Consider the following 56,702-nt stretch of genomic DNA (forward strand, 5'->3'; position numbering starts at 1 on the left):
CGGCCGTTGGTGCAGGACCCGATGAAAACTTTATCCAGAGGGATGTCCTTCATCTTTGTCCCCGGTTTCAGATCCATGTACGCCAAGGCGTTTCTGGCCGCGGTGCGGTCAACCGGATCGTTGAAAGATTCAGGGTCCGGGACAACGCCGTCAACGGAGGTGACTTGCCCCGGGCTTGTTCCCCAGGTGACCTGGGGTTTGATATCTTCGGCCTGGAGTTCCACCACCTTGTCGAATTTCGCTCCCGCGTCGCTGGGCAGGGTTTTCCAGTACTCCACCGCCTTCTTCCAGTTTTCGCCTTTGGGCGCGAAATCCCGTCCCTTCAAATAGGCAAAGGTCGTTTCGTCCGGAGCGATCATCCCGGCCCGGCCTCCGGCTTCGATGCTCATATTGCAGATCGTCATGCGCGCTTCCATGGACAGGGCCCGGATCGCGCTGCCGGCATATTCCATCACGTATCCGGTGGCGCCGGCGGTGCCGATTTTTCCGATGATGGACAGGATGATATCTTTTGACGTGATGTGCTTGCCCAACCGCCCGTCAACCTGGATCAGAATGGTCTTGGATTTGTTCTGTTGCAGGGTTTGGGTGGCCAGGACGTGCTCCACCTCGGATGTCCCGATGCCGAATGCCAGAGAACCGAACGCGCCGTGGGTGGCGGTGTGGGAATCCCCGCAGACGATGACCATCCCGGGCTGGGTGATCCCCAGCTCCGGTCCGATCACGTGCACGATCCCCTGGTCCTGGTGGGAAAAGTCATAAAGGGTCACGCCGAATTCTTTGCAGTTTCTGGATAATGTGTCCATCTGGATGCGGGACGTCTCTTCCACAAGAGACCAGTTTTTTGTGCGGGTTGAAACGTTGTGATCCATGGTCGCAAAGGTCTTCTGGGGAGACCGGACCTTGCGGCTTGTCATCCGCAACCCCTCAAAGGCCTGGGGTGACGTCACCTCATGAATCAGGTGGCAGTCCACATAAAGGATGGCCGTGTCCCCCTGGCTCTCGCGGACCAGGTGGTCGTTCCAGATTTTTTCGTACATAGTTTTTGACATTTGACATCCTTGCGGTAAGAGGTTCATTATATCTAACCCGACGGCTTGTGTCAATCCGAAGGGTGATCTTAACAACCCTTGTCAGAGGTGAAGGTTCTATAAGCTAAAGCGGCTCAGGAGGTTTTGGCGAGTTTGCGGAGGACGAATGGCAGGATGCCGCCGTTGCGGTAGTAATCCACTTCCACCGGCGTGTCGATCCGGCAGATCGTGCGGAGTTCTTTGCGCTGCCCATCCGGAGAGACGGCGGTGACGATGATCTCACTGCGGGGTTTCAGGCTGTTGTCCAGACCTGAAATTTCAAACGTTTCATGGCCCTGAAGGCCGAGGCTTTCGCGGTTTTCGCCGGGCTTGAATTCCAGCGGAAGCACGCCCATCCCCACCAGGTTGCTGCGATGGATGCGTTCATAACTTTCGGCCAGCACGGCTTTGACGCCGAGCAGGGCCACCCCTTTGGCGGCCCAGTCGCGGCTGGAGCCGCTGCCGTATTCCTTCCCGGCCAGCACGATTAACGGGATGTTGTCGTTTCTGTAAAGCTCCGCGGCCTCATAGATGGTCATTTTTTCGTCGAGAGGGAGATAGACGGTCCAGGGGCCTTCCGTCCCGGGGGCCAGAAGATTGCGCAGACGGATATTGGCGAACGTTCCCCGTGTCATGACGCGGTCGTTGCCGCGGCGGGCGCCGTAACTGTTGAAGTCCACCGGCGGGACCCCTGCTTCCATGAGATATTGGGCCGCAGGGCTCTTGAAGGCAATCGCTCCGGCCGGCGAGATGTGGTCGGTGGTGATCGAGTCCCCCAGCATGACCAGGACCCTGGCGTCGCGGATCTCCCGGATGGCGCCCGGACGGTTTTTGAAATCCAGAAAATACGGCGGCTCCTGGATGTAGGTGCTGTCGGCATCCCAGGAGTAAAGGTCGGATTTCGCGGCCTTAACGGCGTTCCAGTTTTTGTTGCCGGCAGTCACGTTTTTGTAACGCCGGCGGAACGCGGCGGCGGTGACGGATTTTGCGGCGGTCTTGTCGATCTCTTTCTGGGTGGGCCAAATGTCCTTGAGAAAAACGTCTTTGCCCTGTTTATCTTTGCCGAGCGGCTCCTGGGTCAGGTCGATGTCCACCCTCCCGGCCAGCGCGTAGGCCACCACCAGGGGCGGGCTGGCGAGGTAATTGGCCCGTGTCATGGGGTTGATGCGGCCTTCAAAATTGCGGTTGCCGCTCAGGACGCTGGCGGCCACAAGGCTGTTTTTTTCGATGGCTTTTGTGATGTGTTCCGACAGCGGGCCGCTGTTGCCGATGCAGGTGGTGCAGCCGTATCCGACGATATGAAATCCCAATTTTTCCAGAGACGGCATGAGGCCGGCCTTTTTTAGGTATTCTTCAACCACCTGGGATCCGGGGGCGAAGCTGGTCTTGACGTACCCCGGGACCTTGAGCCCTCTGGCCACGGCTTTTTGCGCCAGGAGACCGGCGCCGATCAGCACCGACGGATTTGAGGTGTTCGTGCAGCTTGTGATCGCGGCGATGACCACGGCGCCGTGGGACAGGGTGGCTTTTTGCCCGTTTTCCACCATCGCTGTCTGCGCGAGTGCCGCAGGTTCGAGGCCGAAGCCGCGCTCCGCCACGGGCGCGGTCAGGGAGATTTTGAAATTGTTTTTCATGTCTTTGAGCGAAACCCGGTCCTGCGGACGCTTGGGCCCGGCCAGGCTCGGCTCAACATTGCCCAGGTCCAGGGCCAGGGTATCGGTGAATTCCGGGTCCTTGCTGTCCCGGCCGTAGAACATCCCCTGCTCTTTGGTGTACCTTTCCAGCAGGTCGACGTCCGTTTTTTTGCGGCCGGTCATCCGCATATAGGCCAAGGTCACATCATCCACCGGGAAAAGCCCGATGGTGGCGCCATACTCCGGCGCCATGTTGGCGATGGTGGCCCGGTCCGGCAGGCTCAGATGTTTCAGGCCGTCTCCGAAGAATTCAACGAATTTCCCAACGACGCCTTTTTTACGGAGGATCTGCGTGACGGTGAGCACGAGGTCCGTGGCCGTGACCCCTTCGTTCAGCCGGCCGGTGAGCTTGAATCCGATCACCTCGGGCACCAGCATATAGATGGGCTCGCCCAGCATGACCGCTTCGGCCTCGATGCCTCCCACGCCCCACCCGACCACGCCCAGGCCGTTGATCATGGTGGTATGGCTGTCGGTGCCGACGAGGCTGTCCGGGTAAACGACCATTTCTTTTCCGGCTTCTTTTGCAAGGAGGCCCTGGGACAGGTATTCCAGGTTGACCTGGTGCACGATGCCGGTGGCCGGGGGGACGACCCGGAAATTTTTAAAGGCGTTCTGTCCCCATTTCAGGAACTGGTAGCGCTCTATATTCCGCCCGAATTCTTTGGCCACGTTGATTTTGAACGCGTCTTTGGAGCCGGACGCGTCCACTTGCACGGAGTGGTCAATGACCAGATCGCACGGGACAAGAGGGTTGATTTTGGTGTAATCTCCTCCGAGACGTTTCATGGCGGAGCGCATGGCGGCCAGGTCCACAAGGCACGGCACTCCGGTAAAATCCTGCAGGATCACGCGGCCGGGTTTGAAGGCGATCTCTTCCCGGGGCAGATTGCGGGCGGACCACCCGGCAAGGAGCTTGATATTGTTCATGGTGATCTGGTAATTGTCAAAATTGCGCAAGGCGCATTCCAGGAGCACCTTGATGGAGTACGGAAGTTTCTGGGGATCTGGCAGGCCGAGTTCGGTGACTTTGCGCAAAAGAAAAATTGACGCACGGCCGGTGGATGTGCGGAGGGTATGCTTGGTTTCAGGGGTCCCTGGGGTCAGCGCCATAGCGGTTTGTCTCCGGGTGGAAGGCGTGTTATAATCATAGCGAACAGGAAGAATATCACGTATTATAGTAAAAGCGGGAATGAGCGTCAATAAGGGGTTGAATTTTTCCGAACTTTGCTGATGTGAAGAAATTGCGATAAATCTCTTGCAATCCCTGCGCTTTATTCATACTATAAAATAGCTAAACCTGATTAACCCTATCAATTCACTCTATCCCGCTTCCCCATCAGCACGCCGGGCTGGGGCCCGGGGATGGGAAACCGGCGGCATCCGCCCCCAGGGGCAGGCAAGAAAGGAAACGCGGGCTTCGGTTCAACTCACGGATTATGGTGAGTTCGAGTCGAAGGACAGCCCGCAGGGCTTCATGAGAGTTGCGATCCTAAATCCGTCTTTCGGGGAAAACTTTGTGCGCGTGGCGCGCTGGGCTGCCAAGTCCCGCGGCCGCGTTCAAAGGCATCCGGACTACCTCCTCACCGCCGCCCAGGTCCTGATCGACGCCGGCCATGATGTGATTTATGTCGAAGCCGCGGCCCGCAATTTTACCCCGGAACAATCCTATGAAATTGTCGAGGCGTTCCGTCCCGATCTTCTGGTGATTCACGCCACCACCCCATCGATTTACAATGACATTGACCAGGCCAAGGTGATCAAGGAGCGCACGGGTTGCAAGGTCGCTTTTGTCGGCCAGCACGTCACGGCCGAACCGGACAACACCCTGGACCTTGGCCGCAACGGCGTGGATTACATCCTCCGCAGTGAGTACGATTATACCCTCCGGGATTTGGCCGCCGGCATGGAGCCGGCCAATATTCTCGGAATGACCTGGTGGGACGGACAAAAAAATATTCACAACCCCAACCGTCCGGCCATCAATGCCCAGGAGCTTCCCTTCCCGGCCTGGCAGCTTATCGAGCCGGAGTGGTATCCGGACGGAGGGAAAAAATTCCCCTTTCTGACATTGATCACGGGCCGGGGCTGTAACAACGCCTGCACGTTTTGCCGGGACCCCCAGTTGATGTACGGGTATAATCTCCGGAACCGGACCGCCACGCAGGTCGTGGATGAGATGGAGCATGATTTGAAACTGCATCCGCAAATCCGCGAGATCATGTTCGAGACCGACACCTTTGCCGCGGACCGGAAGCATGTGACCGATGTTTGCAACGAAATCATCGCGCGGGGGATCAACCAGAAGATCACCTGGTCATGCAATATGCGCGTCAATACGGAACTGGAGCTCCTTCCCCTCATGCGCAAGGCCGGGTGCCGTATGCTCATGACCGGTTTTGAGTTTGGATACGACGACGGTTTGCGCGCGGTCCGCAAGGGCGGCGTCAACGTCAACATGGCCCGCGAGTATGCGTTCCGCGCCCACGATCTCGGGTTCACGATCCACGGCTGTTTTATGATCGGAGCTCCGGGAGAGACGCGCGACACCGCGCGGCAGACGATCGATTTTGCCAAGTCCCTCCCCCTGGACACCGTCCAGATCACCGGAGTGGCCGCCTACCCCGGCACGTCCATTTATAAGTGGGCCAAGGAGAAGAAATTCATTTTGGCCAACGATTGGAAGGAATGGCTGACCGCTGAAAAAGAGCAGAGAACGCTCCTGAATTATCCGCAACTCTCCAGCAATGAGATTGATCAATTCATCGACACGGGCCTCAAGGAATTTTATCTCCGGCCCAAGCAGATGTGGCAGATGCTGATCTCCATCCGCAGTATCGGCGACCTTTTGCGTAAACTGCACGGTTTTAAGGCTTTTGTGGATTATTTCTTCAAGAAGTTCACAGGTATTCTTCGGCGGGCGGAGACGCCTCGGCTGCCGGAGGCAGCCCCTCACTCCACGTGCGGGTCCTGCGGATGTCATTGACACGGCTGGTCTCCCCGTCCCGGAAACACCCGTTGACACATCCCCGGACATTTGATATATTTAACCAAGCCGTATAAACATTTTTAATAACAGGAGGTTTGCAGATGGCGCACGTCGTGACCGAACCCTGTGTCAAATGCCGGTACACCGATTGTGTCACGGTTTGTCCCGTTGATTGCTTTCATGAAGATGCCGAAATGCTCGTCATTGATCCGGAAGTTTGCATCGATTGCGGGGCCTGCATCCCGGAATGCCCGGTCCAGGCGATCTTTACCGAGGACGATGTCCCGGAAAAATGGAAAAGTTATATTTCGCTTAACCGTGAGAAGGCGAAGAATCTTCCCAGCATCACGGAGAAAAAAGCGCCTCTGGCAGAACCCAAATGACAGCTGTCACGTGTCCTCTTCCCCGTTGATGCAGGGCTCTCAAGGGCTCCTTTTAAAAGGAGCCCTTTTTACGTCCCTTTGATCCTGAGATTTGAAATGGAGCGATCGTCGCGATGTGGTTTTTTATGTATGCCTGCTATCTCTTGAGCCTTGCGACATTCGGGCTGCTCGTCACCGGCTTTTTTCAGAATGTTTTCCATTTTGATGTCTTCCGGGCCAACCCTGTGACGTTCATGATCCTGACCAGTATCGTGTATCTTTTCACGGAAACCCTCGTCATCTTTTTCTTTGTGGGGATCGGGGTCAGCATCCGGGATTATACCCAGGAGCATGGCCTTAACCCGGATTTTCACCGCCGCTCCATTGGAATCAAGCGGGTTGTTTATCCTCCCCAGCTTTTGAATATGGTCCTGATGATCGTCCTTTTTATCGGGATCGGGGCGGTCGATACGGGGCATTGCCCGGCCTGGCTTTATGGGGTTTACTATGCCGCCTGTTTAGGGCATTTTATGTACGCCAAGATCATCCAGCACCGCTGTTTTCGGGACAGTACCGAGACGGTGCTGGCCATGGCAGGAATCGCGCGGACGGCCTGAGATGATTTTTTATGTTTTTGCTAAAATTTTGCAGGCCGCCGGTCTCGTTGTCATTCTCATCAATTTTCTGACACATTTCCCGAATTTGATGGACATGAAGGTCCTGGCGTTTGGGGCGGCGGTTTTTGCCGCCGGGTGGACCATCCAGCGGTACGGGGTGAGACATGGATAAACTGACCTCCGGGGCGAAAGCAGTCCTCAAGTTTGATGTCGGCGCGGACGGGTTCTTGAAAATGATCGGCGTCTTGGCCGTCACGGCTGTGATTTTGGCCGCGGCGGGGGCGGTCTTTTTTCTATTTTTTTACCGTCCGGCGGGTTCGTTTTAGGGGGAGTGGAAATGCTGGAACGTTTGAAGCGGAAATGGGGAATCGAAAGCAACCGGGATGTGGTGATGATCTTTCTGGTTTTTTCCCTGGCCGGGATGTCGGTCTCTTTCTGCCGCCGCCCGATTTTCGCGTTTTTTGGCGTGACACCGCAAGCCCCCTTCTGGTTGAAGGCCTGCATATATCTTCCGTTTGTTTTTCCGCTGTATCAGGTCTCCCTGATCGTTTTCGGCTCCCTCTTGGGCCAATTCCGGTTTTTCTGGGAAAAGGAAAAACAACTCCTGCGCGGTATGCGCGGTTTGTTCAGAAAAGCTCTCCGTTGTTTTGCACCCTGAATCAGGGGCCATTTCAAAGAATATAGAGCATCAGGTAGATCACGACGCCGGTGATGGAGACATACAGCCATACCGGGGTAAACCATCGTGTGATGCGGACGTGGGCTTTGAAATTCCCGTGGAAGGCGTGCCACAGGGCGGCCACGCTCATGGGCGGGACCAGGACGGCGAGTACGGTGTGGGTGAGGAGGATTATGTAGTAAATCGGCCGGAGAATTCCCTGGCCCTGGTAGCGTGTCACGCCCGGGAACAGGACATGATAGGTCACGTAGGATCCCAGAAAGAGGATTGAGCATGCGAAGGCCAGCAGCATCCATGTCCGATGGACGTCCTTCTTTCCCTGCCGGATGGCGAGCCAACCCATGACCAGGCTAACGGCGGCAAGGCCGTTCAGGCACGCGTTCAGGCTTGGCAAAAAGATTTGTGTCATGCCCCCTTTTCCCTGGCGAGTGCGGCGATGGCTTTGAAAAGGTCCCGGACTTTTTCAGAATCCGTCCCGTCAAAATAACCCCGGATCCTTCCCTGCCTGTCCACCAGCACAAAATACCCGCTGTGCATGACAGGGTCATTGGCGGAATTGAGCTTGAAATTGTTTTGGACCAGCCCCTCGATGGACTCCCTCCCCCCGGTCAAAAAATGCCATTTTCGCGTGTCCGCTTTGTATTTTTTGGCATATGCGGCCAGTTGTTCCGGCGTGTCCTGCTCGGGATTCACGGAGATGGAAACAAACTCGACGTCCGGCGATAATTCATACGAGCGGTACAGCGAGGCCATGTTCTTGGTCATGACCGGGCAGATCGAGCCGCAGGTCGTGAAAATGAAATCGACGACCCAAACTTTCCCCTTCAGTTCAGGGGTCCCAAAGGGGCGGTTGGTCGTGTCGGTCAAGCGGAATTCCTCCACAACTCCGATCTCGGGCAGAGGAACGCTTTTGCTTTCGATGAGGTAGAAATAAACGGTTATCAATGCGGCGGTCGCGGTTAACAGCAGCAACCCCGCGGTGATTGTCCGTTGGTTTGTCTTCATGGCTTAGAGGATGACGTGGTCTACGACGATGAGGATCAGGATAAGCTGAATGTAAATGACGGACGCCTTCAACAGTTCTCGGGCGTCCGGGATGGATTTGGTGTAAGACAACCGGAATCCTTTGAGCAGCATGAACGTCCCCATGCCAAACGCCCCGGCCCAGTAGATCCCGCCGGAGATCCCGAGCCAGACCGGGAGGAATGAAATCGGGATCAACACCGCGGCAAACACGTTGATCTGGGCGAAGGTGGATGCCCCGTCAGGATGAACGACCGGGAGCATTTTGAAGCCGGCCTGCCGGTAATCGTCCCGGCACATCCAGGCGATGGAATAAAAATGGGGATGCTGCCAGACAAACATGATCGCGAACAGGGCCCAGGCGCCGGCGGAGAGATCACCGGTGGCTGCGGCCCAGCCCCCCATCGGGGGCAAAGCCCCGGGGATCGCGCCGACCGTTGTGTTCAGCCAGCTGATCCTTTTCATGGGCGTATAGACCAGGACATAAAGGAACGCGGTCAGCAGGGCCAGGAACGCGGTGAGGAGATTGATCGACAGGGTCAAAACGATCACTCCCGTGAGGATGAGCAGAATGCCGAACAGCATCGCGTTTTGAGGGGCAATTCGTCCCTGGGGGATCGGACGGTTCTGTGTCCTTTCCATCAGGGCATCGGCGTCCCTTTCAAGATAGTGGTTCAGCGCGGCGGATCCGGCGCAGACGAGCGTAACGCCGGCAAGCAATATCATCATGTGCCAGACATTCGAAACCCCTCCCCCACCCAAAAAGTACCCCAGGGTCGTTGTCACAAGGACCAGCCCCAGGATACGGGGTTTGGTGAGTTCGCAGTAATCCGCTATTAACGATTGCTGTTTCATATGGCCGATGGATGGAACAGAACGGTTTGGAATCGGGGTATTGTGACCGGGGCCGCCCGGAGAACTAAAAGTACGGAAAGAGCGAGCGTTGCGGCGCCTGTCACCACATGCAAACTGGTCATGGTCGGGGCCTTTTGCGTCCACACAGTCAGGATTCCCAGCGAGATCTGGAGCAGGACAAGACCGTCGATCGCGAGGATCGTTTTTGCGATCCGGGGAGCAACGTTCTGGCGGAGGAACGTTGTCAGGTTGATCCAGATCAAAAACCCGGCCAGGATCCCGGCCATCAGGCGGTGCAGGAAATGGATCCCGACCTGATGAAGGGTCACAGATTCGTAATTGTTCATGAATCGCCAGTCATTGATCCAGGCGAGCATGGAAGAATCAAAGGGCGGGAACCAGCGGTCGCCCATTTTCGGAAAATCGGGGATGGCCAGGCCCGAGGCGGTATGGCGCATCACCGCGCCGAGGATCAGTTGAAGGTAAATGAGCGCGGTGAAAATTATAAACAGGCGGAATACGCGGGGGTCGGCTTCGTCGCCGGGTTCCCTCGAGGTCCGTTCCCGGGATTCCCCGTACGCCAGGATCACGGTGAGGATTAAAAAGGTTTGCGCCAGGACCGCGTGGCTGACGGAGACAGGCGTCGGCAGGAAGAACTTGACGGTGATCCCTCCGAGTATCCCCTGCAGGATGACGGCCCCCAGCGTCCAGAACCCCAGTTTCCTGAGCCAGGATTGCGGTTCCAGATATTGGAGCAATATCGCCAGGCAGAGCGTCAGAAAGCCGACGACTGTGGCAACCATCCGGTGCCCGTGTTCGTAAAATACCCCTCCCACCATGGGCGGAAACAGCATGCCGTAGGATAGCGGCCAGTCCGGGACCGACAACCCGGCGCTGTGGCTGGTGACCTCTCCGCCGACAAAAATCAAGAAAAGAGTCGCGAAACAAACGATCTTGGTGAAGCAGCCTAAGAATGAATTGTGGGGATTTTTATCAAGGGGTTGGGCCATGGCGGCCTCCGGAGAGTTTAATGAGCACATGACTTACAGAGCCGTAGGCGAACGTAAGTCGCCGTGCGAATTAATTCCAAAAATCGTCTTCGCCGCCGGACTCACCGTCGGAGCCCGATGCAGCGGCCTGCTCTTGAAGCCATTTGTCGTAATCGGCCTGGCTGTGGACGGTGATGAATCCGCGCATGGAGTAGTGTCCGACGCCGCAGAGCTGGGCGCAGGCGATCTCCCATTTTCCGGTCTTTGTCGGCGTGAACCAGAGCGGGATATCGAGCCCGGGAATGGCGTCCTGCTTGACCCGCATGACCGGGATGCTGAAGCTGTGGACCACATCCTTGCTGGACAACCGGATGACGACAGGCCGGCCGATCGGCACGTGCATCTGGTTGATGGTCACGATGTCATCTTTAGAATACGGGTCTTTGGGGTCCAGCCCCAGAGGGTTGGACTGCTTGTCGAAATATTTGACGTTCATTTTGCCAAAAATTCCGTCGGCACCGGGATAATGGATATTCCAGGCGAATTGCTCGGCGACCACGCGGATTTCAATCTTGTCCGGCCGGTTGGGAAACGCGTTTACCTGCCGGACCCAGAACGGGATGGAGAACGCGAGCAGGAGGACCCCTTCGATCACGGCGACAGCGACTTCAATGGACGTCGGCACGTGGCTGTGCAGACCCTTGTAATCGGCTTTGGGGTTGCGGGCCTTTCGGAACCGGTAAATCACAAAAATGAAATACGCGGCCCAACCGAAGAACAGGCCGAACATGAGCAGGTGGATCAGATAAATCAGGAGATCGATCTCATGGCCGTGCGCCGAGGCGTTGATTGGCAGGAAGAAAAGTTTTCGAAAATCCATAATTTTATTTGGGTTCCGGGGATTGTCCCCGTTTGTGCATTTGATAAAAAAAGTTTCCCAGGCAGGCAAAGACAAAAAGTAAAATCGCCAGGAGGACCAGTATCCCCCATTTTATCGCCTGGATGACCGGCGAATCGGCCGCGCCGAAACAAACACTGCATCCATAAATCTGATTTGGCCAGAACGCGGTGCTAAGCATGAGGTTGCCTATCCTTCCATGCCCCGGACTTACTATTGGTAATCCTTCAGTTTTTTAAGGAACAGGGCCCCGTAAATGATCAGGACAGCCGCGAAGGCGAACGACCCCATGGCGGTGGCAAAATAGCTGCCATCCTTCGACGCCTGGTGCATGTTCAAGGCCCAAAAACCGAAAAAGACCGTCAGCAGGGTCGAACAGGTGATAAAAATGATATGGAATTGTTTAATGGACAATTTGGGTCCCCGTGATAACGTTGTGCGATTCGGTCAGCGGCAGGAAAACCAGGGCCAGGAAAAAGATGACCGTAAAAATCAGGACGATATAAATGATGGCGCGTTCGGAAATCAGGTGCATGAAAAAGCACGCCACCAGGGCCGCCTTGATGGAAGCGATCACCAGCGCGAGGATCACGGCGCCCAGCAGGTTCAAATGAAGGTAGCTGACCCCCACTGTCACCAGCGTCAGGAACAACAGTGCCCCGAAGACGGTCAGGTAGACCTTGACTTCTTTCTTGATCTCGTGTGGATTGCTGTCGCTGTGCACGTCCGACCTCCCTGCGTTGCTCACAAAAGGTAGAGAACCGGAAAAAGGAAAATCCAGACCAGGTCCACGAAATGCCAGTAAAGCCCGGCGATTTCGATCCGGTTCGTAAACCGTGCCGGGTCCGATTCCCACATCTTCCGTCCAGGCCCCCAGAAGTAACTGTTGACGATGATCCCTCCCAGCACGTGCAGTCCGTGCAGGCCGGTCAGGGTGAAGTAGATCGCCATGAATGTGTTGTGACTGGGCGGATAATGGTGATGAGCCCCGCGGTTGCCCAGCTCAAAAAGCGAAAGAATGACCGTAAGGAAAATGAACAGCCCACAGCCCAGGAAAATGCGTCCGGGGATACTCGCCGGATTCCGCAGGGATGATCGGACGATGCCGAAAACGGCCCATGCCGCTGCGGCCCCGCCGATGATCTTGGCCGCGATCCCCCACCCCGCGATCGTCTTGAGCAATGAAGCGAAGACAATTTTGAAAAGGGTCGGGAAGGTATGTTCATAGTGGATCTCAAACTTGGCGCCGTATTCATACGACTTGACCAGCAAAAACGTCAGTGCCAGCAGGATCGTAAGCCCCATGAACACCCGGTACTGTCCCGGGTTCTTGAGTTTCAGCGAAGCCCAGGACATGACCATGGTCATACTGGAGGTGATCAGGACGACCGTGTTGAAGGTCCCTATCGGAACGTTGAGGATGGATGACCCGTGCGGCCAGTGCGGCGCGCCCATGCGCAGGATGATGTAAGTGGAGAACAAGGCGCCGAACAGCATGATTTCTGAGGCCAGGAACAGCCAGATGCCCATCTTGGCGTTGTATAGCCCGGTGTCATGCCGGGTCTCCACGGTATATGGAATCGCGGTGTCAGACATGGCCTTAGATTTTTTCCTGGTGTTGAGGGGTGAAATCCGCGGCGGCGCCGGGGACGCTGTATTCATAAGGCCCGCGGAAAACATCCGGGACTTTCTCAAAATTTCCGTGAGGCGGGGGCGACGGGGCCGCCCACTCCAGGGTCGTCGCTTCCCAGGGGTTGTCAGACGTTTTGGCCCCTTTGAACATGCTCCAGAGGATATTGATGATGAACGGGACTTGGGCGATCGCCAGGCCCCAGGCCGCCCAGGACATCACGACGTTCAGCTGCAGAACGCCCTTGCTGAATTCATACGTTGCCCCGCCGTCGTAAAGCCGCCGGGACACGCCGGCCAGGCCCTGGATGAACATGGGCATAAAAATAACGTTCATCGCCACCAGAGACGGCCAGAAATGGAGATGGCCCAACCCTTCATTCATCCCGCGGCCCGTGACTTTTGGAAACCAGTAATAAATGCCCGCGAAGAGGGCAAAAATCGTTCCCGGAGCGACCACGTAATGGAAATGGCCAATGACGTAATACGTGTCGTGTAAATAAATGTCCGCCGTGGACAACCCCAGGGGAAGCCCGGTGAGGCCCCCAATCCCGAACATCGGCAGGAACGCCAGGGCGAAGAGCATCGGAATGTTGAAACGGATCGAACCTCCCCAGAGCGTGATGAACAGGGCCGCCAGGATGATGACCGACGGGATGGAAATAATCATGGTGGTGGCCTGGAAAAAGGCGCTGATCGCCGTGCCCATTCCGGTCAGATACATGTGGTGCGCCCACACGATCATGGACATGAAGCCCAGGAAGAGCACGGAATAAACCATGGCCTTGTAGCCGCCGATGGGTTTGCGCGTGTTGTTGGCGATGACCTCGGTGACGATCCCCATGGCCGGCAGAATGAGCACATAAACTTCCGGGTGGGCCAGGAACCAGAACAGGTGCTGCCAGAGAAGAACGCTTCCCCCTCCGCTCGCCTGTACCGGCTGGCCGCTGACCATGAGGCCGCTCGGCGTGAAAAAGCTTGTCCCGACCATGCGGTCCATGAGTTGCAGTATCCCGGCCGCTTCCAGCGGCGGAAACGCCAGCAGAAGCAAAAATGAGGTCACCAGCTGGGCCCAGACGAAAAACGGCAGGCGCATGAAGGTCAGCCCCTTTGCCCTCAATTGGAAAATGGTCGTGATGAAGTTAACGGCGCCCAGCAATGACGATGTAATAAGGAAAACCATCCCGATCAGCCACATGTTTTGTCCCCAGTAGCCGGTGTTGGCGCTCGGGACGCTGGCCAAGGGCGCGTAAGAGGTCCATCCGGAATTCGCCGCCCCTCCGGGAACGAAAAAGCTCACCAGCATGATCACTCCGCCGGCAAAAAACGCCCAGTAGCTCGCCATGTTGAGCCGCGGGAACGCCATGTCCGGCGCCCCGATCTGGAGAGGCACGATGTAATTCCCGAAAGCCCCGACGGCCAACGGCACGATCCCCAGAAAGACCATGATGGTCCCGTGCATGGCGCCGAGCTGGTTATAAAATTCCGGAAGCATACGTCCGTCCGGCATCCGGTCCGGGCCGAACCATTTGCCGATCAGGGGCAGAGGTTCTCCGGGATAGGCCAGTTGCCAGCGCATGAGCATAATTAAGGAAAAGCCGAACAGCAGGAAGCACAGCGCGGTGATGCCGTACTGCAGGCCGATGACCTTGTGGTCAGTCGAAAAGATGTACTTTCGCCAAAAGGGTAATTCGTGGGAGTCGTGTTGAGAATGGTTCATGGGGATCTTCGCTTGGAAACGCCTGGCCTATTCCTTGGTTGCCGGTTTGCTGAAGGTGAAATCCAGGGTTTTGGTTTCATCCGCCGTGACAGTCACGGAGGTTTTCTGAGCCCCCAGTTTTTCATGCCAGGCTTCGATTTCATAGGTGCCGGCTGGCAAGTTCGCAATCGTGAATGTCCCTTCCTTCGGAGTGACCGAGAAAAACGGGTGCGGCATGACGGCGATCCAGGCTCCCATCCACGGGTGGACGTCACATTTGATGGGGAACATGAATTCCGGCTTGGTAAAGACCTTGATCATTTCCGTCCGGTATTTGGGCATGGCGGTGTTGAATTCTTCGTTTTCCTTGCTTAAGGCATGAACGTTGTGCAGTGTGCCATCCGGGTTGAGGATTTTCACCGGTTGGCCGACCATGACGCCTATGACATGCGGGGAATATTGGCAGCCCTTCTGGGTGATGACAATTTCTTCTGCGGGAGCTGGAAAATTTTGAGAAGCCAGGCCGCTTTTGACATGCACAAAAACGTTTCCCATCGTGTTTCCGTCACCCAGGACAAGCGTTTCCGGGTAAACTTCCGCGGCATGATGGGTCAGGCACACCGGATCCGCGTCCATTTTGAGCGCCTTAAATTTCGGGACGGTCCCGTCATATTTAACGGTCCCGGTCAGAGTGGCGGCCCAGGAAGATCCGGTCAGGAAAGCTGCGGACATGATGATCCCCGGGAGTGTGATAAAATATTTCTTCATGGCCATCCTCCTTAAATTCTTATGTTGACTGGAATAGTGCTTAAAACAGGAATAATGTAAACTACTACACCGCATTTTATTTGTCAAGCACGTATTTGGCAATCTGGCGGGAAGATTCGAATAAAAAAGCGGAGCGGCTGTTTGCCGCCCCGCGATATGGTTGTTTTAAATGGACAGGAACCGTTATCTATTCGATAACACGGTATCGGGGACCAGGGTCATCATGGTACGGCCGGTTGCCCATGGCCGCGGCCCTGCGGACCAGGTCTACAAAATCGGCCCGGTATCCCCAGGGGTCTTTGCCCAAGGCCTCGCCGGCCCGGCGGATGACGTCCTCGTACGACGCCTCCCCCTGGTAACGGGAGTTCCGGAGCAGCAGCCCGAATTCCGCCACGGCCGACGCAAACCGGAAATTTTCCGACAGGGACGGGCGGCCCCATCCACCGCGCTGCAGGGTATGGACGAGCAGGCGGCTCATGTCACCGTCCGGTTCTTTATACCGCAGCTTGACGGTCATAACGTCGTCGCTGTTGGTCACGGTGGATTTTTGGTATTTTAGCGGATCCACATCCCCGTACCCTTCATCATAGGCCCCAGATGGAACAACCTCATAAAGCGCGGTGACCGTGTGCCCGGCGCCCAATTCCCCGGCGTCCTTCCGGTCGTTGTTGAAGTCTTCCCGGGACAACCGGCGGGTTTCATAACCGATCAGCCGGTAGGCCTTGACCTGGCGTGGATTGAATTCAATCTGAATTTTCACGTCCTTGGCGATGGTGAACAATGTCGAACCGAGTTCTTTGCCCAGGACTTTTCTCCCTTCTTCCATGGAATCGAGGTAGTAATAGTTCCCGTTCCCGGCGTCGGCCAGTTTTTCCATTTTGGAATCCTTGTAATTTCCGGTGCCGAATCCCAGGACGGTCAGGAAAATCCCCTGATCACGCTTTTCGGAGACCAGATGGACGAGTTCGGAATCCGTTGTGATCCCGACGTTAAAATCCCCGTCGGTCGCCAGGATGACGCGGTTGTTGCCGTTGCGGATGAAATTCTCCCGGGCGATGCGGTAGGCGAGATGGATCCCCTCACCCCCGGCCGTAGACCCGCCGGCTTCCAGCCGGTCGATCGCGCGCAGGATGGTTTCCTTGTCATACCCCGGGGTTGAATCCAGGGCCAGCCCGGCCGATCCTGAGTAGGTGACGATCGCGATCCGCTCCTGCGGGCGCAATTGTTCGACAAAGAGCCGGAAGGCGGATTTCAGGAGCGGCAGTTTGTTGCTGTTTGCCATGGACCCGGAGACATCGATGAGGAACACGAGATTGCTGGGCGGCATTTCCCGCTCGGCAAGTTCTTTGCCCTGCAGCCCGATCAGGACCAGGTCATGCCCGCGGTTCCAGGGGCAGGGCCCGATCTCGGTGCTGACGGAGAACGGTTCGTTCCCCCGGGGCTGGGGATAATCATAGATGAAGTAGTTGATCATTTCTTCGACCCGGACCGCGTCCGCCGGTGGCATTTGTCCGTTCTGGATAAAGCGGCGGACGTTGCTGTAGGAAGCCGTGTCCACGTCGATCGAGAACGTCGACAGGGCATTTTCGTAAACGCTCTGGAATTCATTCTCGATGATCTGTTCATATTCTTCAGCGTTTCTCGGCTGAACAATGATCGGTTGCGGTTCAACGGGCCGGGGATATGGATAAATGACGCTTTTCATGGGATAGTTCTCATCCCGTTCCTCAAGGCCGGAGATCCGTCTGTCCTTTCCATAGGCACCGCCATCATAATCCGATTTCTGAAATCCTTCGTTGCTGCGTTTCCTCTCGGACATGCCGGCCCGCAGTGCCAGTTCCTGTCTTCCTGTCGCGTCCCGGAAAGCGGGGGCGCTCACGGCAGAGGATTCCTTGACCGTTTTGTAATCCGTCTCCAGGTAGTAGGGCTCGTATTGGCGGGTTGTTCCCATCGAGCGCGAGGCCATCAGCCCGGGAGAATATTGGTCGCTGATGTCATCCGCAGCGGATTTCAGCCGTCCCTGCATAGGGGCCTTGGTCAGGTTGGAAACTTTATCCGCAATGGTCTCTTTCTTGTTCCCACTTTTGTATTCAAACATTTTGGCTTTTTCTGCGTCTGCCAATTGATCTTCACGCTCAGGTCCGGCAGGCAAGGCCGCCGGTTTTGATGGGGCGGTTTCTGCGGCTTTTTCGGACAGATACCGGCTATCATCCCGGGCCCTGCCCTGGATGCTGCGTTGTTGGTAATTTTGGACCGTGAAGACAACCAAAACAGCCACCAGAATCGTGCTCAATACGCCAAGTGATAAGGGGGTTGATCTTTCCATGTTCGCTCTCTCCTTCCCGATCGCGGATCGGATTTTATGTTCAAGATCTGGAGAGAGGGATTCATTCGGCCAGGTTTTCAGCGAGGAGGAGATTTTCTTCAATTCCGCAAGATAGTTGCGGCATTCGGCGCAGTCGCGCAGGTGGGCTTCGGCCCGGGCGGTTTCACCGGCGGAGGCCTCACCATCGAGTGTGGCGGAGATCAGGATTTTCCATTCGATATGATCGTTCATGCGTTTTCCTCCGTGAGGAAAGACGTCAGTTCCCGGCGCAGGCGTTCCCGGCCGCGGAAGATCAAAATTTTTACATTTTCGAGCGAACAGCCGAGGACCTGGCTGATTTCGTCATAACTCATGCCGTGATACTCGCGGAGAATCAGCGCTTCCTTCTGGCTGTCCGGCAGCTTTTCAATGGCCTTGCGGATCTGTTCCCCGGTTTCCTGGTCGGCCAGCCGCATGGAAACAGACGGCTGTTTGTCGGGGACAGGGATTTCATCGTATTCCCCGTTTTGACCCTGGAACCACAGGGAAAAAACGTTTTTGTGTTTGCGGATTTTGCTGATGCAGGCGTTCCGGGTGACGGTGTAGAGCCAGGTGGAAAACTTGGCTTTGGGCTGGTAGGCGTCCCTTCGGACAATGAGAACGCCGAAGACATCGGCTGTCACGTCTTCGGCGTCTGCCCGGTTTCCCAGAATGCGCAAGGCGAAATTCAAGATGGGCTCTTTGTAGCGTTCGTAGAGCATTTCCAGGGCCTTTGGATTACCCTGCTGGTAATCCGCTATCAACTCTTCGTCACGTTGTTCCATGATCCTCGCTGCTGGCTTTATCCCTCTCCGTTTGTTTAAACGCCCGGGAGATCGAAAGGTTACAGGAATTTTCTGCGTTCATGCCGGCGGTTAGCGGTATTTATCGTATTTAAGCCCGATATGGTGGAGGAACCCCTTGAAGTGTTCCGGCACGGGAAAGCCGCGGAATTCCGTCCCGCAGCGGTAACAGACGACCATGTTGGGGATGCGTTTCCGCAGCAGGAAATCCAGAAGGGCGAAAACTGGCAGGCTGATCCCGTAGGTCCATGGGACAAGAACAACGGCGAAGAGCATGATCAGGCACCCCAGAATCTGGTTGAAATCCTTGTCCCGGTAAAACTGGCGGCATTCGCAGACAGGACAGCGTTCAAAGATTTTTTTGACGGAAGCCACTCTCCCCCACGCCGCGCCGCAGGATGGACAGGAGGCGCCTTGCCCTTCGGATGAGATTTCCAGCCGGCCGTAGGCTTTACACTGCGGACATGTTCTTGCGATGGTTTTCATGTGTTCATCCCCGGCTAAAGGGCGATGCTGAATTTGAGCAGGTAATATTTATACGCCATTTCGCCGATCAGCACGGCGGTCAGGATGACATACAAGATTCCTGTGGCGGACTGTGTGGATTTGGCTTTGAGGGTGCCGTGGACGAAAAAGACCGTGGCCAGGGGGAACAGGGTTCCGAAGAAAACGGCCAAAATTAAAAGAAACCCGTCCATGGTCAGGACAAATTGATGCAGCGGGATCACCGTTCCCTGGTGGACCACTTTGGCGGAAGACATCACTGCAATGTCCCAGATCAGCCGGATGGCGGTTAAAACCCAAAGGACGTTGACCGCCCGCGTGAGGTGATCCAGGGGAAGCCCGTGGACATTCAGATACCAGTGCCCCAGGTTCATGGCGTAAAGCGAGGCGCAAAAAATCGCGGCACCGAGGCCCCAGGCGAACGTCAGATGGAGCCCGGGATCGGCCAGCTCGGTTTGTATTTCCGGAAATCCGGCCAGTCCGATCAGGCAGGGCGCGGTGATCAGCCATGGGTTGGGGTATTCGCGGTTCCAGAAGTAGGCGCAGAGACCGGCGAGGACGATAAACCAGACAATAAGGTGAGCCTTGATGTCAAACGGCGCAGGGCCGGTCATCTGGGAAACAGTTAGCACGCCCAGGACAAATACGGGCATGCCGAGATGAAAGCGATGGAAATTTTTTTTGAGAGGGTCGCGGTGACTGATCCAGAAACAGAGCGGATAGATCGCGGCAACGAGAAAACTGACCAGTATGGGGATGGCGGTCAACATGGGAAAAGGATTTGACCGGAGGGTTTCTAAGGAGCCGTGGTTTCGGTCTCGGACTCCTGTGCCGGCGATCCGGCGGCCGGAGGATTATCGTCTGCCGGAGCTTCGGCCGGCTTGGGCGGTTCGGCTTTGGCCGGCGCGGGCTTGGGCTGCGGATGGTCGGAGATGTTGTATAAGTAATCGCGCAGGGCCTTGATTTGAAGATTTTCGTCTCCTCCAAGAATATCTTCCGGCCCGGACTGGTCAAAGCTGGAAGGGTCAAAATAGGTCGGCATTTTTGTCCCCGGCAGGAATTTTTGCGGATTTTTCAGCCACTCCAGGAGCCACTCCGGTTTGAGCCGTGTTTTGGCCAGGGCAAAGTCCGGCGCCCAGCTGTCCGGCGACCCTGCCGGGAGCGAATCGCCGACGATGTGGCATTGGGCGCAGCCGAAATAATCCTTGGAAAACAGTTTTTCGGCGGCGGCAAGTTCTTCGGGGGTCGGCGCCGGCAGTTTGGCGTCCGAGAACGGAAATTCCTGGTCATCCAGGGCGTTGAAATATTTGAGGACCGCGTTCAGGTGCGCCACGTTGATATCGTAGGTCGGCATCCGGACCTTCAGCCATGGCCGGATCGGCGTGGGCTGGTGGAGGAAATGAAAGAGCCAGCCGGCCTGGACTTTGGCGCCTTCTCCGGCCAGATTCGGCGGGCCGAAACTGGTGATCAGGGCCTTGGCCTCGTTTTCACTGCGGTTATCATATTGGACCAGCCAGTCGGCGACGCTGGACTGGATTGCTCCCCCCTCGCCTTCGATCATATGGCAGCCCTGGCAGTTCAATTGCCGGACGATTTTTTGTCCTTCTTCGATGGCTATGTTGTCCGGCGTGCGCGGCTTATTTTTGTTGGGTTCCGGTTTTTCCTTGACGAATCCCAGCAGAGCGGTGGTGAGCGCTTCGACTTCCTCATCCTTGAAATGATACTGGGGCATGCGGAGTTCTTCGTCCGCGGATTTGATTTTGTCTTTGTCAAAGGCCCTGGGGTCCTTCATTTTCTGTGTAAACCAGGCTTCTTTGGTATGCGGAATTTTGGCAAAGCCAAAATCGAGCCGGTCGGCGGACTTGCTCCCCTCTTCCGTGAGCTCGGTCCCGATGGGCTTATAGTTTTCAAAACCTTTGATGTTATGGCAGGAGTAGCAGCCGTACTGGGCGATCAGCTTTTGCCCGGCCCAAAGGAGTTTGTCATCTGTTGTCATTTTGGCCACCTGGTCCTTGGCCTGGCGTACGGACGAGGTTTTTAGGAGGAATTCCTGGACGATTGTATCCAAAACTTGGGTGTCGATCCCGGAAATTGGGTTTTTATTCAGATCCGCTGTTTTGTCCTGGGCCAGAAACGCGGCCGCATGTGCGGCTTCTTCATCCGTCAAGCGCAGGTCCGGCATTTTGGTTTCCGGGTGATAGCGGTAAGGATTTTTCAGCCAGTTATAAAGCCAGGTTTTGGAGGTCTTGCTGCCCAGCCCGATCAGGTTCGGCCCCTGTTCCCGGTGCAGAGACTGGCGGGTGGCGGGTTTGTCGCTTTTTTCTTTTTCGATTTGGTGGCATCCGAAACAGCCGACCGACGAGACGATCTCTTCGCCTTTGGCCGGGTCGCCCCAGAGCGGCGGCTGGGCCTGCTCGAAATCCCCGCTGTTGGCGAAAAGGTAATGGACAATGGCGTGGACCTCCTGTCCGCTGCGGGCCTGCGAATCGGCATCGCTGTTGTTGGACAGGCCGAAAAATGACGGCATCCAGGTGTTGTGGCGGATGGATTTGGGATCCAATATCCAGCGGTGTGTCCACTCTTTGGACGATTTGGAGGCGATCTTTGTCAGATCAGGCCCTGGTTTAGGCCAGTCTTTGTACTTGTCGATGGCGTGGCAGGAATAACAGCCGGCTTTTTCGATCAGGTTCAGCCCCAGGTTGAGCTTTTCAGCGCCCTTGATGACCGTCTGCCCGGAGTGGCATTTGAAGCACCCGGCTTCCACGTATTGTTTTTGAAGCATCGGGTTTTCCCAGTGATGGATCTTGTGCCAATGGTATTTTTTCTCCCATTCTTCGGCCTGGGCTTCCGAGGACGGCGTGTGGGCGGCGGAAACAAAGTCGGTCCCCCGTCCGCGCCCGCCATGGCAGGTCGTGCAGCCGAAATCTTCCATCGGGTGGGCTGAATCTTTCCCTAAATAGAGCTCCAGGTTGGGGTGCGCGGTAAACGGCTGGGGCGCGTTTTTATAATCGGGGTTGGCTATGCCCAAGTGGCAGGTGACGCAACGGTCCACCCGGTTGGCCTGCTTGAAACCGAGGTCGTCCTTGATATCCTTGAGCACGATCTGCTCGATTTTGTAGTTGGGGTTGGCGAAGTCGATGACAGGCAGGTCACGGATGATGTCCGCGATCTGATTGGTAAGCGACCGTTCATTGGGATCGATTTTCCTGAGTTTGGTCTGGATGATATTAAGCTGGGCGGTCAGCGCCCTTTGCTGGCGTTCGAGGTCTTTGACCTGATGGCCGCAGCCGTCGATAACGGAGCGTTTTTCAGCGAGGTTCTGGTTAAGGCCTTCCAGGTCAAGCTTGAGTTGGGCGGCGGTGGCGCTGAGTTTCCCGTATTCGGCCTGGAGGTTTTCCGCGCCGGGGGAGGACGCGTGACGGGCTTCCTCATACTTGTATTTGGCCGTGTCCAGGCCGGCCTTGGTGAATTGATAACTCTGGGTGAGGACCGCCTGTTTGGCAGTCAGAGAAGCAACGTCCTTTTTGACATCCTTGAGGTCGGAGCATTGCTGGGCGTACTGGGCCTTGGCGTCCTCCAGCTTTTTGGCCAATTCCTGGTACTCGGGCTGCGCCGCGAGTTTGTTCGACTCCGCATCGAATTTGACGCGGGTTTTCTCGATCTCCAGGGCGCGGAATTCCCGCTGATAATTTTTCCAATCCCGGGAATAGTCGTCCGCAAACATCGATACCAGACATAACAAGAGCGCCACGCTGACCAGCGCGAAAATGACGTTGAGTTTTTCGGTGTTGTAATATCGTTCCTGGGGTTCTTTCACGGGGACACCTTAGATGTTGAAGAAAAACTCCGGGATCGCGATGAGGTATTTGATATTGAACGCCCAGCGCAAAAACATTTTGATCGGGAGTCCGGCGGACATGAGCAAGAGCACCGTGAAAATGGTGTATTTCACGGGCCCCAGCCGATCGTAGATTGTTTTGAAAAAGGTCTTGGCGAGAAGCGCCGGCAGGACCAGAAAATATCCGCCCAGCAGGAGAAACCCTCCCGCTTCCCTGAGCAGGATGTTGTCCGGAAGCCCCCGGTTGAGGAGCTTCATATAAATCAGTTCCGAGAGGTTGATGTTGGTCAGGGCCTCGAGTTTGTGGATGTCCCAGTATTCGAAAGGCCCAAAAAAGTTCCAGTTGGGGCCGCGCAGGAACGTCCCGGTGGTGATCAGAAAGATCCAGAGCAGCAGCCAGTAAAACAGGAAGATGGAAATGGCCATTTTCCGGCCGTGGAAACAGTAGTATCCTCCCCCCCGCTTGTTGTCATCGATGAACGGGATGCACATGAATCCGATCATGATGACCGTCGGGAAAAGGACCCCGGCGATCCAGGGGTCAAAATACACCAGCATTTCCTGGAGCCCCAGGAAGTACCAGGGCGCTTTTGACGGGTTCGGGGAAACGGTCGGATTGGCCGGTTCTTCGAGAGGGGCTTTCAAAACGATGGACCAGACGATCAACAGCGCGGAGCAGATGATCAGCGCGATGAATTCGATGTAGACCAGGTCCGGCCAGACCAGGATCTTCTCTTTGGCGTCCGTCGCCTCGTTCGGCTCTTTCCCCTGAGCGATCCGTGCGTCGTTGTCTTCCGCCTGTTTCATGGTGAACCACAGGAAGAACACCACCAGAAAAAGGAGCCCGACGATCGGAACGTTGTCGGGCTTGGTCACGATCTTGAGGAAATTGGGGTCGGTCAGCCCGAAGCCGAACAGCAGAAACAGAACGGAAAAGATGGCGACGGCGCCGCCTTTGGTCCAGAGCTTGTAGATGCGCAGGCGGCGGTTGATTTTATAAAGACCTTCGGTCGGCGGGAAAACAAAAAAGAAAATCAGCACCAGGAACGGGAAAATGATCTTGGGCTCGATGATGTGATTGATGAATAATTTGATATTTTCCATGAAAGGTGTCCCGGATTATGTCGGCCCCGAAATGCCCCCGTCCTTCCGCACCCGCCAGAAGTGAACGATCATAAAGATCATGATGATGAACGGCAGGCCGATGCAGTGCAGGACGTAAAAGCGCAACAGGGTCCCTTCCCCCACGAATCTTCCCCCCAGCATCGCAAACCGGGCGTCGCTGGCGGCGTGGACAAAATTGACGTCTCCGATGGCCAGGAGCGACGCTCCCGGCCCGGCGTTGCCCAGAAACGGCGTGGCCCCGGCCATGTTGGACCCGACCGTGATGGCCCAGATGGCCAGCTGGTCCCACGGGAGGAGATATCCGGTGAAGCTCATCAGCATGGTCAGAACGAGCAAAACGACGCCCACGCACCAGTTGAATTCGCGCGGCGGCTTGTAAGACCCCGTCATGAACACGCGGAACATGTGCAGCCAGACCGTGATGACCATCAGGTGCGCGCCCCAGCGGTGGATCTCACGCATGATGCCCAGCGGGACCTGCTCCTTCATGTCCACGATGTCGCCGTAGGCGTATTCCACGGTCGGCCGGTAGTAAAACATCAGGAGGATCCCCGTGACCGTCAGGACCAGGAAAACAAAGAACGATAATCCGCCCATGCACCAGGTATATTTGACCTTGACCGCGTGTTTGGGCAGGCGCACGGGATGCAGGTGCAGAAAGACGCTGTTGAGCACTACCATCATGCGCTGGCGCCGGGTGCGGGGAATGCCTGTCCGGAAAATGGCCCTCCAGATACGGTTTTCCTCCAGTTTGTCCCAAAAACCTTTTTGTGCGGCCGGTTCGGTCATAACAAGAACTCCCTTATACCGTAATATACGATTCGGGATTGCTCCATTCGCCTTTTTCCTGCTGGAATTTTTGGGTCTTGTCCACCAGGATTTCCCCGTTTTCGGTTAATGTGATCTTGAACCGCTCCAGCGGGCGCGGAGCCGGGCCTTCGAAGTTGATCCCGGTTTTATAAAACCCGCTGCCGTGGCACGGGCACTTGAATTTGTCCTCATTGCCCATCCAGTTCGGCGTGCAGCCGAGATGCGTGCAGACCGTCGAGAGGGCGTAAATTTTTTCCGTGTCCCGGACGATCCAGACGCCGTGCGCGTCCTTCCAGCGCTCGGAAACATCGCCGATGGCATAATCATCCGGAAATCCCGCCAGGAAGCTTTGTTTCGGTTCAAAGAGTACGTTGGGGAACAGATACCGCATGATCATGGAGCCGTACCCGCCCACAACGGCGGCAAAGGCCGCCCAGCCGACAGCCAGCCACGTGATGAATGTGCGCCTGTCCATATTTTCAGGATTGGCCGCAGGATCTGTGATCTTCTTGTCTTCCATGATTCAAGTAGTGGGAATGACCGCTATTTTTTTTGAATAACCTTCATGGCCGCCGTGCGGACCGCCATGTTCGGGTCGTTCTGCGAAATCCATGTTATTTTTTGGATGAGTTCCGGATTGTCCAGCCGGGAGGCCGCGTCAAGGGCCGTGAGGATCAGGTGGTTTTGTTCGTAAGGATCAACTTCCGGGAATTTGGACAGATATTCCCGGTTCAATAATTGGAACAAAACCCCTTCTCCTGCACTGTCTCCCATGCGGGCCAGGGAAATAGCTGACCCCCATTGTACATTGGGTTCCGGGTCATTCAAAGATTTTTTTAAAAAAGTTTTTGAGCTGTCCGCCCCGATGTTCCCCAAAGCCGCGACGGTCAGGGAGCGGACCCGGCTGTCGGGATGGTCCAGGAACGGATAGAGCGGCGCCGAGCCCCTCTCGTCTTTCAGCGTGCCGATCGCGTAGATCAGGGCGTCCAGGGTCGCTTCCTTCTCATCCTTCAGCCCATTGGCGAGGGGTTTCAGATAGGCCGGATCGCCGGTCCTCCCCATGGCCAGGGCCAGGTACCGGCGGACTTTGTCGTCATCGGCGCGCGAATTTTGGAACGCACTGATCATCTCGTTCTGGAAGCGCTCCTCCTGGGGGATGAGTTGAGGATTGGCAAGGACCCTGGAAAGTTCGAAGGCCGCCTGCCAGCGCTTGGTGAGGCCGCCGGTCTTCACGTCGTTGAGAAAATCGTAGGCGGTTTGGTTTTCCCGGGTCAGGAGCCGCACGCCGGCGAACAGCAAAACACAGAACACCGCGATCAGGAACGGGATCACAAAGAAAGAATGCAGGATGACTTTTAAAAATGGTTTTTCCGTCTCGGGGGTTGGGTCGGTCATCGTGGGGCCCTTTGGGATTTATTCAAATTCATGCGAGAATCCGGAGGATTTGGACGCGGCCTCCTCGCGGGTCGGGGTTTCCAGCGCGTGATCCAGCAGGGCCATGACGCGGCCTTCCGTGTTGACTTCAAGAGCGCCCGCGTCAACCGCGAAGTGGTGTTCTTTGCCGTCAGGGGTCCGCACGGTCATTGCGCCCCGGGTCACGACAGTGACCAGCGGCGCGTGTCCGGCCAGGATCCCGATCATCCCCTCGGCCGCCGGCGCGGCCAGGGATTCTGCAGGACCTTCAAACAGGCGGCCCGCGGGGGTGATGATGGATAGTGGATAGGTTGCAGCGGCCATGGCGGGGTTTATTTGAACGCCTTCGCGTTTTCCAGGGCCTCGTCGATATCTCCAACCATGTAAAAGGCCTGTTCCGGGACGGCGTCATGTTTTCCGTCCAGGATTTCCTTGAAAGACCGGATCGTGTCCTGCAGGTTGACGTAACGGCCCTTACGGCCGGTGAATTGCTCGGCAACGTGGAACGGCTGGGAAAGGAATTTTTGCACTTTTCGGGCCCGTTCAACCGTCAGTTTATCCTCTTCGGAAAGCTCATCCATGCCGAGGATTGCGATGATGTCCTGGAGTTCCTTGTAGCGCTGGAGCAGTTCCTGCACGCCCCGGGCCACCTGGTAATGCTCCTCCCCGACGATTTCCGGGGCGAGGATAGTGGACGTGGACGACAAGGGGTCCACCGCGGGATATATCCCCAGTTCAGCTATGGGGCGGGACAGTTCGGTGGTGGCGTCCAGGTGGGCGAAGGTCGCGGCCGGCGCCGGGTCCGTGTAATCGTCGGCAGGGACATAGATCGCCTGGATGGAAGTGATGGAGCCGTTTTTTGTCGAGGTGATTCTCTCCTGGAGTTCTCCCATGTCGGTTCCCAGGGTCGGCTGATAACCGACGGCGGACGGGATGCGTCCCAGCAGGGCGGACACTTCCGACCCGGCCTGGGTGAAACGGAAAATATTGTCGATAAAAAGAAGGACGTCCTGGTTCATGGCGTCCCGGAAATGCTCGGCGACGGTCAGGGCGGACAAGGCCACGCGGGCTCGGGCCCCAGGCGGTTCGTTCATCTGTCCGAAGATCAGGGCGGTCTTGTCTAAAACCCCCGCCTCCCGCATTTCTTTATAAAGCGCGGTCCCTTCCCTGGTCCTCTCTCCGACCCCGGCAAAAACCGAGTATCCCCCGTGCTCCTTGGCAATGTTGTGGATGAGTTCCTGGATGATGACGGTTTTTCCGACCCCGGCGCCGCCGAAAAGCCCGATCTTCCCTCCCTTGCGGTAGGGGGCCAAAAGGTCAATGACCTTGATCCCGGTCACCAGGACATTGTCCGTGGTTTCCTGGTCGGCCAGGGGCGGGGCCGGACGGTGGATTGGCATCCGCTGGTCAGTGTTGACAGGCCCGGCGTCATCGATCGGGTCTCCCAGCAGATTCAGCACGCGGCCGAGCGTGGCCGGGCCGACGGGCATGGTGATCTCGTCCCCTGTATTGACGACCTCCATTCCCCGGACCAGGCCGTCGGTGGTGTCCAGGGCGATGGTGCGCACGGTGTTTTCGCCGAGATGCTGGGCGACTTCCAGGGTGAGGTTATTCTTTTTATCGTTGATGGACGGGTTACTGGCCTTCAGGGCGCTGTAAATCAGCGGCAGTTTTCCTTCCGGGAAACTGACGTCGACAACGGCGCCAAGGACCTGCGTGATTTTTCCATTTTCGAGTTGTTTGGCTGTGCTCATAAGGGTCCTTTTTATTGTAAGGCTTCTTTGCCCGACACGATCTCGATCAATTCCTTGGTGATGTTCGCCTGGCGGGCGCGGTTGCGCAGGAGCGTGAACCAGTCGATCAGATCGGAGGCGTTTTGGGAAGCGCTGTCCATGGCGGTCATGCGCGCGCCATGCTCTCCGGCGGAGTTCTCCAGCAGCGCGAAATAAATCCGGAAAAATAAATACTTGGGAATGAGGACGTCCAGCAACTGGCTGCGCCGGGGCTCAAAAAGATAGTCCGCGTTCCACTCCTGCTCTCCGGGCCGGAGAAGATGCGGTTCGATCGGCAGTATCTGGAGAAACGCCGGTTTCTGGGACAAGGGGCTGTTGAAGACGTTGTAGCAGACATGGATCTCGTCGTATTTCTTCGAGAGGAAAAATTCCATCAGATCTCTTCCGATGGCCTTTGCAACAGCGAAGTCCGGGCGCGCGGTGGAATTCTCATAGAATTTTTCCACCTGCACGGTTTTTCGGAAATGCGCGTACCCGCGTTTTCCGCAAAAACTCATGGCCACGAATTTGTATTTGGCCCCCTCACTCTGCCGCCAGAGTTCGACGCCTTTGATCAGGGTATTATTGAAAGATCCGCACAGCCCCCGGTCCGATGTGATGAGCAGGACCAGGACATTGTTTACGTTCTCCCGCGGCGTCAGGAGCGGATGGGCCGAGAGTTCGACCGCCCCGGCGATCCGGCCGAGGAGTTCCGTCAGGTCCGTGGCGTAGAGCTTGGCGCGTTTCTGGGCCTCATGCGCGCGGTAGAGCTTGCTCATGGAGACCAGCTTCATTGTCTTGGTGATTTTTTCCGTGTTGTGGAGGCTTTGGAGCTTGACGTTGTATTCTTTAACACTGGGCATGGATCAGCTCCGGTACGATTCCTTGAATTTTTTGAGGAGGTCTTCCAGGCCCTTTTTGACGTCATCTGTCAGGGCTTTTTTTTCGTTAAACAAACGGACAAACTCGGTGAACCGTGTGTCCAGGGTTTCCAGGAGGTGCGTTTCGAAATCACGGACTTTGGCGACCGGGATATCATCCAGATACCCGTTGACGCCGGCGTAGATGATGGCCACCTGCTTGACGACCGGCAGGGGCTGCTGGACGCCCTGTTTGATGATCTCCATGAGCCGCTTCCCCCGTTCCAACTGGCGCCGGGACGCGACATCCAGGTCCGAGGCGAACTGCGCGAATGCCGCCAGCTCGCGGTACTGGGCGAGGTCCAGGCGTAAGGAACCCGCGGTCTGTTTCATGGCCTTGATCTGGGCGTCGCCGCCCACGCGGGATACCGACAATCCGGGGTTGATGGCCGGACGCTGGCCGGCGTAGAACAGGTCGCTCTCCAGGTAGATTTGCCCGTCGGTGATAGAGATGACGTTGGTGGGGATGTAGGCCGTAACGTCGCCGGCCTGGGTTTCGACAATCGGAAGGGCGGTCAGGCTTCCCGCGCCTTTGGCGTCACTCATTTTGGCCGCGCGTTCCAGCAAACGGCTGTGAAGATAAAAAATGTCGCCGGGAAAGGCCTCGCGGCCCGGAGGGCGGCGCAGGAGCAATGATAACTGGCGGTAGGCCTGGGCCTGCTTGGTCAAATCGTCGTAAACGATCAGCGCGTGCCGGCCGCTGTCCCGGTAGTATTCGGCCATGGTCGTGGCGGCATACGCGGCGATGAATTGCATGGGAGCCGGGTCCGAGGCCGAGGCCGCGACGATGGTGGTGTAATCGATGGCGCCGTATTTTTTCAATTTTTCATAAACCTGGGCCACGGTGGACCGTTTTTGCCCGATGGCCACGTAAAAACAGTGAACGTCCTGGCCGCGCTGGTTGATGATCGCGTCGATGGCCAGTGTGGTCTTGCCGGTCTTGCGGTCGCCGATGATCAGCTCGCGCTGCCCGCGGCCGATCGGGGTCAGGGCGTCGATGACCTTGATCCCGGTCTGCAGGGGTTCATGGACGTTCTTGCGGTCGATGATCCCCGGCGCCTTGATCTCGATCGGGCGGAACTCCTTGGCCTGGATCGGGGCATGGCCGTCGATGGCCTGGCCCAGCGCGTCGACCACGCGGCCGGCCAGGGCCTCTCCCACCGGCACGGACGCGATCGTTCCGGTCCGGCGGACTTCATCCCCTTCCTTGATGTTGGTGTCCAGCCCGAAGATGGCCGCGCCCACATTGTCTTCCTCGAGATTCAGGACGATCCCCTTCAGCCCGCCGGGAAATTCCACAAGCTCCCCGGCCATGGCCTGGCTCAGGCCGTAAATCCGCGCGATCCCGTCTCCCACGCTGATGACCCGGCCGATTTCATACATATTCGATTCCACCTTGAATTCGGCGAGCTCTTTTTTAAGGATGGCGGAAATTTCAGCGGTCTTGAGTTCTTTCATAGATGCGTTCCCTTAGCTGTTCATGATGCGGTTTTTGAATTTCTGGAGCTGGTTTTGGACGCTCAAATCATGGATCAAATCTTCCACCTGGATTTTGAAGCCGCCGATCAGTCCCGGGACCAGCTCGCTTTCCCAGCGGATGTCCTTCTGGTAACGCTGGCGCAAGCGGTCGCGGATGGCTTCCTCCTGCCCGGAGTCCAGGGCCGTCGCGGTGGTGATCTTGACCTTGAGGATGCCCTTTTGGGCAAAATAATCTTTTTCGAAATATTCGCAGATTTGGGGCATGGCCGGCAGGCGGTTTTTCCGGTCCAGAAAAAGCAGAAAATCCATTGTCAGCGGCCGGACACGCGTCTGGAAGAGCGCCGCGAGGACACTCTCTCGTTTTTCTCTGGGCAGATGGACATTTTTCAAGAAAGCGGCCAGCTCCGCAGAGTCGCCCACCGCCTGGCGGATCATGGACAGATCGGCATAGGCGTCGTCAAAGGCGTCTCCCTCTTTGCACAGCTCGAAGAAGGCCCGGGCGTATCGTTTTGCGGCTTTGGAGTTTTTCATCGCATTTCAGATCTTTTTGATCAGCTGGTCGATGAGTTTGCGGTTTTTTTCGTTGTCGAGGTTTTCTTCAATGATTTTCCCGGCCAGTTGGACGGCGATCTCGGCGCTTTCCTGGCGAAGCTGGGCCTCGGCCTTGTCCTTGGCGATCTGGATGTCACGCCGGGTATTTTCGAGAACGACCTGGGCCTCATTTTTGGCCTTTTGTTCGATGGCCTTGGCAAGATTTTGGGCCGCCTTCCGGGAATCATCCAGGATGTTTTTGGATTGTTCCCCTGCTTCATCCAGGATTTTGCTCCGGTTCTCCTCGATTTTTTCGTACTCCTGCCGGGTTTTTTCCGCCTCTTCAATCGAGCGGCGGATCCGGTTCTCGCGTTCGTCCAGCGCCGCCAGGATCGGTTTCCAGGCAAATTTTTGCAGGACAGCGAGGAGCAGGAAGAACGTGACCCACGTGAGGATGAGAACAGTGACGTCGGCGTTCAGGAGATTGGGTTTTTCAGGGGCGGCCGGCTGCGCAGTTTCCGCAATCAGGCCTTCCGGAACTGATGGATGATCGGCCATGGCAGAAATCCCGGGTTATCTGATCGCCAGCAGGCAGATGATGGCCGCGAAAAGGGCGATCCCCTCGATGAGCGCGGCTGCGATCAGCATGGCTGTCTGTATTTTTTTGGCGGCTTCAGGCTGCCTCGCCATGCCCATCAATGCCCCGAACGCCAGGATCCCGATCCCCAGCCCCGCCCCGAGAGTGACCATGCCGGCCCCGATGGCCGCATATGACCCATGAATAGCTGGCTCCATAAACAATTCCCTTTCCTATTAAAATACGTTAATAAAACAAACCATTATAACGGGATGTCCATTCCCTGTAAAGGGCCGAGGGCGTTAATGCTCGGGGTGATAGCTTTGCCCGATGAACATGGCCGATAACAGCGTAAAGATAAAAGCCTGCAGGAACGCGATGAAAATTTCCAGCAAGGAGATCAGCACTGCCAGAATGACGCTGGGCAGAGCGACATAGCCAAAAAACGCGACCAGGCTGAGCAGCGACAGGATCACAATATGGCCGGCCAGCATGTTGGCGAACAAGCGGATGGTCAGGGCAAAGGCCTTGACAAACATTCCGACGAATTCGATGGGAACGAGTACCACGAGGATCGGCCAGGGGACATCCGGAGGAACAAATGATTTGAAAAATCCGGACGCCCCGTTTTTCAAGACCGCGCCGACCGTCATGAACCCGAGCGTGATGAGCGCCAGGGCGGCCGTGACGTTGACGTTCGACGTCGCGGTGGAAAAGACAGGGATCAATCCCATGAGGTTCAACCCGGCGATGAAGAAAAAGAAGGTGCAGAAGAGCGGCGTCATCCTCCTCCCGTCTTTTTCCCCCAGGAAGGAAATCGCGATTTCATCGCGGATAAACAGGATAAAGGCCTCCAGGAGATTGGTGATCCCGGTCGGGACCTTGTCGTCCTTGCGGTAGACGACGCCGAACAGCAACAACAGCAGGAGCGCGCAAATGATCATCATCAGGCCGTGGAGCGTCAGCGATCCCGGCAACGGGACCGGCGGCAAGAAAGGCAGGTGCCATTCCTTGGCGTCCAGGACGTGGTGGATGACGAACTCGGACAGGCTGATGTCGTTTGCAGGTGTCATGAGATCAAAAGAGGTTCCCGGATGTTCATTTGTAATTGATAAAACGGTAAAGCCCGTAGGCGAAGACCGCGGCGCTGACCGCCAGCAGCATCCCGGCCGGCATCATTTTCTGGGTCTGGATCAAACGCAGAAGAAAGACACCGCTGAGAATTCCGCTGATCACCGCCAGCCCCAGGATCCCGTTCCGGGGGGCGTTGAGGGAAACGGCATAGCTCAAAAAAACAGCGGCCCCGGAAACGATCCCCATGATCAGGGACACCTTGCTGCCCGCCTTCCAGCCGAAAAACGCTCCCACCAGCATGAACACCCCGTATCCGATCAGGACGAATTTATCCAGCATGGGAATCTCCTTTTGTCTTGTGAGGTTGGTTTGATTACACTTTGGCGCTGTCGATGTCGATCCTGCCGGGCCGGACTTTTTCCTGGCGGGAAGACAATTCCCGCGGCAGGGCGGTCTCCACGCTGTCGGCCAGGGCCTGGATAAATCCAGGATGGCATTCCAGGGCCCTGGACATCCGGAAATCCGTGATCCCGGCGTCTTCCGCGACTTTGCGGTATTCGATGTCAATTTCGCAGAGTGTCTCAATATGGTCGGTCACAAAAGAAATGGGGACAACAAGAAGTTTTTTGATCCCCTGTTTGGCCAGCGTGTGAATCATGTTTTCAGTCGATGGTTTCAGCCACTGCAGGGGGCCGACGGCGCTTTGGTAAGACAGCGACCATTCTTTTGTCCGGCCCAGTTTGTTCAGCACGCAGCCGGCGGTTTGGGCCACCTGGAACGGGTAGGGGTCCCCTTCCGTCAGGAAATACAGCGGCAGGCCGTGAGCGGAGAACAGGAGATAAAAATCATCCAGCAATTCGGAAGGTTTGAGTGCTCCCTGGATCCGTTCGACAAAGGCCTGGATATATCCAGGGTGCAGAAAATATTCCGGCGTATCCAGGAATTCGACATCAGGATGGAATTGCCGGGCGGCCATGCTCAGGTAATGGATGTTCGATCCTGTGGTGGCTTTGGAATAATGCGGATACAGGCTCAACGGCAGAAGATATTTTTTCCCGGCGGCCTTGACCTGCATGAGGGTCTCGTTGGGCAGGGGCTGGCTGTAATTGAACGAGAAAATGACGTCGATCTCCCTTCCCCTTCTGCGCAATTCCTGGGCCAGGGCCTCGGCCTGGTTCCGGGTGGACTCAAAGATCGGGCTCCCTCCCCCGATGAGCTGATACCGTTCCGCCGCGGCCTTCCAGCGCAACGTCACGATCAGCCAGGAAAAAAACGGCTGCAGGAGGGCGGACAACGGAAATCGGATCAGAAGAGAATCGTTGAATAGTTTCAAAAGGAAGTCTTTGACGTCGGCGTTGCTTTTGGGCCCGCCCATGTTCATCAAGACCACCATCACTTCGGTCTCCGGCAAAAAGCGCTTGGGCTGATTTTTCCGGCGGGTGTCCGGGATCTGGTGGAGCCGTTTCCATTCGGCGTCCGTCATCCGGCGGCTGCGGAACCGGCTGCCGAGGATCTGCCCCAGGACCGCAAAAAATATAAAGACCGGGATCAGGGCTGGTGTGAGGTGCAGGGAGAGCCGCAGATAGATGATGAGAGGGATCGAGGCATGGATCCAGAAAAACCATTTGGCGGAAAACTTCGAATGGCCTTGCCGGATGTATCCCATCGGGATGTTGACGAGAAACGCCGCGGCAATGACCGTCAGGCAAGGATGCGAATAACAAAAATCAGGGATCATAGGGATTCTCGTGATTTCAACGGGTGTCCGTGTTTTACCGGAACCAGGATCAGGCTGAGTCGGGGCTTGTCAGGTATTCCTCTGCCGGGCCGGCAATGTCCTGGATTTTGGCCAGCTTTTCGTAAAATTCGGACAGCTTGGCCTCGATGATTTTTTCCACCGCGCCGACCGAGGCCTGCCGTTTGCGCATGCTTTCGTTCATGACCTGCTGTAGGTCATCGATGCAGGACAGATGGATTCCCGGAACGGTTGCTGTTTGCGGGTCGATGTTGCGTGGCATGGAGATGTCCATAAGGATGAGTTCCCTGCCCTTGCGGGCCTCCATGACTTTTTGGACGATGTCCTTCTCCAGGATATAGTGCGGCGCGCAAACGGCGCAGATCGCCACGTCCACTTCTGCCAAGGTTTCCTTAATGTCGCAAAATGAAACCGGGATTCCTTCGCATTTTTCAGCGAGGGCTTCCGCGTTGCACTGGGTCCGGTTCATCACGTAGACTTTGCTGACGCCTTTGCCGTAGATCTGGTTGATGGTCAGCTCCCCCATTTTCCCGGCGCCGATGATCAAAAACGATCTTCCTGCCAGGGTGCCGAGTTTCTGCTCGGCCATCATCACGGCGGCCCAGCTGACCGAGGATCCGCCGTAACTGATTTGGGTTTCTGTCTGGGCTTTTTTCCCTGTCCGGATCGCGATGTTGGCAAGGATGTTGAAATTTTTGCTGAACATGGCCCGGCTTTGCCCCCGCTCCAGCGATGTCCTGACCTGGCCGAGGATCTGCTTTTCGCCCAAAACCAGGGAATCCAGCCCGGCCGCGACCCTCAACAGGTGGCGGATTGCCTGCTCTTGCCGGTAAATGTAAAACAGTTTTCTGTCGTCCGGATGGAAGGGAATTTTCTTGATCGAGGAAACCAGGGCCGTAAAGAAACCCGCGAGGTTAAAATCCTCCAGAACATGGGCGTAAACCTCTGTTCGGTTGCAGGTGGACAGGATAAAGGCCTCAAAGACAGACGGGTTGCACTTCATCTCGCTCAGGACAAGGTCCTGCTGGAGCGGGGTCAGAAAAAACTTCTCCCGCGATTCGATGGGTGCGGTTTTGTGATTAATGCCGACGGTTACGATATTCATAGCGGAAAAAAATGGCTGAAAGATAGCTAAAACTATAGCATTAATGGTTGCTTTAATCCAGCATAAATTCCGAATTGAGGAGGATTTGCGGCAGGTCAGTCTTTGTACGGGTCGAATTCGTTTTCCCCGGCCATGGCGACTCCCAAAGGCTGGAGGGTGCGCAGGATGCGGATGGTATTTTTGTGGTATTCCAGGACCTCGGGCAGGCGCTTGTAGCAATGCGGGGATTCATCCGTTCCCGCCCCCCGCAGTTCCACCCCCATGGGTCTGATCCAGTTGAGCATCATGGCCTTCGTCACCTGGCCTCCTGTCCTGCGGCGGCCGCGGAACCGGCCGGCTGCGGCAGTCCGGGACATCACGCGCCCCGCGCCGTGGACCGTGGAATACAAGGATTTCCGGCTTTCGGCGGAATCCACACCCTCAATGATGACGGAAATGTCGCCCATGCTCCCTCCGACAAACCCTTTTTGCCCCTGGAACGCCGGCGTGGCGCCTTTGCGGACGACCCAGTATTTTTCTCCGTTGTGCTCTTCTTCCCAGGCGTAATTGTGGTGGTTGTGGATTTCTTCCAGGATCCGGGCGCCAAGGATCCGGGCGACGCGGCCGCAGACCCAGTCGCGTCCGGCATAGGCATAGCGCCCGGCCAGTTTCATGCAGGCGAGGTATTCCTGCCCCAGATTGCCGCGGGTGTCCAGGACCACCGGTTCCACAAACATGCCGTCCTTCCCTCCCCCGGCCGTGATGAAATGCGTTGCCAGATGATGCCCGAACCCGCGCGAGCCGAAATGGACGCCGACCCAGACCTGGTCCTCTTCATCCGTAAAAACGTCCACATAGTGATTGCCGCTGCCGATGGTTCCCAACTGGGATTGGGCCAGGGATTTGAGCTTTCGCGCTTCGGGGATCGTCCACGCGGGATCATTAAAGAGAGGATGATCAACGCTCTCTTTGTTTTTTCTTCCCACGCCGAACGACAGGGTATGGGCGATATCATCCATGATCCTGGAAATGTTCTTGCGGACGTCATCCGCCGGGACATCCAGGCGAACGGCTTTGTTTCCGCAGGCAATGTCATAGCCAACGCCCGACGGGCTGATCTTGTCCCTGTAAGCCACCACTCCGCCGATCGGGACGGCGTAGCCCTGGTGATGGTCGGCCATGAGCGCGGTATAGGACGCGGTTTTGGCGCAGGTGTTGATTTGCTCGATCGCTTCGTTGATCGGCTCGCCCCAGACAGGGGTGTTGTTGATGACTCGGTATGGCATATGGTTAGCGTATAGCGGACAGCGGTTAGTGTCCAGAAGAAAATAATGGGCGTGGCGCTGATTTACCCCCCGGCCACGGGCGGGATGAAAACAACGGTGTCGCCGGATTTCAGCAGGGTTTTGGGATCGCGGAATTCGTCGTTGAGCGCGACCTTGACGTGGCTGGATTCCAGGAGGAAATGGAATTTGGTTTTTAATTCTTGATACAGGTCGCCGGCGGTCTCAGCGGTTGTGCTGACGGTTTCCTGAGATATCCCGCGTTTTTCGCGCAGGACAGCGAAGTAGCGTACATGAATGGATTTTTCTGTGCTCATTCTTTCCTCTGGGCCAGCGCTTCTTTGGCCTGACGGAATTCTTCGGGAGTGTTGACGTTGTCCAGAGAGGCCGGATCATCCGGTTCCAGAATCAAGGCGTTGGAGTTGATGAGAATCTTTCGCGGGCAATGGAGGCCCTGGGCGAACGACCGTAGATGGTCGTTAAGCCCATGCGGTTCCCAGATCGCGCACAGCGGTTCCGGAAGCCCGTCGTGGCTGCTGCGGTAAGCCGTGGCTGTCTTTTGGGGGTCCCGGCGTTTAATAAGTTTTTGCAGAGTCTTGTCCGTGGCATACGGGAGGTCGCAGGCCATGACAAGCCACGCGGCCTGAGGATGCGTCTGCATGGCCGAAAGGATGCCTGAAAGCGGGCCTTCTCCTTCGATTTCGGGGAGATCGCAAATCCGGGGGAGCCCGTCACCGGCAGCCACGGGCTGGTCCCTGCGGCCGGAAATAAAAACCTTTTCGCAGAATTTTCCCAGAAGATCGAACGCGACATCGACCTGCGGCCTTCCGTGATAATTCAACGCCGCCTTGTCGGTTTTCATCCGTTCGCTTTTCCCTCCGGCCAGCACCAGGCCGTACAGGGGCGCAATCTTTTCCAGGGATGTTTTTAGATCGTCCATCGGAAAAATTTGACGCGTTCGTTTTGGCGGTATGTCCGCCCGGGAAGCAGTTCGACAAAACCGTCGGCCTGCGCCAGGGACACATAATCGCCTGAGCCGCTGTAACCAACGGCGCGGACAGCCCCCTGCGTCCGGGGATCAAATTTGACAGGAAGAAATTTCACCAGCGGGGGAGCGACCCGGAGGGTCTTTGCCAATGCGGCGGAATCCGGGTGAAGGACCTTGACCCCGGCCGCCCGGAGAAGATGCGGGACCACGTAACGGTAGGCGCAGACCAGCGTCGAGACCGGGTTCCCGGGCAGGGCAAAGACCGGCTGTCGTTTGCGGCTGGTCCCGAACCAGAAGGGTTTTCCGGGCCGTTGCGCGATTTTATGAAAAGCAACGCGAACCCCAAGGTCTTTGAGGACGGACGGGACGTAGTCGAATTTACCCATCGAGACTCCGCCGCTGAGAACCAAGACATCAAAACCTTTCAAGATTTTGTTCAGCCTGGACCGCAGGGCCTTGGGGTCGTCCTTGATGTGAAACAGCTCACTTTCAAAGATGCCAGCCCGTTTCAAGAGAGACAGTAACGCGTAAGAGTTGGAAAGTCGGATTTGATGCGGTGCGATTTTTTGGCGTGCGATGTTCACAAGTTCATTACCGGTGGCAATGACAGCCACCTTGATTTTTCTGGTCACCAGAACCCGGGATTTTCCGACGGAAGCCGCGACAGCCGTGTGCGGCGGGAGCATCCGGATACCTTTTGCAAGCAGCCGCTCCCCTTTTTTGTGGTCTGCGGCCTGCCGGACCATGAATTGACCGCGGGACAGGGCGGCATCGGATGCGATGACGGCGTGTCCATTTTCAATGCGGACGCGTTCGATCGGGACAACGCAATCGCACCCTTCCGGGAGCATGGCCCCGGTCATGATCTCAAAACATCCGTCGTTGCGCTTGAGCCTGGGGGCTTTTTGTCCGGCGGGTTGGACTCCCTCCAGAACAAATTTTCTTGTTCCATGTTCCCAGGAGGCCAAACAGACCGCGATCCCGTCCATGGTGGATTTATCAAACGCCGGGAGATCCCGGTCCGCGAAGATGTCTTCCCGCAGAACCAGGCCTGATGCGTCTGTAAGCGCGACGCGTTCAACCGGGAAGTCCCGCAGGTGCCGGGCGATCAGCTTGTCTGCCTGCGCAGGAAGGATCATGTTTTGCTGGATTTGTTTGCGTGTTGCCGGCCCAGGGCGATGGGGATGGTGATGGAGAGAAACAGCAGTTGGAGAGTCACATACACGGCAAGATTGGTGGCCACCCCTTGCATGAATCCGTAAGAATGCAGCCCGATGCTGAGAAGGTTGACCCCGAACCAGGCCCACATGACCACAATGAGAACAAGGACGCTGCTGGCGGCCACTCCCAGAGGCCCGATCAGCCCGCCGAGCCGCGCGTGGAAGATCATGGCGATCCACAGGATGATAAGCAGGGCCCCGTTTTCTTTCGGGTCCCAGCCCCAGAACCGTCCCCAGCTTTCGTCAGCCCATATCCCCCCGAGATTTGTTCCCAGGAATGTCATAGCCAGGCCGAACCCCAGGGCGCCGAGAAGCACTCGGGATGTCCTCTCCTGCAGGGCTTTGTTGTTTGGTTTGAAGATCGCCTGCAGGATGTAGATGTGGCCGATGATCCCGGCAACGCACGCTCCGGCGTATCCGGTCGTGATGCTGAGGACGTGGGTGGACAGCCAGAAGTTGGAATTCAGGACCGCGACGAGCATCCGCAGGGTGTCCCCCTCGCTGGCGAATTTGTTGGCGATGAGAAGAAAGACGAATCCGCCGATGGCCGAGACGACCAGCCCCAGCCATTGCCTGTTGAGCCGTTCGATGATCATGCCGGACAGCCCGATCATAAACGAGACAAAGACAAAGGTTTCATAAAGATTGCTTACCGGCGGCCGCCCCAGGATGGCAATCCGCATTCCCAGCCCGATCGTTTGCGTCACGAATCCAGCAACCGTGAGGCCCCAGGCCAGGGGGTATAGATATTTTTTGTCCGAAACGAGCGAAAACAAAAAAACCAGGAAGGCCAGGGCGTAAGAAATTTTTGTCCAGAGAAAAAGGTTGGCCTTGTTGTAGGCGATCTCGAGTTTGCCGTCCGGCAGGTCGCGGCCCATGGTGGACTGGTAACGGGTGCGGACCGATTGCTGGAAATGCTTGGCGGCCAGGTCGAAGGGGATCTGTTCACCGTTCCAGTAAGCCACCATCAGGTCGCGCAGGGCCACGGCCTCCTCCCTCCCTTCGGTGGTTTTGAACGCCGCCTGGAAAATGTCCCAGGGGCTCATCCAGCGCTCATCGTTGGGAAGGTACGACGGGACCACGGTGAACGGCAGCCCTTGGTATGACGCCGACCACTGATAGATCTGGGACATGAGGCCTGCCAGTTTTTTTTCGTCCTCTCCCCACTCGGCCATAGGCTTTTTTTCAAGCGGCTGGGTGATGGCGTAAATCTTGTCGGCTTTTTGGATGACCTCGATGAAGCTGAACATGGCCTGCTGTTCCGGCAGTCCGATCCGGCTGCGAAGGCGCGGGCTCGTGATCTCGAAGTCCGGATGCGGGAACGCGAACTGGAACGAATGGGTCAAATCGGCGTAGCCCCTCACGTTTTCATGAACGCGGATGATCTCATTTTCAACGAGATCTCGCTGTTTGTCCTCGATGCGGAACGCGGCCGCGGCCATTTCCGCCAGTTTGGGATAGACGGCTTCCATCTGGGCGAAGCTGTAACGCCGCCCGTGCTCCGGGGGAATTCCCAGAGATTCAACAATTTGAGGGTTGTTGACCAGGAAAATTTTGTCGTTCCGGGTTGTCTCCGGGGCGAGCAGGAATCGCGCCAGCCATCGGACAGCGGGTTCCTTGCCGACCTTGCTGCGGCCGGAAAACTGCAGAAGCAGGGTCCGGGCGTAGGTGTCCAGGGGTTTGATGCGGCCGTCGTGAAGGACCTGGATGGTCTGAAAATTTTTGAGCGAATTCACCTTCTTGGGGACCGGCGGTTCGGCGCCTCCGCGGTTCACTCCTCCGGCGGCGAAAAAGCACACGAGAAAAAGGACGCGTAATCTTAAGGGATTTTTCATGCTATGCTCCTGCCCGGGCTTTCTTCCCCCGCACGCCCATCATCAAAAAATGGATGGCCAGCCCGAAAAATGTCACGAAACTGGCAATATACGGCAACAGGCGGCCGGCGTTTTTGACAACGGCCAGGGTGGAATATTCCCGTCCGAGACTGTCAATCGAATATGACGCCTGGTAGAGCGTGTAATCCTTATAACGGAGAGGCTTGTTCATGGAAATTAAAATTTCCCGGGCGAGTCCCTGGGTTTTGATTTCCACGAGGCTCTGGTAACTTCTGGCGACCTCGGTGTTCGGGTGCTTTTCCATTTTAAAATCTTTTAAGAACAATGTGAATGGCATCGGGGACTTCATGGGCCGGAGCTGCACATGGACGGGCCCTTCCGGACGTTCGATTTTTGTGGCACGGTCTTCCCCGCCGTACAGCAGGACGTCTCCCAGGTCCGCGCTCCCCTGCTTCAGGTTGATAATGATGCCGGGGATGTTTTTTTCCGGTTCCTTGTTCCAGGGGACGGACGTCAGCGAGAGAATACCGGAGGCGTTTCTCGCGGATCCCGCCGGCTGGCCGGGCTGGACCATGGTGTAGGCCTGGCTGTTCGGATAATAAGTTTTGATCGTGAGCGCGAGCGATAGCTGGGGGATCGCGACCGTTTGGCCCTGAGCGATATTTTGGGTGTCCAGGGCGATCACGCGGCGTTTTTCAGCGTCATCGGTCCAGAAGGAGATTTCCCAGTCATGGTAGGAGGAAGAAATATTCGCCCCTTCGCCTTCCAGCAGGTGGAGATTGGACTCGCGGGTGAGATGGAACGTGGCAAAGGCGGCCACAAAATAAAGCAGCAATCCGCCGTGGATGACGAGCAGCCCCAGGTCGCGCGGGAATTGGGGGCGGGAAAATCGTGTGACAGTGGCGCAGGCGAGATTGATGAACATCACCCACAGCACGAGCCGGGCCCCGGGAAACGGGATGAAGCCCAGGGCGAGGAATCCAAGCGAATAAAAAAACCGATGTTGTGCGCCGTATAATCCCTGGGTCATCTGGGCGACGGTCCCCCAGAGGGTCAGGACAAACAGAAGAAAAAGGCAGACGACCGTGATTCGGACCGATGCGATCCGGCGGATCATGAGGGGAATGGGCGGTGTCTTGGGCATTATTACTGACGGCGCAATTTATGGGATAAAGTGAACATAAATTGCTGCCGGAATAAATCCCGCCGTTTAGTCCCGCCGTAGCGGGCTGGCGGGATGACTACTTTTTGACATTGATTGATCGGCCAAGGGCCCGGAACAGGGCCTGCTGGGCCGTGACGGCTTGTAGCGGTCCGGTTATCTTGACAAACACCGTGGCGCCTTCTGTTTCGATGATGGCGGCGGAAATGGTCGGGGTCGTGTCCGGCGCTCCGGCCTGGAGTTTGCCCAGATCCACGTAAAGGATCGGCAGCCCGGACGCTGTTTTTTCCCCGGACTCCAGCGCGTTATTTTTTTTCAGGAATTCGATGATGGACCCGCTGGGAGGCGGTTCAACTTTAATCTGTCCCATCCAGCGTGCAATGTTGGCGTCGATGCCGCCGGCTGGCCCTGCCAGGGACACGATAGAGCATTCCACCGCGTCGTCCCCTGCCCCGGCCTTGAATGTCGCAAGGCGAAAGCCGCTTCCCGGCAATTCCTGCCAGCCCTCGGGAGCGGTCCAGGAGATGGGCAGGTCTTTTTTGGCGGAAGCCAGCAGGGCTTCACTTTGGCCCGGAGGCATATCCATCCCCATTCCCGGCATCTCTTTCATGAAGGCATGCGGGTCTTCCGTGTTCATGAAGGCATGCGGGTCTTCCATGTTCAAGAAGGCGTGGGGATCCGCCATGTTCAAAAAGGCGTGAGGATCCCCGCCCTCTCCCATGAATCCGTGGGGATTTTGCGCGCTTGCGGCGCGCAATGGGGAGTGGATCACGGTTTCCTCATATATCCGGATTTGCGGGGAACGGTCACATCCGCAAATCAAGCCGCTCACCACGATTATGGCGGGTAAATGCTTCATACAGGCAGACATCATAGCAAAGTACTTCAAGATTTGCAACTGTTATTGATTCATCCGGAGTCTTTTTCACACAGGGATAGAGCGTTTCAGAAATTAAAATTTTTTTGTCGCGGTTTCGGCTTCTCATGTATACTACCCCTATGCTCGTTACAAAATCTCTCCGGGTGGATTATGAGGATGTGACCGCCGTCCAGGATCTTTCGTTTGAGATCAAGGCGGGCCAGATCTACGGCCTTGTCGGCCCGAACGGCGCGGGCAAGACATCCACCATCAAGGCCCTGGCTGGGATCATCGAACCCACCTACGGCGAAATTTCCATCGCCGGACACGACCTGGAATTCGACCATGAACAGGCCCTGCAGGGAATTGGCTTTATGCCGGATTTTCCTCCCGTCTACGAAAATCTCAAAGTTTGGGAATACCTGGACGTTTTTGCCGCCGCGTATCTTCTCCCCCGCTCCGAACGGATAACGAGGTGCCGCTACTGGATTGAGCAGGTGAACCTCTCCTCCAAGTGGGACGCTTTCGTCCGGGACCTCTCCCGCGGGATGCGCCAGCGGCTTGTCCTGGCCAAAACCCTTTTGCACAATCCCAAGGTCCTTCTTTTGGATGAGCCGGCCAGTGGCCTGGACCCGATCGCCCGCATGGAATTCCGCAAATTGTTGAAAAATATTTCATCCACAGGAATGACGATCTTGATCTCGAGCCACATCCTGACGGAGCTGAGCGATTTTTGCAACGCCGTCGGCATTATGGAAAAAGGCCGCATGGTCGTTTCGGGAAGCATTGATGAAATCCGCCGGCACATCGGCAGCAAGGGACAGATGTTCATCCGCCTCGCGAACGCCGAGGCCGGGGCTCAGCAGCGAGTTTTCGACACGCTGAAGGGGTATGCCGTTGTGACCGAACCCCAGTCCGGACCCTCCGGCGAGATCCGTGCTCTTTTTTCCGGGGAGCGGAAAGACTCCGCGCATATCCTCGCCGCCCTTGTTTCCCAGGGCGTCCCCGTGTCAGATTTTTACGTTAAAGAAGCCGATGTTGAGGATATTTTCTTTAAAATCGGCGCCAAGGAAGTGTCATGATCAAATTTCTGGATTTGCGGGACAATGCGCTGTTTTTGCAAAATTGGCGCGAACGGATGAGGGGGCCGACCGTGGCCGCGGCGGTACTGATGGCTTCGGTCATCATCATGTTGATTTTTTTGACGACGTATTTTAACCGAGAATACGATCACAGCCGGAGGAACCAGCAACAGTACGGGACAAAAGCTCATTACTCGCATTCCAATTATTACTCCGAGCGCCGGGAAATCCCCTGGCTGGAAATGTCCTTTTACTACATAACGTATTTTCAGGGAGTTGTTCTTCTTTTATTCGGGACCATTTCGGCCGACCGGATGGCGGTCCGCGAACGGGCCAGCGGGACGCTGGAGTATCATCGCTGTTCTCCGACCCGCCGGCTGGACCAGTTCGCCGGCCTTCTCCTGGGATCGACGTGCCTGGAGTGGTGTATCGTCCTGGGGAGCCTGCCCATCTCTCTTTTTCTTGTGCTGGTCACGGAAATCAGCCTGCTGCGGTTTTTTATTTTTTATCTCAGTCTCTTTCTTTCGGCCGTTTTTTATCATGCCTTTGCCGTTCTCCTGGCCACGGCCGCCAATCAGCGCAGTCTCCTGAATCACCGGAGGATCAGCGCGGTCCACATCGTGGTGGTCATGCTGTTCGCGAGCGGCGCCTTCATGTATTCCGGCTCTTCAGCGCTGTATCATCTTTCCTGGATCCCGAATTATGAGCAATTGACCTGGGATATCAAAGGGCATGACACCGGATCGTCCTACTCTTATTATGATTGGCGGGGCGTCATGGAGAAAAAATTATATTCATTTTTCGGTGTGGGGCTGCCCTCCCTCGTCCTGCAGGGCCTGGTCCAGCTCCCGATCCTGATCATGTTCATCACGGGCATCGTCCGGCAGATTTCCAAGCCGGATCGCCCCCTGTTTTCCAAGCCCCAATCCGCGCTCTTGATCTTCATTGTCCTTTTTCTGTTCACCGGCAGCGCCTATTCCGGCTACATCTATGGGCCCAATTATTCTTATTCGTACTCCCGGTATGACGGCGACCATTCGTATTCCCAGCAGGCCGTCAATGAGATTGTGCCTGTCCTGGCCATCCTGATCTGGGCCATGGGCGTGATCGGGGCGCTGTCCGTCACCCCCACGCGGCTTTTGTTCGAGAAAGGGCTGCGCAAAGCGAAAAAATTGAAGCTCCGGCTGGATCCCAACGACGATCACAGCAGCAACACGTTTTGGCTCGCGACCTTCGGGATCGTTGTCATGGCCGTGCTGTTCATGTTCCGTTATGTTTTTTGGGGGCCGTTCCTCAACTGGGTGTTCGCCTTTATTCTGCTCATGAGCCACGTGGTCTTCTTTGCCTGCGCCTTTGAATATGTCCGGCTGAGCAAGCACCACCGGAAGATGATCCTTTTTACGACCGTGATCGTGCTTTTGTGGTTTGTCCTGCCGTTTTTCAGCATGGCCCTGGCGGCGTCGAACAAGATCCACGTGTCTGTTCCGTATGCCATGATGTCGTCGTCCCCCTTTTGGAATATCGATATCATCCGCGATCTTTTGGCCGGCAAAGTGGATTTCTTTGATTTTCAGGCGTACCGGAGCGCCACGCACTACGATTCCTATTATCTTGCCCGCCAGGACATCCATTTTTACCTCGCCCTGTTCCTGAACCTGGCGTGGGCCACGGCAGCCGCCGTGCTCGTTAAACAGGAACGGGACAAGCTTTACCGTCAGATTGTCGAATCTCCGGCCTCCTCACAGCCGGCATAGGGCCAGGGTTTCTTGAAACAAAACAGGCAGACGAAATATCGTCTGCCTGTTTTGTTTACGGAAAATCTGCTTGAGAAATTTTAAGGCTGACTTTCGAGAACTACGGCCAAGACTGCAGCGGCGATCATCACGGCCAAAAGCGTGACAATAAGGACTTTTGTTAAAAGTTTGGTTTGATCGTTCATTCCCTCTCCCCTCGTTTCAAAAAGCCCTTAGATGTTTAGCCATCTGATTCTTCCACGAGTCCTTTGGTGTTTTGGATACAATCGGCGACCGAGATCCCACCCAGGTAATTCCCTGCCAAATGGCAGTTCGGCAGATCTCTCATGCCGGCCGCCAGCTGTTCCGTGATCCTGGGGTGCTCCAGGCCATAAAGCGGGATGGCATGGGCCAGGTAAGAATAACACCGTTCAACGGGATCGGCCGTGATGGAGAACCGGGAGCGCACTTCTTCGATGGCGGTCGGAAGAAAGGTCCTGGGATCGATATCCGGACGCCCGGGGCGGATCAGGACACGGAACAGGAATTTTTCCGGTTCTGTGTGTCCCGGAAAGATATTCCCGGAAAACAGGACCCCCAGGATTTCGCTGTTGCCTTCCGTTGGGACAAGATAGCCGAACCCTTCGGGGATTTTCTTGAGATCTTTTGTGTGGTAGACAAGCCCCGCGACCAGGATCGGAACGTATTCGATCTTTTTAAGCAAGCCGCAGACCTCGGCGTTTGCGTCAGCGATCAGCCGGGCAGCGGTATAGGCCGGGGTGCAAATGAAGACCTGGTCCGCGAAATATTTCACTTTGGGCGTTTCAATCACATACCCGCCCCCTTCCTTTTTCATGCCCATGACGTCTTCACCGAGGTGGATGTGGTGCTGATATCTGGAGTAAATCTCCTGCGGCAGTTGCTGCATTCCCCGGCGGAAGGAGCACAACTGGCCGAACGGCGAGGATCTCGGTTTCCCTGGCGGCAACGCCTGTTTGCGCTGTTTCATCAACGCCATCAATCCTTTGAGGACAGACCCGTGTTTTGATTCCAGGTCGTAGAGCAGAGGGAACGCGGCCTTAAGGCTCATCCGGCGGATGTCGGCCCCGTAAATCCCTTTGGCCAGACAGTCGAGCAGAATTTCTGCCACGCCTTTTCCAAAGCGGCGGCGGCCAAAATCATAAACGCTCTCCTCAGGGCTGGGGCGGCCGGGGACGCAGGGTTCCCAAAAGAGACGGAGTTTGTCGAAAAGGCTTAACGGGGAAAACGTCAAAAGCCCGGCCGGATTGGCGGGCAGGGCATGCAGCCGGCCCCTCCAGGCGATAAAGCGGAGTTTGGCCGCCGGCGCGGCGCGCAGGATTTCTCCCTCGAGACCGAGTTCCCGGATGAGGGCCATGGCCTGCTCTTTAGAGTCGAGGATCCCGTTGGGGCCGCTTTCAAAAAGGCAGCCGGAATGGTTTGAGGATTGAATCACTCCGCCGGAGCGGCCCTCCTTTTCAAACAGGTTGATCTGGACGTCGCTGGCCGCCGGATACTTCTGCTTGAGATAATGAAGGACGGCCAGCCCGCTGATGCCGCCGCCGATAATAGCGATGTGTTTTCTCATGGTTTACGGAATTTCCGGATTTCCCGGATGACCAGCCGGAGTTTGTCGACCTTGACGTCCGGGAAAACGCCGTGGCTCAGGTTAAAAATATATTTTTTATAACCGGATGCCGCTTTCAACAGGAGCCGCACCTCTTTGGCCAGGGTCCGGTCGTCCGCGTAAAGCAGCGTGTTGCACAGGTTCCCCTGCACCCCTTTCCCGGATTTGAGCAATGCCGGGCATTTCGCAAGATCAACGGTTTCACAGACCGAAAGCATGCCGGCGCCGGACCGGACCATCTCCGGGATGAGGTGATGGCAATTTTTAAGATAATAAATGGATGGCAGGCGGAGTGTTTTGAAAATCCTTTGCACATACGGCAGGACCCATTGGCGGTATTCCTTGTCCCGGAGGATCCCTCCCCAGCTGTCAAAAAGCTGGAAGACCGCGATCCCCGCCTCCTGCTGGGCTTTCAGATAACAGATGGTGTTATCGGTCAGCGCGGAGAGCGCCCGGTGAAATTCTTTGGGATGCTGGTGCGCGAAGGCCAATGTTTTGCGGAATGAGATGGAAGATCCGCCTTCGATCAAATAGCACAGGACCGTGAACGGGGCGCCGGCAAATCCTATGAGCGGGATTGAGGCAGGCAGCTTTTTGAGGGTCAGGGTGATGGCTTCCTGGATGCCGGAGAATTTTTCGGCCGTCTGCATCCGGGCCACGTCCGACGGACGGGCGATAGGGTTGGCGATGACCGGCCCGATCTCCTTGCTGAAACGGATCCGGAAGCCCATGAGCGACGGCAGGGTCAGGATGTCGGCGAACAGAATCGCCGCGTCCACGTCGAGTTCCCGGACAGGCAGGCAGGTGACCTCGGAGGCGGTCTGCGGATCCGCAAACATCTCTTCCAGGGTGTGATTTTTGCGGATGGCCTGGTAAGACGGAAGATACCGCCCGGCCTGACGCATGAACCAGACGGGGATCTCCGTGTTGGTGCCTTGAAAAGCCTGTAACAGCAGGGGCGTTGTCATCAAACGGTGCGAGAAAAATTTTTGTGGGCGTCGGCCTGGTGAAGGTACCAGTCGAATCCCATGCAGATGTTCCGGATAAAGAATTTCCCGAGTTCCGTGACTTTGAGGGATCTTTCCCCGGCCTCCAGCAGGCGGTCCCGGACGCAGGCCTCAATGTGCGGCTGTTCTTTTTGGAAATACCGGTCAAAATCAGTGTGGAACTCATCGGCAAATTTCAATTTATCCACCTCAAACTGGCATATGAGCGCGTTGATGGTCCACCGGCGCGCCCGGTCGTCCAGGGACAGGACCTTTCCCCTCTCCACCGGAAGGGCGCCGCTGTCCAGGGCTTTGGTATACTCCGGCAGGGTTTTGTGATTTTGCACATAGGTATGTTCGAGGAATCCGATCGCGGAAACTCCCGCCCCGACATATTCGTCCGCGGGTTTCACCGTGTAGCCCATGAAATTCCGGTATAATGTCCCGCCGCGGAACGCCACGGCCAGCTCGTCGTTCTTCAAGGCGAAATGGTCCATGGCGATCGCGTCGTATCCGTTGTTCAGGAACATGCCCCTGGCCTCCAGGAAGATCTCCAGTTTCTGGTCGGTCCCCGGCAGGTCGGCGGTGTCGAGCTTGGTCTGGTGCTTTTTCATCCAGGGCAGATAGGCGAAACTGTAGAGGGCGATCCGGTCCGGTTTCAGCGCGATGACCTTGGCCACGGTGTCCCGGAACGATTCCCGTGTCTGGAGCGGCAGGCCGTAAATCAGGTCAAAATTGATCGAAAGGAATCCCAACTCGCGGCACCAGGCGTTCACTTCTTCCACCCGTTCGAAGGGCTGGATCCGGTTCACCGTTTCCTGGACCTTGGCGTCAAAATCCTGGATTCCCATGGAGACACGGTTGAATCCGAGTTTTTGCAGGAGCTGCAATTTGCCGCGGGTGACACGGCGGGGATCGATCTCAATGGCGACCTCGCCCGCGAAGTCGATGTCAAAATGGCTGGCAATCCTGGCGAAAAGTTTTTGCAGTTGTCCTTCTGACAAAAAGGTCGGGGTCCCTCCGCCCCAATGCAGCTGGCGGATCGTCTTGCGGCGGCCGATATGCCCGGCGATAAGGTCGATTTCCCTGAACAGTGACTTCAGGTAGTCGTCCCCGTAATGTTCCTCCTGCTTGCGGATGGCGACCATGCAGGCGCAGAAATAGCACATGCTTTCGCAAAATGGGATATGGATATAAAGCGACAGGGTCTTTTCGCTTTGGCCGAAAGCGGCGAGTTTCCCGGCGTAAACGGCAGGCGTGACTTCATCGGACCACTCCGGCGCGGTGGGATAACTGGTGTAGCGCGGCCCGGGCACGTCATATTTCTGGATGGTTTTTTTGTCGATCAGCAGAGACATAAAAATCCTTTTGGCTTATTTTACAGGCCTGGGGATACGTTGTCCAGCGGCATCACGGGACGGAGCGGTGTTTGTCCGGGCGGGGATGATCAAACGGCGGCCGAGCGGAACTCTTTGTTCATCCGGGCGATGTTGGAAACCTTGATCTGCTTGGGGCAGGCGGCCTCGCATTCATATTCGTTGGAGCAATTGCCGAACCCTTCCTTGTCCATCTGCTCGACCATGTTCAGGGCGCGGGCCTTCCGTTCGATCTGTCCGTGCGGCAAAAGCGCCAGGTGGCTGATCTTGGCCCCCACAAACAGCATGGCTGAAGCGTTCGGGCAGGCCGCGACACAGGCCCCGCACCCGATGCAGGCCGCGGCGTCCATGGCAAGGTCCGCGTTCTCTTTGGAGACGGGGATGGCATTGGCCTCAGGGGCAGATCCGGTCTTGGCGGAAATGTATCCTCCAGCCGTGATGATCCGGTCAAACGACGAGCGGTCCACAACCAAATCTTTGACCACCGGAAACGCCCGGGACCTCCAGGGCTCGATGGTAATGACGGCGTTGTTCTTGAAGTGCCTCAGGTGCAGCTGGCAGAACGTTGTCCCCGGAACGGGGCCGTGGGCCTGCCCATTGACGACCGCGCCGCACATCCCGCAAATCCCTTCACGGCAGTCATGATCGAACTCGACCGGCTCGGCTCCCTTGGACGCCAGGTCCTCATTGAGGACATCCAGCATTTCCAGGAACGACATGGAGGTGTCCAGGTCTTTGAGACGGTAAGTTTCGAACTTTCCTTTGGACTTGCCGTCTTTTTGGCGCCAGATCTTTAATTTGACATTGATTTTGTCGTGCATAGAAGATTCCTTGGGGCTATTTTAATTCTCTCCTCGCGATTCCCGCGATCAGGATCCCGCAGGCGGCCGATAACCCGACCATCGCGGTATGCAGTTTGGTCGGCTCGCCAACGTAAAAATTGACGTAAAGAAAGAATATGACAAACTGGACGATGCAGGCGGCGTAAACGGCCTGCAGGAGTTGTTTGCTGGATGCCATGCATTCCTCCTTTGCCCGGTTACTTGTAGCTCCGCTGGGACAGATGAACGTTCTCGAATGACAAGGATTCTTTGTGGAGAACAGGGTCCTTCTTGTCCCCGGCATATTCCCATGCGGCCACATACGAAAAGTTTGCGTCATCCCGCAGGGCTTCCCCTTCGGGAGTCTGGTGTTCCTCGCGAAAATGTCCGCCCGCGGATTCCTGCCGGTGAAGTGCGTCCAGGATCAACAGTTCGGCGAATTCCATGAAATCCGCCACCCGGCCGGCTTTTTCCAGCGATGAGTTCAGGCTCTCTCCGGATCCGGGCACGTTGACGTTCTCCCAGAATTCCTGGCGAATCCGGGGAATCTGCGCGAAAGCCTCCTTGAGGCCCTTTTCATTACGGGCCATGCCGCAGTTGTTCCAGAGCAGTTTCCCCAGCTGGCGGTGGAAGTCGTCCACGGTGCGCTTGCCCCCGACGGTCAGGAGCCGGTTCGTTTTTTGTTTGGACTGAGATTCCGCGGCCTGGAATTCGGTGTGGCGGAGAATGTCGGGCTTGGCCGGCGCGCAGGACGCGAGATAATCGCCGATGGTGTAGGGCAGGATGAAATATCCGTCGGCCAGCCCCTGCATCAGGGCGCTCGCCCCCAGCCGGTTGGCGCCGTGGTCCGAGAAATTGGCCTCGCCGATGACAAAAAGCCCCGGCAGGTTGCTCATCAGGTTGTAATCCACCCAGAGGCCCCCCATGGTGTAATGCGGGGCCGGGTAGATCATCATGGGGCTGCCGTAGGGATTGACTCCGGTGATCATTTCATACATCTGAAAAAGGTTGCCGTAGCGGCTTTCGATCGTGTCCTTGCCCAGGCGCTGGATGGCGTCCGAAAAATCCAGGTGCACCGCCTGCCCGGCCGGTCCGACTCCTCGGCCCTGGTCACATTGTTCCTTGACGTTGCGCGAAGCGATGTCGCGCGGTACCAGGTTACCGAAGCTGGGATATTTTCTTTCCAGAAAATAGTCCCTCTCCTTTTCCGGGATGTCGGACGGAAGGCGTTTGTCCCCGGGGTTCTGCGGCACCCAGACGCGGCCGTCATTGCGCAGGCTCTCGCTCATCAGGGTCAGCTTGGATTGGTAATCCCCGTGCGAAGGAAGGCAGGTCGGATGGATCTGCGTGTAACACGGATTGGCGAAGCAGGCGCCTTTTTTATAGGCCCGCCAGATGGCGGTGACGTTGCAGGCCTTGGCGTTGGTCGAAAGGTAAAATGCGTTGGCATAGCCGCCGGTGGCCATGACAACCGCATCGGCGGCGTGGGACGTGATTCCCCCGGTGGCGAGGTCGCGTGTGATGATCCCCCGGACCGCGCCGTCGATCACGACCAGGTCGAGCATCTCGGTCCGCGGATGAAGTTCGATCGTCTTTTTGGCGACCTCTTTCATCAAGGCGCCGTAGGCCCCCAGTAAAAGCTGCTGGCCGGTCTGGCCCCGCGCGTAGAACGTCCGGGACACCTGCGCGCCGCCGAAGGAACGGTTGTCCAGATATCCGCTGTATTCGCGGGCGAACGGCACGCCCTGGGCCACGCATTGGTCAATGATGCAGTTGCTCACTTCGGCCAGGCGGTAGACGTTCGCTTCTCTGGCGCGGAAGTCGCCCCCTTTGATCGTATCGTAAAAAAGCCGTTCAACGCTGTCGCCGTCATTGGGATAATTTTTCGCGGCGTTGATCCCCCCTTGCGCGGCGATGCTGTGCGCCCGCCGGGGGCTGTCCTGGAAGCAGAACGCCTTGACCCGGTATCCCAGCTCGGCCAACGAGGCCGCGGCCGACGCTCCGGCCAGCCCTGTGCCGACCACGATGACGGAATATTTTCGTTTGTTGGCCGGGTTGACCAGCTTGAGCTTCATTTTGTGCGCGGTCCATTTGTCTTTCAAGGGACCGGCCGGGATTTTGGAATTGAGCATCAGTCTCTTCCTTTTCAGGAAAAATTTTTTATCAGCACAAAAACCGGCATGCTGCTGTAGCCCAGGAACATCAGCAGGCCGAACAGGCGGCTGATGTTCTGGATCATGGGGGTGTATCGTGGATGATTAAACCCGAATGTCTGGAAAAAACTTTCCAGCCCGTGGCTCAGATGCAGGCCCAGGCAGGCCACGGCGATGATGTAAAGCAAGCTGTGAGTGATGTCGGAAAACGCGTTGTAGACAACGCCGTACAGTCCGTAGTCCTTCCCGTCCAGGATGGCCCTCGCGCCGTGATGATCCGTAAAGGTGAAATCCAGCAGATGCCAGATCACAAACGCGATGATGATGGATCCGGTGTACGGCATCAGCCTTGTGGCCCAGGACCGCTCCCCTTTCGGTTTTTGCACGCTGTACGGGACGGAGCGGGCGCGGATGTTTTCCATGACCAGCAAAAAAGTGACATGCATATGCACGAGAAAGACAAGCAGAAGCCCGAATTCCACGAGGTACAGCCCCGGCCGTAAGGATGATAGTTTTTTAGCATAGGCATTGTACGCGTCAGGGCCGCCGTAAATGAAGAAGTTCCCGGCCATGTGGCCGAAAACAAACAGGATCAGCATGAGCCCTGTCACGGCGACGATCTGCTTTTTACCTATAGAAGAATGAAGATACTGGTTGGAGAAGTCCATGTTATTAAACCGTTAGTGTTATTGAGGGAAGGACATTATCATAACACAAGGATACTGTTTTGCAAGGGGCGGACGGAATTCTTATGGGACTTGTTGATACGTGATGCGATAGATCGCTCCGGCATGGTCATCCGAGACCAGCATGGAGCCGTCCGGCATGATTTCGATGTCCACCGGCCGTCCCCAGACATATTCCCCTTCGTGCCAACCTTCGGCAAACGGCTCATAGGAAACCGCCTTGTTGTCCTTCACTTTGACCAGCATGACGCGATAACCGAGTTTTTCCCCCCGATTCCAGGACCCGTGCTCCGCGATGAAGATCTGGTTGCGGTATTCTTCAGGGAACATCGCACCGGTATAGAATCTCATCCCCAGAGAGGCGACGTGCGGTCCTAATTCTTGGACCGGCGGGGTATAGTTGCCGCAGACAGACACCGGCGCGTATTCCGGATCGTTGATCGTGCGGCCATGGCAATAGGGAAACCCGAAATGCATCCCGGCCTGGGGCGCGTGGTTCAACTCGTCAGGCGGCATATTGTCCCCGAGGTTGTCCCGGCCGTTGTCCGTGAACCAGAGCTCCCGGGTCTGCGGGTCCCAGTCGAAACCGACGGTATTGCGGATGCCGCGGGCAAAGAGCTTCAGGTCGCTCCCGTCCGGGTTCATGCGCAGGATCGAGGCAAAATGAAGGTCGTCGCTTTCACAGACATTGCAGGGCGCGCCGACCGGGACGTACAGCTTCCCGTCCGGCCCGAACCGGATGAACTTCCAGCCATGCCATCCGCTGGACGGAAAGCCGCGGCTGACCAGGACCGGCTGGGGGGGATTGTCCAAGTTCTCTTCAATGCCGTCAAAGCGCCAGATGTTGCTGATTTCCGCGACATAAAGCGAACCGTCCCGGAATGCCACTCCGTTAGGCATCCGCAGGCCCTGGGCGATGGTGATCACCCGGTCGGCTTTATTGTCCTTGTCATCGTCTACAACGGCATAGACGGCCCCAACGGTGCGCGACCCGACAAAAAGCGTTCCCTTGTCGCCGAGCGTCATGGAGCGGGCGTTGGGGATGTTGTCCGCGTAGATGGAGATGGAAAATCCCGGGGGGAGCTTGATGGAGTCGATCGGCAAGGGGCTTTGGGCCTCTGCCGCCGCCCCGGAAATGACCAGCCCCAGCATTCCGGCGATCATGGGCACGAGGGAACGCATCAGGATTTCCCGGATTTGTTGCGGATGGTTTTGAGCTTGAATTTTTGGGTATCCCGTCTGTCTCGCAGGACCCGGGAAATGTTTTTCTGCCGGTTGTTGAATGAGGATTTGGCCATTAGAAAATGATTCTCTTGTAAAGTCCGGTCAGAACGGCCTTGCCCAGGATGTGCCCGGCCATGGCTTTTTCAAGGTCTTTCTTGGTGGCCCCGGCCCGGAGTTCCAGGGCCGTGTCCAGGGAGTAAATTTTGAAAAGATACCGGTGCGTCCCGCTCGGAGGACACGGTCCTCCCCAGGTATTGCGGCCGAAATCATTGCGCCCCAGGATCCCGGGGGCGCTGTTTTCCAAAATCCGGTTGGTGACCGCGACGTTGAACAATACCCAGTGGACCCAGTCTCCTGACGGAGCGTCCGGATCATCAACGATCAAGGCGAGCGTCTTCGTGTTCGGCGGTATTTCGCTGATGTCGAGCTGGGGATTGATGTCGCTTCCCTGGCAGGTGTATTTTGGGGGGATCATCCCGTCGTCTGAGAAAGCCGGGCTGGAAATTTTCATGGCGTTTCCCTCCGATCGGCAGGTTTCGGGAACGGCAATCGACATGACGGCAAGGCACAGCAGGACAACAAAAGTTTGTTTCACGGAGCCACCTTGATTTTTAGCGACGCGGCGACCTGTTTAAGAAACGCGTCCGCGTCCTCATCCACGGTCAGGGATATATTATAGCAGTCCAAGTGCACTGCGCCTTTATTGATGATGACGATTTTGCCGTTGGCCAGGGTCGGGACCATGGCCGCCGGATAAACCACGCAGGAGCTGCCGATCACCAGGAACAGGTCGCTTTCATGCGCCAGCTGGCTGGCTTCGGGCAGGTGCTTGACGTTTTCTCCGAAAAAAACAATGTCCGGCTTGATCAATCCGCCGCAGACGCAGCGCGGCGTGCCCGGATTTTTGAGCGCGCCTTTCATCCAACTGTAGGTGAAGGCCTGCCCGCATTCAAGGCAATGGCTTTTCCAAAAACTGCCGTGCATCTCGTACACGTGCTCGGAGCCGGCCTTCTGGTGGAGCGAGTCGATATTTTGGGTCACAATGCCGCGGAGTCTGCCCGCATTTTCCAAAGCGGCGAGGAATTTGTGGGTGAAGGTGGGCTTGATGGTTTGCTCGAGCCCGATGAAGTCCCGGGCGAACTCGTAAAATGGATAGGGGTCCTGCAGGAAATATTCGATGTCAAACACGCGGTCCGGATCGTATTGCCGCGTCACATACAGCCCCTTGGGCCCGCGAAAATCCGGAATTCCCGCGTTTGTGGATATACCGGCGCCGGTCAGGACAGAGATGTTTTGGGCTTCGTTAATGAGCGTTGCGCATTGTTCGGGGATGGCATGCACGTCAGGGGTTGAAAACCTTTAGCCCTATTCTTCTTCATATTTTTTCTTTAAAATTTCGACGACTCCCGCGTCGGCCAGGGTCGTCACGTCGCCCAGGGCGCGGCCTTCGGCCACGTCGCGCAGCAGGCGGCGCATGATCTTGCCGCTGCGGGTCTTGGGAAGGTCTGCGGTGAAGATGATCTTGCTCGGGCGGGCGATGGAACCGATCTTGACGACCACGTGCTGCTTGAGGGTCTCTTCCATCTCTTTGCCAGGAGCGTTCCCCTCTTTAAGGGTGACAAACGCGGCAATGGCCTGGCCTTTGATGTCGTCCTTGATCCCGACGACCGCGGACTCGGCCACGCAGGGGTGGTCCACCAGCGCGCTTTCCACTTCCATGGTGGAGATGTTGTGCCCGGCGACCAGCATGATGTCATCGACGCGGCCCATCAGCCAGAGATATCCGTCTTTGTCCTTTTTGGCGCCGTCTCCGGTAAAATAATATTTTCCGTCGAACCGGCCCCAATATGTGCGGACATAGCGTTCTGGATCGCCGTAAATCCCGCGCAGCATGGACGGCCATGGGCTGGTCAACACGAGAAAACCCCCGCCGACTTTGATTTCCTTCCCGTCTTCATCAACGACCTTGGCTTCAATTCCGGGGAGAGGCCTGGTGGCGGAGCCGGGTTTGAGGGTTGTAAGCCCGGGCAGAGGCGAGATCAGAATGCTTCCGGTCTCCGTCTGCCACCAGGTGTCCACGATCGGGCACTGCCCCTTACCGATGTATTTGTAATACCAGACCCAGGCCTCGGGGTTGATCGGTTCGCCCACGCTTCCCAAAAGGCGTAGAGATGACAGGTCGCACCCCTGCGGCCACGCGTTCCCCCATTTCATGAACGATCGGATCGCCGTCGGGGCGGTATAGAAAATCGTGACGCCGTATTTTTCGATGATCCGCCAGAACCGGTCGCGCTGGGGCCAGTCCGGCGATCCCTCATAGATCACGACCGTGGCGGCGTTGGACAGC

Annotated in this window: 57 protein-coding genes and 2 pseudogenes (2 of these 59 only partly in view); 7 read left to right on the top strand and 52 right to left on the bottom strand. The window is 56.6% G+C overall.

The features are described 5' to 3' along the window. Both leuC and acnA read right to left on the bottom strand, forming a co-directional pair. Nucleotides 1–1,052, bottom strand: the 5' portion of a protein-coding gene (gene leuC, locus Q8Q08_09165; GenBank protein MDP2654187.1) for a 3-isopropylmalate dehydratase large subunit. The gene continues 352 nt to the left of window position 1, outside the view; only the first 1,052 of its 1,404 coding nucleotides appear in the window; it begins with the start codon at nt 1,050–1,052; the stop codon falls past the left edge of the window. 113 nt (nt 1,053–1,165) lie between these two features. Next, nucleotides 1,166–3,877, bottom strand: coding sequence for an aconitate hydratase AcnA (gene acnA, locus Q8Q08_09170; protein MDP2654188.1), 2,712 nt, complete (start codon nt 3,875–3,877; stop codon nt 1,166–1,168). A 364-nt stretch (nt 3,878–4,241) separates the two neighbouring features. Between acnA and Q8Q08_09175 the strand changes: the two genes are divergently transcribed. The 5 genes from Q8Q08_09175 (at nt 4,242) to Q8Q08_09195 (ending at nt 7,058) form a co-directional block, all read left to right on the top strand. Then, nucleotides 4,242–5,750, top strand: coding sequence for a radical SAM protein (locus tag Q8Q08_09175; protein MDP2654189.1), 1,509 nt, complete (start codon nt 4,242–4,244; stop codon nt 5,748–5,750). A gap of 104 nt (nt 5,751–5,854) precedes the next feature. After that, nucleotides 5,855–6,136, top strand: coding sequence for a 4Fe-4S binding protein (locus Q8Q08_09180; protein MDP2654190.1), 282 nt, complete (start codon nt 5,855–5,857; stop codon nt 6,134–6,136). Between the two features lie 113 nt (nt 6,137–6,249). Beyond that, on the top strand, nt 6,250–6,732 hold the full coding sequence (locus Q8Q08_09185; GenBank protein MDP2654191.1) for a hypothetical protein: 483 nt from the start codon (nt 6,250–6,252) through the stop codon (nt 6,730–6,732). A 1-nt stretch (nt 6,733) separates the two neighbouring features. Further along, complete coding sequence (locus tag Q8Q08_09190) at nt 6,734–6,904, top strand: hypothetical protein (GenBank protein ID MDP2654192.1); 171 nt, start codon at nt 6,734–6,736, stop codon at nt 6,902–6,904. Continuing rightward, nucleotides 6,897–7,058: a hypothetical protein gene (locus tag Q8Q08_09195; GenBank protein ID MDP2654193.1), complete on the top strand. Its 162-nt coding sequence runs from the start codon at nt 6,897–6,899 to the stop codon at nt 7,056–7,058. The genes Q8Q08_09190 and Q8Q08_09195 overlap by 8 nt, the downstream gene beginning before the upstream one ends. On the opposite strand, the gene Q8Q08_09200 is transcribed toward Q8Q08_09195, so the two are convergent. From Q8Q08_09200 to Q8Q08_09390, 39 genes and pseudogenes are all read right to left on the bottom strand, one after another. After that, nucleotides 7,055–7,402 (bottom strand): hypothetical protein, encoded by a 348-nt coding sequence (locus tag Q8Q08_09200; GenBank protein ID MDP2654194.1) that lies wholly within the window; start codon nt 7,400–7,402, stop codon nt 7,055–7,057. The genes Q8Q08_09195 and Q8Q08_09200 overlap by 4 nt on opposite strands. A gap of 1 nt (nt 7,403) precedes the next feature. Continuing rightward, nucleotides 7,404–7,820: a DUF420 domain-containing protein gene (locus Q8Q08_09205; protein ID MDP2654195.1), complete on the bottom strand. Its 417-nt coding sequence runs from the start codon at nt 7,818–7,820 to the stop codon at nt 7,404–7,406. Beyond that, nucleotides 7,817–8,416 carry an SCO family protein gene (locus tag Q8Q08_09210; GenBank protein ID MDP2654196.1) on the bottom strand — a complete coding sequence of 200 codons (600 nt, stop codon included), beginning with the start codon at nt 8,414–8,416 and terminating at the stop codon, nt 7,817–7,819. The genes Q8Q08_09205 and Q8Q08_09210 overlap by 4 nt, the downstream gene beginning before the upstream one ends. Before the next feature lie 3 nt (nt 8,417–8,419). Beyond that, complete coding sequence (cyoE, locus tag Q8Q08_09215; protein MDP2654197.1) at nt 8,420–9,289, bottom strand: heme o synthase; 870 nt, start codon at nt 9,287–9,289, stop codon at nt 8,420–8,422. Then, entirely contained in the window at nt 9,286–10,299 is a 1,014-nt protein-coding gene (locus Q8Q08_09220; protein MDP2654198.1) for a COX15/CtaA family protein, read from the bottom strand. Before Q8Q08_09220 ends, cyoE begins: the two co-directional genes overlap by 4 nt. 70 nt (nt 10,300–10,369) lie before the next feature. Next, nucleotides 10,370–11,158 (bottom strand): cytochrome c oxidase subunit II, encoded by a 789-nt coding sequence (locus tag Q8Q08_09225; GenBank protein MDP2654199.1) that lies wholly within the window; start codon nt 11,156–11,158, stop codon nt 10,370–10,372. A gap of 231 nt (nt 11,159–11,389) precedes the next feature. Continuing rightward, nucleotides 11,390–11,590, bottom strand: coding sequence for a hypothetical protein (locus tag Q8Q08_09230; GenBank protein ID MDP2654200.1), 201 nt, complete (start codon nt 11,588–11,590; stop codon nt 11,390–11,392). Then, a complete protein-coding gene (locus Q8Q08_09235; protein MDP2654201.1) occupies nt 11,580–11,900 on the bottom strand; it encodes a cytochrome C oxidase subunit IV family protein in 321 nt (106 codons plus the stop codon). The genes Q8Q08_09230 and Q8Q08_09235 overlap by 11 nt, the downstream gene beginning before the upstream one ends. 20 nt (nt 11,901–11,920) lie before the next feature. Continuing rightward, a complete protein-coding gene (locus Q8Q08_09240) occupies nt 11,921–12,772 on the bottom strand; it encodes a cytochrome c oxidase subunit 3 (GenBank protein MDP2654202.1) in 852 nt (283 codons plus the stop codon). Between the two features lie 4 nt (nt 12,773–12,776). Further along, entirely contained in the window at nt 12,777–14,525 is a 1,749-nt protein-coding gene (locus tag Q8Q08_09245; protein MDP2654203.1) for a cbb3-type cytochrome c oxidase subunit I, read from the bottom strand. Nucleotides 14,526–14,552: 27 nt separating this feature from the next. After that, complete coding sequence (locus Q8Q08_09250; GenBank protein ID MDP2654204.1) at nt 14,553–15,272, bottom strand: carboxypeptidase regulatory-like domain-containing protein; 720 nt, start codon at nt 15,270–15,272, stop codon at nt 14,553–14,555. A gap of 187 nt (nt 15,273–15,459) precedes the next feature. Continuing rightward, a pseudogene (locus Q8Q08_09255) lies at nt 15,460–16,911 on the bottom strand (VWA domain-containing protein). An 816-nt stretch (nt 16,912–17,727) separates the two neighbouring features. Then, nucleotides 17,728–17,829, bottom strand: a pseudogene (locus Q8Q08_09260) (zf-HC2 domain-containing protein). Next, complete coding sequence (locus Q8Q08_09265) at nt 17,826–18,401, bottom strand: sigma-70 family RNA polymerase sigma factor (protein MDP2654205.1); 576 nt, start codon at nt 18,399–18,401, stop codon at nt 17,826–17,828. The pseudogene Q8Q08_09260 and the gene Q8Q08_09265 overlap by 4 nt, the downstream one beginning before the upstream one ends. A 90-nt stretch (nt 18,402–18,491) precedes the next feature. Beyond that, nucleotides 18,492–18,905 carry a hypothetical protein gene (locus Q8Q08_09270; protein MDP2654206.1) on the bottom strand — a complete coding sequence of 138 codons (414 nt, stop codon included), beginning with the start codon at nt 18,903–18,905 and terminating at the stop codon, nt 18,492–18,494. Between the two features lie 14 nt (nt 18,906–18,919). Then, nucleotides 18,920–19,693 (bottom strand): hypothetical protein, encoded by a 774-nt coding sequence (locus Q8Q08_09275; GenBank protein MDP2654207.1) that lies wholly within the window; start codon nt 19,691–19,693, stop codon nt 18,920–18,922. A 26-nt stretch (nt 19,694–19,719) separates the two neighbouring features. Next, complete coding sequence (locus Q8Q08_09280; GenBank protein ID MDP2654208.1) at nt 19,720–22,740, bottom strand: c-type cytochrome; 3,021 nt, start codon at nt 22,738–22,740, stop codon at nt 19,720–19,722. Nucleotides 22,741–22,749: 9 nt separating this feature from the next. Beyond that, nucleotides 22,750–23,865: a cytochrome C gene (locus Q8Q08_09285; protein MDP2654209.1), complete on the bottom strand. Its 1,116-nt coding sequence runs from the start codon at nt 23,863–23,865 to the stop codon at nt 22,750–22,752. Between the two features lie 15 nt (nt 23,866–23,880). Beyond that, nucleotides 23,881–24,675, bottom strand: a complete 795-nt coding sequence (locus tag Q8Q08_09290) for a cytochrome b N-terminal domain-containing protein (GenBank protein ID MDP2654210.1) — start codon at nt 24,673–24,675, stop codon at nt 23,881–23,883. Between the two features lie 13 nt (nt 24,676–24,688). Further along, the gene (locus Q8Q08_09295; GenBank protein MDP2654211.1) at nt 24,689–25,216 is read right to left on the bottom strand and encodes a ubiquinol-cytochrome c reductase iron-sulfur subunit; all 528 of its coding nucleotides are present in this window, start codon (nt 25,214–25,216) and stop codon (nt 24,689–24,691) included. A gap of 23 nt (nt 25,217–25,239) precedes the next feature. Further along, the gene (locus Q8Q08_09300; GenBank protein ID MDP2654212.1) at nt 25,240–26,091 is read right to left on the bottom strand and encodes a HEAT repeat domain-containing protein; all 852 of its coding nucleotides are present in this window, start codon (nt 26,089–26,091) and stop codon (nt 25,240–25,242) included. 18 nt (nt 26,092–26,109) lie between these two features. Further along, entirely contained in the window at nt 26,110–26,433 is a 324-nt protein-coding gene (locus tag Q8Q08_09305) for a hypothetical protein (GenBank protein MDP2654213.1), read from the bottom strand. Nucleotides 26,434–26,441: 8 nt separating this feature from the next. Beyond that, nucleotides 26,442–27,863: a F0F1 ATP synthase subunit beta gene (gene atpD / locus Q8Q08_09310; GenBank protein MDP2654214.1), complete on the bottom strand. Its 1,422-nt coding sequence runs from the start codon at nt 27,861–27,863 to the stop codon at nt 26,442–26,444. An 11-nt stretch (nt 27,864–27,874) separates the two neighbouring features. Then, a complete protein-coding gene (gene atpG, locus Q8Q08_09315; protein MDP2654215.1) occupies nt 27,875–28,744 on the bottom strand; it encodes an ATP synthase F1 subunit gamma in 870 nt (289 codons plus the stop codon). 3 nt (nt 28,745–28,747) lie between these two features. Beyond that, a complete protein-coding gene (gene atpA, locus Q8Q08_09320) occupies nt 28,748–30,259 on the bottom strand; it encodes a F0F1 ATP synthase subunit alpha (protein MDP2654216.1) in 1,512 nt (503 codons plus the stop codon). A gap of 12 nt (nt 30,260–30,271) precedes the next feature. Then, nucleotides 30,272–30,811: an ATP synthase F1 subunit delta gene (atpH, locus tag Q8Q08_09325; protein ID MDP2654217.1), complete on the bottom strand. Its 540-nt coding sequence runs from the start codon at nt 30,809–30,811 to the stop codon at nt 30,272–30,274. A gap of 6 nt (nt 30,812–30,817) precedes the next feature. Continuing rightward, nucleotides 30,818–31,369: a F0F1 ATP synthase subunit B gene (gene atpF / locus Q8Q08_09330; GenBank protein MDP2654218.1), complete on the bottom strand. Its 552-nt coding sequence runs from the start codon at nt 31,367–31,369 to the stop codon at nt 30,818–30,820. A gap of 15 nt (nt 31,370–31,384) precedes the next feature. Beyond that, nucleotides 31,385–31,606: an ATP synthase F0 subunit C gene (gene atpE, locus Q8Q08_09335; GenBank protein MDP2654219.1), complete on the bottom strand. Its 222-nt coding sequence runs from the start codon at nt 31,604–31,606 to the stop codon at nt 31,385–31,387. 84 nt (nt 31,607–31,690) lie between these two features. Continuing rightward, nucleotides 31,691–32,461 (bottom strand): F0F1 ATP synthase subunit A, encoded by a 771-nt coding sequence (gene atpB, locus Q8Q08_09340; GenBank protein ID MDP2654220.1) that lies wholly within the window; start codon nt 32,459–32,461, stop codon nt 31,691–31,693. Between the two features lie 25 nt (nt 32,462–32,486). Continuing rightward, complete coding sequence (locus tag Q8Q08_09345) at nt 32,487–32,801, bottom strand: TMEM14 family protein (protein ID MDP2654221.1); 315 nt, start codon at nt 32,799–32,801, stop codon at nt 32,487–32,489. Nucleotides 32,802–32,835: 34 nt separating this feature from the next. Continuing rightward, entirely contained in the window at nt 32,836–34,200 is a 1,365-nt protein-coding gene (gene hemH, locus Q8Q08_09350; GenBank protein ID MDP2654222.1) for a ferrochelatase, read from the bottom strand. Between the two features lie 49 nt (nt 34,201–34,249). Beyond that, nucleotides 34,250–35,323: a glutamyl-tRNA reductase gene (hemA, locus tag Q8Q08_09355; protein ID MDP2654223.1), complete on the bottom strand. Its 1,074-nt coding sequence runs from the start codon at nt 35,321–35,323 to the stop codon at nt 34,250–34,252. Nucleotides 35,324–35,418: 95 nt separating this feature from the next. Then, nucleotides 35,419–36,588 (bottom strand): RtcB family protein, encoded by a 1,170-nt coding sequence (locus tag Q8Q08_09360; protein MDP2654224.1) that lies wholly within the window; start codon nt 36,586–36,588, stop codon nt 35,419–35,421. A 62-nt stretch (nt 36,589–36,650) separates the two neighbouring features. Further along, nucleotides 36,651–36,902, bottom strand: a complete 252-nt coding sequence (moaD, locus tag Q8Q08_09365) for a molybdopterin converting factor subunit 1 (GenBank protein ID MDP2654225.1) — start codon at nt 36,900–36,902, stop codon at nt 36,651–36,653. Next, nucleotides 36,899–37,525 (bottom strand): NTP transferase domain-containing protein, encoded by a 627-nt coding sequence (locus Q8Q08_09370; GenBank protein ID MDP2654226.1) that lies wholly within the window; start codon nt 37,523–37,525, stop codon nt 36,899–36,901. Before Q8Q08_09370 ends, moaD begins: the two co-directional genes overlap by 4 nt. Continuing rightward, the gene (locus Q8Q08_09375; GenBank protein MDP2654227.1) at nt 37,513–38,712 is read right to left on the bottom strand and encodes a molybdopterin molybdotransferase MoeA; all 1,200 of its coding nucleotides are present in this window, start codon (nt 38,710–38,712) and stop codon (nt 37,513–37,515) included. The genes Q8Q08_09370 and Q8Q08_09375 overlap by 13 nt, the downstream gene beginning before the upstream one ends. Next, entirely contained in the window at nt 38,709–40,628 is a 1,920-nt protein-coding gene (ccsA, locus tag Q8Q08_09380) for a cytochrome c biogenesis protein CcsA (protein MDP2654228.1), read from the bottom strand. Before ccsA ends, Q8Q08_09375 begins: the two co-directional genes overlap by 4 nt. Before the next feature lies 1 nt (nt 40,629). Beyond that, a complete protein-coding gene (locus Q8Q08_09385; protein ID MDP2654229.1) occupies nt 40,630–41,772 on the bottom strand; it encodes a cytochrome c biogenesis protein ResB in 1,143 nt (380 codons plus the stop codon). A 97-nt stretch (nt 41,773–41,869) separates the two neighbouring features. After that, nucleotides 41,870–42,649, bottom strand: a complete 780-nt coding sequence (locus tag Q8Q08_09390) for a hypothetical protein (GenBank protein MDP2654230.1) — start codon at nt 42,647–42,649, stop codon at nt 41,870–41,872. A gap of 140 nt (nt 42,650–42,789) precedes the next feature. Here Q8Q08_09390 and Q8Q08_09395 point away from each other — a divergent pair, with 140 nt between their 5' ends. Both Q8Q08_09395 and Q8Q08_09400 read left to right on the top strand, forming a co-directional pair. Further along, nucleotides 42,790–43,731: an ABC transporter ATP-binding protein gene (locus tag Q8Q08_09395; protein MDP2654231.1), complete on the top strand. Its 942-nt coding sequence runs from the start codon at nt 42,790–42,792 to the stop codon at nt 43,729–43,731. After that, nucleotides 43,728–45,485, top strand: a complete 1,758-nt coding sequence (locus tag Q8Q08_09400) for a hypothetical protein (GenBank protein MDP2654232.1) — start codon at nt 43,728–43,730, stop codon at nt 45,483–45,485. The genes Q8Q08_09395 and Q8Q08_09400 overlap by 4 nt, the downstream gene beginning before the upstream one ends. Nucleotides 45,486–45,705: 220 nt before the next feature. Here the strand turns inward: Q8Q08_09400 and hemG are convergent, their stop codons facing one another. The 11 genes from hemG to acs form a co-directional block, all read right to left on the bottom strand. Then, the gene (hemG, locus tag Q8Q08_09405) at nt 45,706–47,070 is read right to left on the bottom strand and encodes a protoporphyrinogen oxidase (protein MDP2654233.1); all 1,365 of its coding nucleotides are present in this window, start codon (nt 47,068–47,070) and stop codon (nt 45,706–45,708) included. Further along, nucleotides 47,067–48,077, bottom strand: a complete 1,011-nt coding sequence (gene hemE / locus Q8Q08_09410; GenBank protein MDP2654234.1) for a uroporphyrinogen decarboxylase — start codon at nt 48,075–48,077, stop codon at nt 47,067–47,069. Before hemE ends, hemG begins: the two co-directional genes overlap by 4 nt. Continuing rightward, complete coding sequence (gene hemN / locus Q8Q08_09415; protein MDP2654235.1) at nt 48,077–49,453, bottom strand: oxygen-independent coproporphyrinogen III oxidase; 1,377 nt, start codon at nt 49,451–49,453, stop codon at nt 48,077–48,079. Before hemN ends, hemE begins: the two co-directional genes overlap by 1 nt. 89 nt (nt 49,454–49,542) lie before the next feature. Next, entirely contained in the window at nt 49,543–50,292 is a 750-nt protein-coding gene (locus Q8Q08_09420) for a succinate dehydrogenase/fumarate reductase iron-sulfur subunit (GenBank protein ID MDP2654236.1), read from the bottom strand. A gap of 16 nt (nt 50,293–50,308) precedes the next feature. Then, on the bottom strand, nt 50,309–50,491 hold the full coding sequence (locus Q8Q08_09425) for a hypothetical protein (GenBank protein MDP2654237.1): 183 nt from the start codon (nt 50,489–50,491) through the stop codon (nt 50,309–50,311). Nucleotides 50,492–50,510: 19 nt separating this feature from the next. Next, entirely contained in the window at nt 50,511–52,427 is a 1,917-nt protein-coding gene (locus tag Q8Q08_09430) for a fumarate reductase/succinate dehydrogenase flavoprotein subunit (GenBank protein ID MDP2654238.1), read from the bottom strand. Between the two features lie 11 nt (nt 52,428–52,438). Further along, entirely contained in the window at nt 52,439–53,113 is a 675-nt protein-coding gene (locus Q8Q08_09435; protein ID MDP2654239.1) for a succinate dehydrogenase cytochrome b subunit, read from the bottom strand. 81 nt (nt 53,114–53,194) lie between these two features. Beyond that, nucleotides 53,195–54,283, bottom strand: a complete 1,089-nt coding sequence (locus Q8Q08_09440; protein MDP2654240.1) for a sorbosone dehydrogenase family protein — start codon at nt 54,281–54,283, stop codon at nt 53,195–53,197. A 145-nt stretch (nt 54,284–54,428) separates the two neighbouring features. Further along, nucleotides 54,429–54,950 carry a YbhB/YbcL family Raf kinase inhibitor-like protein gene (locus Q8Q08_09445; GenBank protein MDP2654241.1) on the bottom strand — a complete coding sequence of 174 codons (522 nt, stop codon included), beginning with the start codon at nt 54,948–54,950 and terminating at the stop codon, nt 54,429–54,431. Further along, complete coding sequence (locus Q8Q08_09450) at nt 54,947–55,696, bottom strand: Sir2 family NAD-dependent protein deacetylase (GenBank protein ID MDP2654242.1); 750 nt, start codon at nt 55,694–55,696, stop codon at nt 54,947–54,949. The genes Q8Q08_09445 and Q8Q08_09450 overlap by 4 nt, the downstream gene beginning before the upstream one ends. Before the next feature lie 24 nt (nt 55,697–55,720). Further along, nucleotides 55,721–56,702 carry the final stretch of an acetate--CoA ligase gene (gene acs, locus Q8Q08_09455; protein MDP2654243.1) on the bottom strand. The gene runs 1,001 nt beyond the window's last position, so only the last 982 of its 1,983 coding nucleotides appear in the window; its start codon lies beyond the right edge, outside the window; the stop codon is at nt 55,721–55,723.

The sequence above is a fragment of the Candidatus Omnitrophota bacterium genome (genome assembly GCA_030688425.1).
GTDB lineage: Bacteria > Omnitrophota > Gorgyraeia > Zapsychrales > JANLHA01 > JAUYIB01.

Excerpts from the sequence above, each read along its gene's own strand:
- acnA (MDP2654188.1), bottom strand. The coding sequence starts at position 3,877 with ATGGCGCTGACCCCAGGGACCCCTGAAACCAAGCATACCCTCCGCACA.
- Q8Q08_09175 (MDP2654189.1), top strand. The coding sequence starts at position 4,242 with ATGAGAGTTGCGATCCTAAATCCGTCTTTCGGGGAAAACTTTGTGCGC.
- Q8Q08_09180 (MDP2654190.1), top strand. The coding sequence starts at position 5,855 with ATGGCGCACGTCGTGACCGAACCCTGTGTCAAATGCCGGTACACCGAT.
- Q8Q08_09185 (MDP2654191.1), top strand. The coding sequence starts at position 6,250 with ATGTGGTTTTTTATGTATGCCTGCTATCTCTTGAGCCTTGCGACATTC.
- Q8Q08_09190 (MDP2654192.1), top strand. The coding sequence starts at position 6,734 with ATGATTTTTTATGTTTTTGCTAAAATTTTGCAGGCCGCCGGTCTCGTT.
- Q8Q08_09195 (MDP2654193.1), top strand. The coding sequence starts at position 6,897 with ATGGATAAACTGACCTCCGGGGCGAAAGCAGTCCTCAAGTTTGATGTC.
- Q8Q08_09200 (MDP2654194.1), bottom strand. The coding sequence starts at position 7,402 with ATGGCCCCTGATTCAGGGTGCAAAACAACGGAGAGCTTTTCTGAACAA.
- Q8Q08_09205 (MDP2654195.1), bottom strand. The coding sequence starts at position 7,820 with ATGACACAAATCTTTTTGCCAAGCCTGAACGCGTGCCTGAACGGCCTT.
- Q8Q08_09210 (MDP2654196.1), bottom strand. The coding sequence starts at position 8,416 with ATGAAGACAAACCAACGGACAATCACCGCGGGGTTGCTGCTGTTAACC.
- cyoE (MDP2654197.1), bottom strand. The coding sequence starts at position 9,289 with ATGAAACAGCAATCGTTAATAGCGGATTACTGCGAACTCACCAAACCC.
- Q8Q08_09220 (MDP2654198.1), bottom strand. The coding sequence starts at position 10,299 with ATGGCCCAACCCCTTGATAAAAATCCCCACAATTCATTCTTAGGCTGC.
- Q8Q08_09225 (MDP2654199.1), bottom strand. The coding sequence starts at position 11,158 with ATGGATTTTCGAAAACTTTTCTTCCTGCCAATCAACGCCTCGGCGCAC.
- Q8Q08_09240 (MDP2654202.1), bottom strand. The coding sequence starts at position 12,772 with ATGTCTGACACCGCGATTCCATATACCGTGGAGACCCGGCATGACACC.
- Q8Q08_09245 (MDP2654203.1), bottom strand. The coding sequence starts at position 14,525 with ATGAACCATTCTCAACACGACTCCCACGAATTACCCTTTTGGCGAAAG.
- Q8Q08_09250 (MDP2654204.1), bottom strand. The coding sequence starts at position 15,272 with ATGAAGAAATATTTTATCACACTCCCGGGGATCATCATGTCCGCAGCT.
- Q8Q08_09265 (MDP2654205.1), bottom strand. The coding sequence starts at position 18,401 with ATGGAACAACGTGACGAAGAGTTGATAGCGGATTACCAGCAGGGTAAT.
- Q8Q08_09270 (MDP2654206.1), bottom strand. The coding sequence starts at position 18,905 with ATGAAAACCATCGCAAGAACATGTCCGCAGTGTAAAGCCTACGGCCGG.
- Q8Q08_09275 (MDP2654207.1), bottom strand. The coding sequence starts at position 19,693 with ATGTTGACCGCCATCCCCATACTGGTCAGTTTTCTCGTTGCCGCGATC.
- Q8Q08_09285 (MDP2654209.1), bottom strand. The coding sequence starts at position 23,865 with ATGGAAAATATCAAATTATTCATCAATCACATCATCGAGCCCAAGATC.
- Q8Q08_09290 (MDP2654210.1), bottom strand. The coding sequence starts at position 24,675 with ATGACCGAACCGGCCGCACAAAAAGGTTTTTGGGACAAACTGGAGGAA.
- Q8Q08_09295 (MDP2654211.1), bottom strand. The coding sequence starts at position 25,216 with ATGGAAGACAAGAAGATCACAGATCCTGCGGCCAATCCTGAAAATATG.
- Q8Q08_09300 (MDP2654212.1), bottom strand. The coding sequence starts at position 26,091 with ATGACCGACCCAACCCCCGAGACGGAAAAACCATTTTTAAAAGTCATC.
- Q8Q08_09305 (MDP2654213.1), bottom strand. The coding sequence starts at position 26,433 with ATGGCCGCTGCAACCTATCCACTATCCATCATCACCCCCGCGGGCCGC.
- atpD (MDP2654214.1), bottom strand. The coding sequence starts at position 27,863 with ATGAGCACAGCCAAACAACTCGAAAATGGAAAAATCACGCAGGTCCTT.
- atpG (MDP2654215.1), bottom strand. The coding sequence starts at position 28,744 with ATGCCCAGTGTTAAAGAATACAACGTCAAGCTCCAAAGCCTCCACAAC.
- atpA (MDP2654216.1), bottom strand. The coding sequence starts at position 30,259 with ATGAAAGAACTCAAGACCGCTGAAATTTCCGCCATCCTTAAAAAAGAG.
- atpH (MDP2654217.1), bottom strand. The coding sequence starts at position 30,811 with ATGAAAAACTCCAAAGCCGCAAAACGATACGCCCGGGCCTTCTTCGAG.
- atpF (MDP2654218.1), bottom strand. The coding sequence starts at position 31,369 with ATGGCCGATCATCCATCAGTTCCGGAAGGCCTGATTGCGGAAACTGCG.
- atpE (MDP2654219.1), bottom strand. The coding sequence starts at position 31,606 with ATGGAGCCAGCTATTCATGGGTCATATGCGGCCATCGGGGCCGGCATG.
- atpB (MDP2654220.1), bottom strand. The coding sequence starts at position 32,461 with ATGACACCTGCAAACGACATCAGCCTGTCCGAGTTCGTCATCCACCAC.
- Q8Q08_09345 (MDP2654221.1), bottom strand. The coding sequence starts at position 32,801 with ATGCTGGATAAATTCGTCCTGATCGGATACGGGGTGTTCATGCTGGTG.
- hemH (MDP2654222.1), bottom strand. The coding sequence starts at position 34,200 with ATGATCCCTGATTTTTGTTATTCGCATCCTTGCCTGACGGTCATTGCC.
- hemA (MDP2654223.1), bottom strand. The coding sequence starts at position 35,323 with ATGAATATCGTAACCGTCGGCATTAATCACAAAACCGCACCCATCGAA.
- Q8Q08_09360 (MDP2654224.1), bottom strand. The coding sequence starts at position 36,588 with ATGCCATACCGAGTCATCAACAACACCCCTGTCTGGGGCGAGCCGATC.
- moaD (MDP2654225.1), bottom strand. The coding sequence starts at position 36,902 with ATGAGCACAGAAAAATCCATTCATGTACGCTACTTCGCTGTCCTGCGC.
- Q8Q08_09370 (MDP2654226.1), bottom strand. The coding sequence starts at position 37,525 with ATGGACGATCTAAAAACATCCCTGGAAAAGATTGCGCCCCTGTACGGC.
- Q8Q08_09375 (MDP2654227.1), bottom strand. The coding sequence starts at position 38,712 with ATGATCCTTCCTGCGCAGGCAGACAAGCTGATCGCCCGGCACCTGCGG.
- ccsA (MDP2654228.1), bottom strand. The coding sequence starts at position 40,628 with ATGAAAAATCCCTTAAGATTACGCGTCCTTTTTCTCGTGTGCTTTTTC.
- Q8Q08_09385 (MDP2654229.1), bottom strand. The coding sequence starts at position 41,772 with ATGCCCAAGACACCGCCCATTCCCCTCATGATCCGCCGGATCGCATCG.
- Q8Q08_09390 (MDP2654230.1), bottom strand. The coding sequence starts at position 42,649 with ATGAAGCATTTACCCGCCATAATCGTGGTGAGCGGCTTGATTTGCGGA.
- Q8Q08_09395 (MDP2654231.1), top strand. The coding sequence starts at position 42,790 with ATGCTCGTTACAAAATCTCTCCGGGTGGATTATGAGGATGTGACCGCC.
- Q8Q08_09400 (MDP2654232.1), top strand. The coding sequence starts at position 43,728 with ATGATCAAATTTCTGGATTTGCGGGACAATGCGCTGTTTTTGCAAAAT.
- hemG (MDP2654233.1), bottom strand. The coding sequence starts at position 47,070 with ATGAGAAAACACATCGCTATTATCGGCGGCGGCATCAGCGGGCTGGCC.
- hemE (MDP2654234.1), bottom strand. The coding sequence starts at position 48,077 with ATGACAACGCCCCTGCTGTTACAGGCTTTTCAAGGCACCAACACGGAG.
- hemN (MDP2654235.1), bottom strand. The coding sequence starts at position 49,453 with ATGTCTCTGCTGATCGACAAAAAAACCATCCAGAAATATGACGTGCCC.
- Q8Q08_09420 (MDP2654236.1), bottom strand. The coding sequence starts at position 50,292 with ATGCACGACAAAATCAATGTCAAATTAAAGATCTGGCGCCAAAAAGAC.
- Q8Q08_09425 (MDP2654237.1), bottom strand. The coding sequence starts at position 50,491 with ATGGCATCCAGCAAACAACTCCTGCAGGCCGTTTACGCCGCCTGCATC.
- Q8Q08_09435 (MDP2654239.1), bottom strand. The coding sequence starts at position 53,113 with ATGGACTTCTCCAACCAGTATCTTCATTCTTCTATAGGTAAAAAGCAG.
- Q8Q08_09440 (MDP2654240.1), bottom strand. The coding sequence starts at position 54,283 with ATGCTGGGGCTGGTCATTTCCGGGGCGGCGGCAGAGGCCCAAAGCCCC.